This is a genomic window from Kitasatospora sp. NPDC001095, assembly GCF_053598615.1.
In genome coordinates, this window is record NZ_JBSFKQ010000044.1 from 1 (window position 1) to 55,928 (window position 55,928).

The 55,928-nt window shown below is 72.2% G+C and carries 55 protein-coding genes (1 of these 55 running past the window's edge); 39 read left to right on the forward strand and 16 right to left on the reverse strand.

The annotated features are described in order from the left end of the window. Window positions 1-112 precede the first annotated feature (112 nt). From mshD to pstB, 8 genes are all read left to right on the forward strand, one after another. The gene (gene mshD, locus ACWDBB_RS27820) at window positions 113-1,129 is read left to right on the forward strand and encodes a mycothiol synthase (protein ID WP_449792207.1); all 1,017 of its coding nucleotides are present in this window, start codon (window positions 113-115) and stop codon (window positions 1,127-1,129) included. A 308-nt stretch (window positions 1,130-1,437) separates the two neighbouring features. Then, entirely contained in the window at window positions 1,438-3,615 is a 2,178-nt protein-coding gene (locus tag ACWDBB_RS27825) for an RNA degradosome polyphosphate kinase (RefSeq protein ID WP_449792208.1), read from the forward strand. 113 nt (window positions 3,616-3,728) lie between these two features. Further along, window positions 3,729-4,817, forward strand: coding sequence for a CHAD domain-containing protein (locus tag ACWDBB_RS27830; protein WP_449792209.1), 1,089 nt, complete (start codon window positions 3,729-3,731; stop codon window positions 4,815-4,817). Window positions 4,818-4,884: 67 nt separating this feature from the next. Beyond that, window positions 4,885-5,328, forward strand: coding sequence for an NUDIX hydrolase (locus tag ACWDBB_RS27835; RefSeq protein ID WP_449792247.1), 444 nt, complete (start codon window positions 4,885-4,887; stop codon window positions 5,326-5,328). Window positions 5,329-5,572: 244 nt separating this feature from the next. Continuing rightward, on the forward strand, window positions 5,573-6,709 hold the full coding sequence (pstS, locus tag ACWDBB_RS27840) for a phosphate ABC transporter substrate-binding protein PstS (protein WP_449792210.1): 1,137 nt from the start codon (window positions 5,573-5,575) through the stop codon (window positions 6,707-6,709). A 150-nt stretch (window positions 6,710-6,859) separates the two neighbouring features. Beyond that, window positions 6,860-7,837 (forward strand): phosphate ABC transporter permease subunit PstC, encoded by a 978-nt coding sequence (pstC, locus tag ACWDBB_RS27845; protein ID WP_449792211.1) that lies wholly within the window; start codon window positions 6,860-6,862, stop codon window positions 7,835-7,837. Then, window positions 7,834-8,904 carry a phosphate ABC transporter permease PstA gene (gene pstA / locus ACWDBB_RS27850; RefSeq protein ID WP_449792212.1) on the forward strand — a complete coding sequence of 357 codons (1,071 nt, stop codon included), beginning with the start codon at window positions 7,834-7,836 and terminating at the stop codon, window positions 8,902-8,904. Before pstC ends, pstA begins: the two co-directional genes overlap by 4 nt. 42 nt (window positions 8,905-8,946) lie before the next feature. Next, window positions 8,947-9,723 (forward strand): phosphate ABC transporter ATP-binding protein PstB, encoded by a 777-nt coding sequence (gene pstB / locus ACWDBB_RS27855; RefSeq protein ID WP_449792213.1) that lies wholly within the window; start codon window positions 8,947-8,949, stop codon window positions 9,721-9,723. Between the two features lie 151 nt (window positions 9,724-9,874). Here pstB and ACWDBB_RS27860 read toward each other — a convergent pair whose 3' ends face one another. Both ACWDBB_RS27860 and ACWDBB_RS27865 read right to left on the reverse strand, forming a co-directional pair. Then, window positions 9,875-10,870 (reverse strand): anion permease, encoded by a 996-nt coding sequence (locus ACWDBB_RS27860; protein ID WP_449792214.1) that lies wholly within the window; start codon window positions 10,868-10,870, stop codon window positions 9,875-9,877. A 5-nt stretch (window positions 10,871-10,875) separates the two neighbouring features. Further along, window positions 10,876-11,496, reverse strand: coding sequence for a DUF47 domain-containing protein (locus ACWDBB_RS27865; RefSeq protein ID WP_031064133.1), 621 nt, complete (start codon window positions 11,494-11,496; stop codon window positions 10,876-10,878). 359 nt (window positions 11,497-11,855) lie between these two features. Here ACWDBB_RS27865 and ACWDBB_RS27870 point away from each other — a divergent pair, with 359 nt between their 5' ends. Further along, window positions 11,856-12,224 (forward strand): metal-sensitive transcriptional regulator, encoded by a 369-nt coding sequence (locus ACWDBB_RS27870; RefSeq protein ID WP_392882659.1) that lies wholly within the window; start codon window positions 11,856-11,858, stop codon window positions 12,222-12,224. A gap of 36 nt (window positions 12,225-12,260) precedes the next feature. Here ACWDBB_RS27870 and ACWDBB_RS27875 read toward each other — a convergent pair whose 3' ends face one another. Together ACWDBB_RS27875 and ACWDBB_RS27880 are read right to left on the reverse strand one after the other, a co-directional pair. Next, entirely contained in the window at window positions 12,261-12,449 is a 189-nt protein-coding gene (locus ACWDBB_RS27875; RefSeq protein ID WP_363394422.1) for a hypothetical protein, read from the reverse strand. A 217-nt stretch (window positions 12,450-12,666) separates the two neighbouring features. Continuing rightward, window positions 12,667-13,566, reverse strand: a complete 900-nt coding sequence (locus ACWDBB_RS27880; protein ID WP_449792215.1) for a hypothetical protein — start codon at window positions 13,564-13,566, stop codon at window positions 12,667-12,669. A gap of 160 nt (window positions 13,567-13,726) precedes the next feature. Between ACWDBB_RS27880 and ACWDBB_RS27885 the strand changes: the two genes are divergently transcribed. Continuing rightward, a complete protein-coding gene (locus ACWDBB_RS27885) occupies window positions 13,727-13,942 on the forward strand; it encodes a hypothetical protein (protein ID WP_449792216.1) in 216 nt (71 codons plus the stop codon). 55 nt (window positions 13,943-13,997) lie between these two features. Here ACWDBB_RS27885 and ACWDBB_RS27890 read toward each other — a convergent pair whose 3' ends face one another. Next, entirely contained in the window at window positions 13,998-14,720 is a 723-nt protein-coding gene (locus ACWDBB_RS27890; RefSeq protein WP_392882652.1) for a phosphatase PAP2 family protein, read from the reverse strand. Window positions 14,721-14,912: 192 nt separating this feature from the next. Next, window positions 14,913-16,097 (reverse strand): C40 family peptidase, encoded by a 1,185-nt coding sequence (locus ACWDBB_RS27895; RefSeq protein ID WP_449792248.1) that lies wholly within the window; start codon window positions 16,095-16,097, stop codon window positions 14,913-14,915. Between the two features lie 248 nt (window positions 16,098-16,345). On the opposite strand from ACWDBB_RS27895, the gene ACWDBB_RS27900 reads away from it, so the two are divergent. From ACWDBB_RS27900 to ACWDBB_RS27925, 6 genes are all read left to right on the forward strand, one after another. Then, window positions 16,346-16,696, forward strand: a complete 351-nt coding sequence (locus ACWDBB_RS27900) for a hypothetical protein (RefSeq protein ID WP_224284734.1) — start codon at window positions 16,346-16,348, stop codon at window positions 16,694-16,696. Window positions 16,697-16,863: 167 nt separating this feature from the next. Further along, window positions 16,864-17,667, forward strand: coding sequence for a hypothetical protein (locus ACWDBB_RS27905; protein ID WP_449792217.1), 804 nt, complete (start codon window positions 16,864-16,866; stop codon window positions 17,665-17,667). Between the two features lie 229 nt (window positions 17,668-17,896). After that, window positions 17,897-18,943: a hypothetical protein gene (locus ACWDBB_RS27910; RefSeq protein ID WP_449792218.1), complete on the forward strand. Its 1,047-nt coding sequence runs from the start codon at window positions 17,897-17,899 to the stop codon at window positions 18,941-18,943. Between the two features lie 7 nt (window positions 18,944-18,950). Further along, complete coding sequence (locus tag ACWDBB_RS27915) at window positions 18,951-20,525, forward strand: SCO6880 family protein (protein WP_449792219.1); 1,575 nt, start codon at window positions 18,951-18,953, stop codon at window positions 20,523-20,525. A gap of 63 nt (window positions 20,526-20,588) precedes the next feature. After that, window positions 20,589-21,938 carry an ATP-binding protein gene (locus ACWDBB_RS27920; RefSeq protein WP_449792220.1) on the forward strand — a complete coding sequence of 450 codons (1,350 nt, stop codon included), beginning with the start codon at window positions 20,589-20,591 and terminating at the stop codon, window positions 21,936-21,938. Between the two features lie 208 nt (window positions 21,939-22,146). Then, the gene (locus tag ACWDBB_RS27925) at window positions 22,147-23,946 is read left to right on the forward strand and encodes a bifunctional metallophosphatase/5'-nucleotidase (RefSeq protein ID WP_449792221.1); all 1,800 of its coding nucleotides are present in this window, start codon (window positions 22,147-22,149) and stop codon (window positions 23,944-23,946) included. Between the two features lie 60 nt (window positions 23,947-24,006). On the opposite strand, the gene ACWDBB_RS27930 is transcribed toward ACWDBB_RS27925, so the two are convergent. The 5 genes from ACWDBB_RS27930 to ACWDBB_RS27950 form a co-directional block, all read right to left on the reverse strand. Further along, window positions 24,007-25,503: a HAMP domain-containing sensor histidine kinase gene (locus ACWDBB_RS27930; protein ID WP_449792222.1), complete on the reverse strand. Its 1,497-nt coding sequence runs from the start codon at window positions 25,501-25,503 to the stop codon at window positions 24,007-24,009. Continuing rightward, a complete protein-coding gene (locus tag ACWDBB_RS27935) occupies window positions 25,500-26,270 on the reverse strand; it encodes a response regulator transcription factor (RefSeq protein WP_402406154.1) in 771 nt (256 codons plus the stop codon). Before ACWDBB_RS27935 ends, ACWDBB_RS27930 begins: the two co-directional genes overlap by 4 nt. A gap of 79 nt (window positions 26,271-26,349) precedes the next feature. Then, a complete protein-coding gene (locus ACWDBB_RS27940; RefSeq protein WP_449792223.1) occupies window positions 26,350-27,543 on the reverse strand; it encodes a S1C family serine protease in 1,194 nt (397 codons plus the stop codon). Window positions 27,544-27,658: 115 nt separating this feature from the next. Beyond that, on the reverse strand, window positions 27,659-28,717 hold the full coding sequence (locus ACWDBB_RS27945; protein ID WP_449792224.1) for a LacI family DNA-binding transcriptional regulator: 1,059 nt from the start codon (window positions 28,715-28,717) through the stop codon (window positions 27,659-27,661). Between the two features lie 148 nt (window positions 28,718-28,865). Beyond that, window positions 28,866-29,594 carry a response regulator transcription factor gene (locus tag ACWDBB_RS27950; protein WP_402406160.1) on the reverse strand — a complete coding sequence of 243 codons (729 nt, stop codon included), beginning with the start codon at window positions 29,592-29,594 and terminating at the stop codon, window positions 28,866-28,868. Window positions 29,595-30,320: 726 nt separating this feature from the next. Here ACWDBB_RS27950 and ACWDBB_RS27955 point away from each other — a divergent pair. The 7 genes from ACWDBB_RS27955 (at window position 30,321) to ACWDBB_RS27985 (ending at window position 34,936) form a co-directional block, all read left to right on the forward strand. Further along, window positions 30,321-30,614: a MoaD/ThiS family protein gene (locus ACWDBB_RS27955; protein WP_392882623.1), complete on the forward strand. Its 294-nt coding sequence runs from the start codon at window positions 30,321-30,323 to the stop codon at window positions 30,612-30,614. Window positions 30,615-30,628: 14 nt separating this feature from the next. Beyond that, on the forward strand, window positions 30,629-31,987 hold the full coding sequence (locus tag ACWDBB_RS27960; protein ID WP_449792249.1) for a hypothetical protein: 1,359 nt from the start codon (window positions 30,629-30,631) through the stop codon (window positions 31,985-31,987). Between the two features lie 162 nt (window positions 31,988-32,149). Continuing rightward, on the forward strand, window positions 32,150-32,884 hold the full coding sequence (locus ACWDBB_RS27965) for an LmeA family phospholipid-binding protein (RefSeq protein ID WP_449792225.1): 735 nt from the start codon (window positions 32,150-32,152) through the stop codon (window positions 32,882-32,884). A gap of 224 nt (window positions 32,885-33,108) precedes the next feature. Beyond that, window positions 33,109-33,189, forward strand: a complete 81-nt coding sequence (locus tag ACWDBB_RS27970) for an Ms5788A family Cys-rich leader peptide (protein ID WP_350517234.1) — start codon at window positions 33,109-33,111, stop codon at window positions 33,187-33,189. A gap of 233 nt (window positions 33,190-33,422) precedes the next feature. Then, complete coding sequence (locus ACWDBB_RS27975; protein ID WP_449792226.1) at window positions 33,423-34,259, forward strand: sulfurtransferase; 837 nt, start codon at window positions 33,423-33,425, stop codon at window positions 34,257-34,259. A 40-nt stretch (window positions 34,260-34,299) separates the two neighbouring features. Further along, window positions 34,300-34,590, forward strand: a complete 291-nt coding sequence (locus ACWDBB_RS27980; RefSeq protein ID WP_030288989.1) for a DUF1416 domain-containing protein — start codon at window positions 34,300-34,302, stop codon at window positions 34,588-34,590. Between the two features lie 73 nt (window positions 34,591-34,663). After that, a complete protein-coding gene (locus tag ACWDBB_RS27985) occupies window positions 34,664-34,936 on the forward strand; it encodes a DUF3099 domain-containing protein (protein ID WP_449792227.1) in 273 nt (90 codons plus the stop codon). Between the two features lie 13 nt (window positions 34,937-34,949). Here ACWDBB_RS27985 and ACWDBB_RS27990 read toward each other — a convergent pair whose 3' ends face one another. Then, window positions 34,950-35,312 (reverse strand): DsrE family protein, encoded by a 363-nt coding sequence (locus ACWDBB_RS27990; protein ID WP_030059603.1) that lies wholly within the window; start codon window positions 35,310-35,312, stop codon window positions 34,950-34,952. 370 nt (window positions 35,313-35,682) lie between these two features. On the opposite strand from ACWDBB_RS27990, the gene ACWDBB_RS27995 reads away from it, so the two are divergent. The 3 genes from ACWDBB_RS27995 (at window position 35,683) to ygfZ (ending at window position 37,817) form a co-directional block, all read left to right on the forward strand. Beyond that, complete coding sequence (locus tag ACWDBB_RS27995) at window positions 35,683-36,267, forward strand: FABP family protein (RefSeq protein WP_402406171.1); 585 nt, start codon at window positions 35,683-35,685, stop codon at window positions 36,265-36,267. 103 nt (window positions 36,268-36,370) lie between these two features. Next, window positions 36,371-36,835 carry a Fur family transcriptional regulator gene (locus ACWDBB_RS28000; RefSeq protein WP_402406172.1) on the forward strand — a complete coding sequence of 155 codons (465 nt, stop codon included), beginning with the start codon at window positions 36,371-36,373 and terminating at the stop codon, window positions 36,833-36,835. 19 nt (window positions 36,836-36,854) lie between these two features. Next, complete coding sequence (ygfZ, locus tag ACWDBB_RS28005; RefSeq protein ID WP_449792250.1) at window positions 36,855-37,817, forward strand: CAF17-like 4Fe-4S cluster assembly/insertion protein YgfZ; 963 nt, start codon at window positions 36,855-36,857, stop codon at window positions 37,815-37,817. Between the two features lie 36 nt (window positions 37,818-37,853). Here the strand turns inward: ygfZ and dtd are convergent, their stop codons facing one another. Continuing rightward, entirely contained in the window at window positions 37,854-38,294 is a 441-nt protein-coding gene (gene dtd, locus ACWDBB_RS28010; protein WP_359818859.1) for a D-aminoacyl-tRNA deacylase, read from the reverse strand. A 553-nt stretch (window positions 38,295-38,847) separates the two neighbouring features. On the opposite strand from dtd, the gene ACWDBB_RS28015 reads away from it, so the two are divergent. The 3 genes from ACWDBB_RS28015 to ACWDBB_RS28025 all read left to right on the forward strand — a co-directional run bounded on the left by ACWDBB_RS28015 (window position 38,848) and on the right by ACWDBB_RS28025 (window position 40,837). After that, window positions 38,848-39,468, forward strand: a complete 621-nt coding sequence (locus ACWDBB_RS28015) for an RsiG family protein (protein WP_449792251.1) — start codon at window positions 38,848-38,850, stop codon at window positions 39,466-39,468. 74 nt (window positions 39,469-39,542) lie between these two features. After that, a complete protein-coding gene (locus ACWDBB_RS28020) occupies window positions 39,543-40,502 on the forward strand; it encodes an asparaginase (RefSeq protein WP_449792228.1) in 960 nt (319 codons plus the stop codon). A 125-nt stretch (window positions 40,503-40,627) separates the two neighbouring features. Continuing rightward, entirely contained in the window at window positions 40,628-40,837 is a 210-nt protein-coding gene (locus tag ACWDBB_RS28025) for a dodecin (RefSeq protein WP_030288965.1), read from the forward strand. A gap of 129 nt (window positions 40,838-40,966) precedes the next feature. On the opposite strand, the gene ACWDBB_RS28030 is transcribed toward ACWDBB_RS28025, so the two are convergent. Further along, window positions 40,967-41,458: an inorganic diphosphatase gene (locus tag ACWDBB_RS28030; protein WP_030059594.1), complete on the reverse strand. Its 492-nt coding sequence runs from the start codon at window positions 41,456-41,458 to the stop codon at window positions 40,967-40,969. Between the two features lie 76 nt (window positions 41,459-41,534). On the opposite strand from ACWDBB_RS28030, the gene dacB reads away from it, so the two are divergent. The 6 genes from dacB (at window position 41,535) to folE (ending at window position 49,586) form a co-directional block, all read left to right on the forward strand. Beyond that, the gene (gene dacB, locus ACWDBB_RS28035; protein ID WP_449792229.1) at window positions 41,535-43,157 is read left to right on the forward strand and encodes a D-alanyl-D-alanine carboxypeptidase/D-alanyl-D-alanine endopeptidase; all 1,623 of its coding nucleotides are present in this window, start codon (window positions 41,535-41,537) and stop codon (window positions 43,155-43,157) included. 226 nt (window positions 43,158-43,383) lie between these two features. After that, window positions 43,384-44,556, forward strand: coding sequence for a zinc-dependent metalloprotease (locus tag ACWDBB_RS28040; protein WP_449792230.1), 1,173 nt, complete (start codon window positions 43,384-43,386; stop codon window positions 44,554-44,556). A gap of 285 nt (window positions 44,557-44,841) precedes the next feature. Continuing rightward, a complete protein-coding gene (tilS, locus tag ACWDBB_RS28045; RefSeq protein ID WP_449792231.1) occupies window positions 44,842-45,969 on the forward strand; it encodes a tRNA lysidine(34) synthetase TilS in 1,128 nt (375 codons plus the stop codon). Between the two features lie 71 nt (window positions 45,970-46,040). Continuing rightward, a complete protein-coding gene (gene hpt / locus ACWDBB_RS28050; RefSeq protein ID WP_030059589.1) occupies window positions 46,041-46,595 on the forward strand; it encodes a hypoxanthine phosphoribosyltransferase in 555 nt (184 codons plus the stop codon). 226 nt (window positions 46,596-46,821) lie between these two features. Beyond that, the gene (gene ftsH / locus ACWDBB_RS28055; RefSeq protein WP_449792232.1) at window positions 46,822-48,873 is read left to right on the forward strand and encodes an ATP-dependent zinc metalloprotease FtsH; all 2,052 of its coding nucleotides are present in this window, start codon (window positions 46,822-46,824) and stop codon (window positions 48,871-48,873) included. Window positions 48,874-48,980: 107 nt separating this feature from the next. Then, window positions 48,981-49,586 carry a GTP cyclohydrolase I FolE gene (gene folE / locus ACWDBB_RS28060; protein WP_449792233.1) on the forward strand — a complete coding sequence of 202 codons (606 nt, stop codon included), beginning with the start codon at window positions 48,981-48,983 and terminating at the stop codon, window positions 49,584-49,586. A gap of 20 nt (window positions 49,587-49,606) precedes the next feature. Here folE and ACWDBB_RS28065 read toward each other — a convergent pair whose 3' ends face one another. Further along, window positions 49,607-50,395: a ferritin-like domain-containing protein gene (locus ACWDBB_RS28065; RefSeq protein ID WP_449792234.1), complete on the reverse strand. Its 789-nt coding sequence runs from the start codon at window positions 50,393-50,395 to the stop codon at window positions 49,607-49,609. 149 nt (window positions 50,396-50,544) lie between these two features. Further along, window positions 50,545-51,699: an alpha/beta hydrolase gene (locus ACWDBB_RS28070; protein ID WP_449792235.1), complete on the reverse strand. Its 1,155-nt coding sequence runs from the start codon at window positions 51,697-51,699 to the stop codon at window positions 50,545-50,547. Window positions 51,700-52,078: 379 nt separating this feature from the next. Here ACWDBB_RS28070 and ACWDBB_RS28075 point away from each other — a divergent pair, with 379 nt between their 5' ends. The 4 genes from ACWDBB_RS28075 to folB all read left to right on the forward strand — a co-directional run. After that, window positions 52,079-53,920: a phosphatidylglycerol lysyltransferase domain-containing protein gene (locus tag ACWDBB_RS28075; RefSeq protein ID WP_449792236.1), complete on the forward strand. Its 1,842-nt coding sequence runs from the start codon at window positions 52,079-52,081 to the stop codon at window positions 53,918-53,920. Window positions 53,921-54,000: 80 nt separating this feature from the next. After that, window positions 54,001-54,882 (forward strand): dihydropteroate synthase, encoded by an 882-nt coding sequence (gene folP / locus ACWDBB_RS28080; RefSeq protein ID WP_392882584.1) that lies wholly within the window; start codon window positions 54,001-54,003, stop codon window positions 54,880-54,882. Window positions 54,883-54,949: 67 nt separating this feature from the next. Further along, window positions 54,950-55,390: a nuclear transport factor 2 family protein gene (locus ACWDBB_RS28085; RefSeq protein WP_449792237.1), complete on the forward strand. Its 441-nt coding sequence runs from the start codon at window positions 54,950-54,952 to the stop codon at window positions 55,388-55,390. Window positions 55,391-55,636: 246 nt separating this feature from the next. After that, a protein-coding gene (gene folB, locus ACWDBB_RS28090; RefSeq protein ID WP_392882701.1) for a dihydroneopterin aldolase crosses the window boundary here: on the forward strand, window positions 55,637-55,928 show its 5' portion. The gene runs 68 nt beyond the window's last position; the window shows 292 of its 360 coding nt (coding positions 1-292); the start codon lies at window positions 55,637-55,639; the stop codon falls past the right edge of the window.

Genomic DNA, 55,928 nt, shown 5'->3' on the forward strand with positions numbered 1-55,928 from the left:
TGCAGGGGGGACCCTGTGGGAGAGTAGGACGCCGCCGAACAATTCTTCTGAAAAGCCCCTGATCCATTCGGATCAGGGGCTTTTCGCATTTCCGGTGACGTATCGTCGGTGCATGGACGATCAGACAGCGGTCATGGCGAACGATGTGCTCCGGCCCGAGCAGCGCGACGGTGCTCTGCGTGTTCTGGCGGAGGCCCAGGCGGTGGACGGTAGGGCCGCCGTGTCCGAGCAGGGCCGGCTCCGGCTGCGGAACGCGGAGACTCCGCGCCCGGGCGTCATCCACCTCGTCGAGACCGAGACCCAGACCCAGACTCACACCGAGGCCGGAACCGGCACCGGGACCGAGGCGAAGCACCCAGCCGTCCTCGGCTACGGCCAGCTCGAAGTACCGGAGAACCCCGCCGCGAACCCCGCCGCCGAGCTGGTGGTCGACCCGGCCGTCCGTGGCCGAGGCCTGGCCCGCCCGCTGGTGGACACCGTTCTGGCGCGGGCCCACCGGGCGGGGCACGACGCGGTGGACTTCTGGGTGCACGGCGGCCACCCGGCGGCCCGGCACCTGGCCGAGGTGTACGGCGCCGAACTGGTCCGCGAACTGCGGCAGATGCGTCGCACCGGCCGGCAGACCGAGGAGGTGGCCGTCCCCGAGGGCATCGAGCTCCGCACCTTCCGTCCCGGGGAGGACGACGCCGAGTGGCTGCGGCTGAACGCCCTGGCCTTCGCCCACCACCCGGAGCAGGGCTCGTGGACCGAGCAGGACCTGGCCGAGCGGATCGCCGAGCCCTGGTTCGACCCGGCCGGCTTCTTCCTCGCCACCCGTGAGGGCAAGGTGGTCGGCTTCCACTGGACGAAGGTGCACCCGGCGAGCGCCACCGAGCCCGAGCTCGGCGAGGTGTACGTGGTCGGGGTGGACCCGGCCGAGCAGGGCAGCGGCCTCGGCCGGGCGCTGACCGCGGCGGGCCTGCGCCACCTGACCGGCACCGGTCCGGGCGAGCGCGGGCTGGACACCGTTCTCCTCTATGTCGACGCTGACAATCCGGCCGCCGTGCGGGTATACGAACGATTGGGGTTCGCCGTTCACGAGGTGGACCTCATGTACCGAGCCCGGTACCGGGCGAACCGGCCGTCCTGAGCGCTGGGGACGGCCCCCCGAGCGGTCGAGGGCGAGGGACGGGACGGCGACGCCTCTTGCCCCGACCGACTCAGCTTTCCTCCTGGCCATGCGGTGTTTACCGTGGATTCAATTGCTGCCGCGAAGATCACAGGATGAAGTCCGTAGTGTCTCGCTCGTGCAGAGTCGACCGCCACGCGCCGGCCGGTCCTGTACGGACCGCACCCGGTGGGTGGGTGCTGTCCCCGGGGCCGGCCCGGGGCGAGGGCGACGGCCCGCAGAGCCATTCGCGTCCGGACGCAGTCCTGCTGCTGGAGGAGCTGGAGCTCATGAGCATCCCCCGCCCCGTCTCTGCCCCGCTGTCGCCTACGGCCCGGATGTCCGGTGCGCTGGGTGTTCCGCCGGAGCTGCCGGCCACGGACGAAGAGGAGTTCGAAGCGTTGCCGCAGGGCCGCTTCCTGGACCGCGAGCGCAGTTGGCTCGCGTTCAACGAGCGGGTCCTGGAGCTGGCCGAGGATCCGGGCATCCCGCTGCTGGAGCGGGCGAAGTTCCTGGCGATCTTCGCCAGCAACCTGGACGAGTTCTTCATGGTCCGGGTGGCCGGTCTCAAGCGCCGGATCGCCACCGGGGTCGCCCAGCGCAGCGCGTCAGGCCTCCAGCCGCGCGAGGTGCTGGACCTGATCTGGACCCGCTCGCGCGAGCTGATGGCCCGTCATGCCGCCGCGTTCCAGCAGGAGGTGCTGCCGGACCTCGCCACCGAGGGCATCGAGGTGGTCCGCTGGTCGGAGCTGGCCGAGAAGGAGCAGGCCCGGCTGCACACGCTGTTCCGCCAGAAGATCTTCCCGGTCCTGACCCCGCTGGCCGTCGACCCGGCGCACCCCTTCCCGTACATATCGGGGCTCTCGCTCAACCTGGCCGTCGTGGTGCGCAACCCGGTCTCCGGGCACAAGCACTTCGCGCGCGTCAAGGTGCCGCAGTCGCTGGCCCGCTTCCTGGAGGCCTCGCCCCAGCGGTACGTCCCGCTGGAGGACGTCATGGGCGCGCACCTGGAGGAGCTCTTCCCGGGGATGGAGGTGCTGGCCCACCACGCCTTCCGCGTCACCCGCAACGAGGACCTGGAGGTGGAGGAGGACGACACCGAGAACATCCTCAAGGCCCTGGAGAAGGAGCTGATGCGGCGGCGCTTCGGCCCGCCGGTCCGGCTGGAGGTCGAGGAGTCGATCGACCCGTACATCCTGGACCTGCTGGTGCGGGAGCTGAACATCACCGAGGCGGAGGTCTTCCCGCTGCCCGGGCCGCTGGACCTGACCGGGCTGTTCGGGATCGCCGACCTGGACCGCCCGGAGCTCAAGTACCCGAAGTTCGTGGCCGGCACGGCCCGCGGGCTGACCGACGTCGAGTCGGCCTCCCAGCCGGACATCTTCGCCGCGATGCGCGAGCGCGACGTCCTGCTGCACCACCCGTACGACAGCTTCTCCACCTCGGTGCAGGCCTTCCTGGAGCAGGCCGCCGCCGACCCGGACGTGCTGGCGATCAAGCAGACCCTGTACCGCACCTCCGGCGACTCGCCGATCGTCGACGCGCTGATCGACGCGGCCGAGTCCGGCAAGCAGGTGCTGGTGCTGGTCGAGATCAAGGCGCGCTTCGACGAGCAGGCCAACATCAAGTGGGCCCGCAAGCTGGAGGAGGCCGGCTGTCACGTGGTGTACGGACTGGTCGGGCTGAAGACGCACTGCAAGCTCTCGCTGGTGGTCCGGCAGGAGGGCGACACCCTGCGCCGCTACTCGCACGTCGGCACCGGCAACTACCACCCGAAGACGGCCCGGCTGTACGAGGACCTCGGCCTGCTCACCTCCGACCCGCAGGTCGGCGCGGACCTCTCGGACCTGTTCAACCGGCTCTCCGGCTACTCGCGCCGCGAGTCCTACCGCCGTCTGCTGACCGCTCCGCGCGGTCTGCGCGACGGGCTGGTCTCGCGGATCCACAACGAGATCGCGCACCACAGGGACGGCCGCCCGGCCTATGTGAAGCTCAAGGTCAACTCGATCGTCGACGAGGCCGTGATCGACGCGCTGTACCGGGCGTCCCAGGCCGGGGTGCCGGTGGACGTCTGGGTGCGCGGGATCTGCGCGATCCGCCCGGGCGTGCCGGGGCTGAGCGAGAACATCACGGTCCGCAGCATCCTGGGCCGCTTCCTGGAGCACTCCCGGGTCTTCGTGTTCGGCAACAACGGCGATCCCGAGGTCTGGATCGGCAGCGCCGACATGATGCACCGCAATCTGGACCGCCGGATCGAGGCGCTGCTGCGGATCACCGATCCGGCGCACCGCGCCGAGCTGTCCGGGCTGATCGACCTCGGGGTGTCGGACGAGACCGAGTCCTGGCACCTGGGGCCGGACGGCGCGTGGGCCCGCCACTCCCAGGACGCCGAGGGCCGGCCGCTGCGACACGTCCAGGACCTGCTGATCGACTCGCGCCAGCGCCGCCGGGCCGCCACCTCGCGCTGACGCGTCCACTGATGCGAAGCCGCCGGGGCAGTGGCCCACGAGAGGGCACAGTCGCCCCGGCGGTCGGCCACCAGCTCCGGGACCACCCCGGGGGAACGGGGATCTACCACGCCATGACCGAAGCGCCGATGACGGCCCAGGCGGCCTCCACAGCGACCGCCGGGGACATCCTTTCCCGCCACCTCACCGCCCAGGCCGGCGCCTTCCTGCGCGCGCTGCCGCTGGCGGTGGGCGAGGTCGGCGCCAGACCCGGGACGGCCTCGATCGTCCCGTCGGCCGGCACCTCGGACCTGCTGCGGGCCGTCCGGCGGGTCGGCGGGCTGCTGCACACCTTCGGTTCGCTCTTCGAGCAGACCTGGGCGCAGGAGTCGCGCACCGAGCTGCGCTGGCTGCTCAACCTGCTCGCGCTGGAGCCCGGTTACGTCCGCCGCTCGGCCCGGCTGCTGGGCGCGCTGGACTCGCTGAGCGCCACCGGCCCGGACGGGACGGGCATGCTGGCCGGCCACGCCGGCGCCCCCAAGGCACGGGCGCTGCTGGACCGGCAGCTGACCCTGGCCCGGACCAGGGCGCACTCCACGGTGCTCCAGGAGCTCCGCTCCGCCCGGCTGCACGCGCTGGCGGACCGGATGACCCTGCTGGTCGGCGAGGCGCCGCTGCTGGAGCCGGCGGGCGGCCGGGCCCCGGCGGTGCTGCTGCCGCAGGCCGCCGCCGCGTTCGCCGCGCTGTCCGCGGGCGCCCAGCAGCTGCCGCTGCATCGGGCCGCGACGCCGTACGGCGGGGACGGGCTGCGCCGGCTGGGCACGGTGCCGGCGTCCCGCGGGGCGACGGACGCGGACACCGCGCTGGCGGCCGACGACGCGCCCTGGTCCCGGCTGCGGATCCTGGTGAAGCGGGCCCGGTACGCGCTGGAGGTGTGCGGCCGCTCGTCCTCCGAGCTGGACGAGCTGGACCTGGTGCTGGCCCGGCAGCAGGAGGCGGCGGACGCCGCCGTCACCGCCGCCACCGCGGCGCGCACCCCGCGGATCACCCCGGCGACCGCGTACGTGCTGGGCGTGGTGCACGCCGACCAGCGGCTGGAGGTGGAGTCGGCGCGGTACGCCGTCGGCCGCCGCTGGCCCGACCTGCCGCCCGGCCCGGACGGCTGGCTGGAGCTCGTGCCGGCCGAAGCCTGGGGGCACCCGGGCGTGCCCGGGACGGTCTGAGGTGGGCGAGCGCCCGGGCACCGGACGGGCGGCGGCCCGGGCCGGGAGCGGGGCGGAGCACGCCCCGGTGGTGCTGGCGGCGGGTGCGGTGCTGTGGCTGCCGGGGCGTCCGAAGAAGAGCGGCCGGCTGGGGCGGCCGCGGATCGCGGTGATCCACCGGCCCAAGTACGACGACTGGAGCCTGCCGAAAGGCAAGCTCGAACCCGGCGAGGGCGTGGTCGAGGCGGCGCTGCGCGAGGTCCGGGAGGAGACCGGGTTCGGCTGCCTGCTGGGTCCGGAGCTGCCCACCCGGCACTACCGGGTGCAGGGCCGTCCGAAGGAGGTCCGCTACTGGGCGGCGGTGCCGTCGAGCGGGTCGTTCCGGCCCAACCGGGAAGTGGACCGGTTGGAGTGGCTGCCGGCCGGGAAGGCCCGTGCCCGGCTCACCCACGACCACGACCGGGTGCTGGTCGACGCCCTGCTGGCGGTCCTGGGGGCGGAGCCGGTGCGGACGGAGGGGCCGCAGCGGTGAAGGAACGGTGGAAGTGATCTCCCCGCGCCCTTGCCGTGACGCAACCGTTACTACCTGACGTAGTTTCCTGTCATCCCTTCGAGGTTCACTCTCCGTTCACTTGCGACCGGCTGTCGTGTCACTTACCCGGCCTAACTTCGGGACCACCGGAGGGCCGAACGGGCCCCGGACCACAGCAGAACCCGCGCTGGGCCGTACGCGTACGGCCTGCGCAGAGGGCAATGCCACAGAAAGGGACACCCCTGTGAAGCTCCAGCGGAACGGCCGCTCCAAGGCCCTCGCGATCGGTGCCATGGCGCTCGTCAGCTCGCTGTCGCTCGCTGCCTGCGGGTCGGACGACAACAACAACACGACCGCCTCCGGCGGCTCCAGCGGCTCCGCCGCGGCCGCCGGCGCGATCAATTGTGGCAAGCCCGGTTCGCTGATCTCCGCCGGTTCGACCGCCCAGGGCGCCGCGATGGACGTCTGGAAGACCAGCTTCGCCGCCGCCTGCTCCGGCACCACGATCAACTACCAGGGTGGCGGCTCCGGTGCCGGCATCCAGCAGTTCAACCAGGGCAAGATCCAGTTCGCCGGCTCCGACTCGGCCCTCAAGCCGGCCGAGGTCGACGCCTCCAAGGCGGTCTGCACCGGCGGCCAGGGCATCGACCTGCCGATGGTCGGCGGTCTGATCTCGCTGGTCTACAACGTCGACGGCGTCGACAAGCTGGTCCTGGACGGCCCGACCGCCGCCAAGATCTTCGACTCGCAGATCACCAAGTGGAACGACCCGGCGATCGCCGCCCTGAACCCGGGCGCCAAGCTGCCGGACGCGGACATCCAGACCTTCCACCGCTCGGACGACGCCGGCACCACCGAGAACCTGACCAAGTACTTCGCCGCCGCCGGCGGCGGCGCCTGGTCCTACCCGGCCGGCAAGGCCTGGGCGGGCAAGGGCGGCCAGTCGGCCAACGGCAGCGCCGGCGTCTCGGCCCAGGTCAAGCAGGTCAAGAACTCGATCAGCTACGTCGAGCTGGCCTACGCCCAGACCAACAGCCTGAAGAGCGCCGCGATCAACACCGGCGCCTCCAAGCCGGTCGAGGCCACCGCCGAGGCCGCCGCCACCACCATCGGCAAGGCCCAGGCCGCCGGCACCGGCAGCGACCTCGCGCTGAAGCTCGACTACGCGACCAAGGAAGAGGGTTCCTACCCGCTGGTCCTGGTCACGTACGAGATCGTCTGCGACAAGGGCAACAAGGCCGACACCCTCGACACCCTGAAGTCCTTCCTGACCTACACGGCCAGCGACGCGGGCCAGAAGGCCATCGGCGAGAAGGGCTACGTCCCGCTGCCGAAGGCCGTGACCGACAAGGTCAACGGCGTCATCGCCACCCTGGCCTGACCCGACAGGACCCCCGGTGGGGCGGCCCCGTGAGCGAGGGGGGCCGGGGCCGCCCCACCGGAACGCACCACACCCAGCACCACGTCCGGGGCACCGCCGCCATGGTGCCGTCCCCCTTCCGGGGCGGCGCCACCAGACCGGAGTAGACCAATGACTTCATCCTCCCCTGCCGCCCCGCGAGGCAGGGAACGCCGGCCGCGCGACAGCCGGGTCGGCGACAAGATCTTCATGAACCTCGCCCGGGGCTCGGGCATCCTGCTGCTGGTCATCATGGCCGCGATCGCCGCGTTCCTGACCTGGCGGTCGGCGCTGGCCCTGAGCACCAACGAGGGCAACTTCCTCACCACCTTCGAGTGGACGCCGGACGCCCCGAAGCCCGTCTTCGGCATCGCCGTCCTGGCCTTCGGCACCATCGTCAGCGCCGTCATCGCGATGGCCATCGCCGTCCCGGTCGCCATCGGGATCGCGCTGTTCATCTCGCACTACGCGCCGCGCCGGATCGCCCAGCCGTTCGCCTACCTGGTCGACCTGCTCGCCGCCGTCCCCAGCGTCGTCTACGGCCTGTGGGGCGCGCTCTTCCTGGTGCCGCACCTGGACGGCCTGACCAGCTGGCTCAACGAGTACCTGGGCTGGACGTACATCTTCGACCAGACCCGGACCGGCACCCCGCGCAACCTGTTCACCGTCGGCATCCTGCTGGCGATCATGATCCTGCCGATCATCACCGCGGTCTCCCGCGAGGTGTTCCGCCAGGTGCCGCGGATGCACGAGGAGGCGGCGCTCGCGCTCGGCGCGACCCGCTGGGAGATGATCCGCACCGCGGTGCTGCCGTTCGGCCGCCCCGGCATCATCTCGGCCTCGATGCTCGGCCTCGGCCGCGCGCTCGGCGAGACCATCGCGGTCGCGATCGTGCTCTCCGCCAGCAACGTCCTGTCGCTGCACATCCTGGACGCCGGCGGCGGAACCTTCGCCCAGAACATCGCGCTGAAGTTCAACGAGGCCGGCACCAACGGCCGCGACGCGCTGATGGCCTCCGGCCTCGTCCTGTTCGTCATCACCCTGCTGGTGAACGGCGCCGCGCGAATGATCATCGCCCGCCGCAAGGAGTACTCGGGGGCCAACGCATGACCGCCACCGTCGTCGTCGAGGACGCCCGGCCCGTCGCCCGTCCGCTGACCGCCAACCGCCTGCCCAAGTGGGCCCCGGCCGCCATCGCCGGCGGCTCGATCGCCCTCGGCTGCGGGATCGGCGCGGTCGCCGGACTGACCAGCCACATCCAGTGGGGCCTGATCTCGGCCCTGCTCTTCGTCCTGATCACCTACGGCCTCGCGGCCCGGGTCGAGGGCCGCCGGCAGGCCAAGGACCGGGTCGCCACCTCGGTGGTCTGGGTCGCCTTCATCCTGGCGGTCATCCCGCTGGTCGCCCTGACGGTCTACACCGTCCAGCAGGGCATCGAGGTGATCAACGGGAACTTCCTGAGCCACTCGATGAAGGGCGTGATCCAGTCCGGTCCCGGCGGTGGCATCTACCACGCGCTGATCGGCACCCTGGAGCAGGTCGGCCTGGCCACCGCGATGGCCGCCCCGATCGGTCTGCTGACCGCCGTCTACCTGGTCGAGTACGGCCGCGGCAAGCTCGCCAAGGCGGTCACCTTCTTCGTCGACGTCATGACGGGCATCCCGTCGATCGTCGCGGGTCTGTTCGTCCTCTCGCTCTGGAACCTCGCCCTGGGCTTCGGCTACTCCGGTTTCTCGGGCAGCCTCGCGCTGGCGATCCTGATGATCCCGGTCGTGGTCCGGTCCACCGAGGAGATGCTGAAGCTCGTCCCGAACGAGCTGCGCGAGGCCTCCTACGCGCTCGGCGTGCCGAAGTGGAAGACCATCCTGCGGATCGTCCTCCCCACCGCGATCGGCGGCATCACCACCGGTGTGATGCTCGCGGTCGCCCGCATCACGGGCGAGACCGCCCCGGTGATGATGCTGGTGTTCGGCGCCGACTACATCAACAGCAACCCGTTCGACGGGCCGCAGCAGTCCCTGCCGATGTACATCTGGACGCAGTACTCGCAGGTCAACAACGACTTCGGCTACGCCCGTGCCTGGGGTGCGGCGCTGGTGCTGATCGCCTTCGTGATGGGGCTCAACCTCATCGCCCGGGGCATCGCACGCTGGCGCTCGCCCAAGGGCGGGCACTGAGCGACCGACTGACGTACGAGACAGACGAGAGAAGCAACGATCATGGCCAAGCGCATCGACGTCAGCGGACTGTCGGCCTACTACGGCTCCACCAAGGCCATCGAGGACATCTCGATGAGCATCGAACCCCGCTCGGTGACCGCCTTCATCGGCCCTTCCGGCTGCGGCAAGTCCACCTTCCTGCGGACCCTCAACCGGATGCACGAGGTGATCCCCGGCGCCCGGGTCGAGGGCAAGGTCCTGCTGGACGACGAGAACCTGTACGCCTCCAACGTCGACCCGGTCGCCGTGCGCCGCTCGATCGGCATGGTCTTCCAGCGCCCGAACCCGTTCCCGACCATGTCGATCTACGACAACGTGGTCGCGGGCCTGCGGCTCGCCGGCGTGAAGAAGAAGTCCGTGCTGGACGAGGTGGTGGAGCGCTCGCTGAAGGGCGCCAACCTCTGGAAGGAGGTCCACAACCGGCTGAACAAGCCGGGGGCCGGCCTCTCCGGCGGTCAGCAGCAGCGCCTGTGCATCGCCCGTGCCATCGCGGTCGAGCCCCAGGTCCTGCTGATGGACGAGCCCTGCTCCGCGCTCGACCCGATCTCCACCCTCGCCATCGAGGACCTGATCGGCGAGCTGAAGGAGCAGTTCACCATCGTCATCGTGACCCACAACATGCAGCAGGCGGCCCGCGTCAGCGACCGCACCGCCTTCTTCAACCTGGCCGGCGTCGGCCAGCCGGGCAAGCTGATCGAGCTGGACGACACCCAGCGGATCTTCTCCAACCCGCAGGTCCAGGCGACCGAGGACTACATCTCCGGCCGCTTCGGCTAGACCGGACCCCGTCGCGCCCCCGGCACGGGGAGCGCGACGGACCCGAGCTGTCCCGTGGTGCTGCATGGCGGTGCCGCCGCGGGGCATGGAAAAGGGCCCGCCCCCGAGATGTGGGGGCGGGCCCTGTCCGTTCACGCGTCCTGCCGGGGCGTCAGCCCCAGAACAGGTGGACGAACCAGTACACCAGCGCTGCGACGATGGCGGCCGCCGGCATCGTGATGAACCAGCCGAGCACGATGTTCTTCGCGACGCCCCAGCGCACCGCGCGGATCCGCTTGGTGGCCCCCGCCCCCATGATCGCCGCGGTGATCACGTGGGTGGTGGAGATCGGCGCCTTGAAGACGAACGACGTGATGTACATGACCGCCGCGGAGGTGGCCTCGGCGGCGAAGCCCTGCGGCGGGTCCAGCTCGATGATCTTGCGGCCGAGCGTGCGCATGATCCGCCAACCACCCGCGTAGGTGCCCAGCGAGAGCATGGTCGCGCAGGAGATCTTCACCCAGACCGGGATCCCGTTGCCGGACTGGTGGCCGGAGATGGTCAGGGCCAGGACCACGATGCCCATGGTCTTCTGGGCGTCCTGGAGGCCGTGCGCCAGGGCCATCGCGGCGGCCGAGGCGGTCTGGGCGACCCGGAAGTTGCGCTTCGCCCGGTGCGGGTTGGCCCGGCGGAAGATCCACAGGATCGCCAGCATCACCAGGAAGCCGCCGACCAGGCCGACCACCGGCGAGACGATCATCGGGATGATGATCTTGTCGAGGACGCCGCCCCAGATCACGTCGACGCCGCCGGCCAGCGCCGCGCCCACCATGCCGCCGAACAGCGCGTGCGAGGAGGAGGACGGGAGGCCGAAGTACCAGGTGACCAGGTTCCAGGCGATCGCCCCGACCAGGGCCGCGAACAGGATCACCATCCCCTGGTCACCGGTGGGGGTCTCGATGATCCCCTTGGAGACGGTGTGCGCCACGCCGCTGCCGAGGAACGCGCCGGCCAGGTTCATCACCGCGGCCATCGCCAGCGCCGCCCGCGGGGTGAGCGCCCGGGTGGAGACCGAGGTGGCGATCGCGTTCGCCGAGTCGTGGAAGCCGTTGGTGTACGTGAAGAAGAACGCAACGCCGACGACGGCGATGAGTGCTGCCATGTCCACGAGGGTCAGGACTCCTTGACGGCGATGGTCTCCACCGTGTTGGCGACGTGCTCGAACGCGTCCGCCGCCTCCTCAAGGACGTCCACGATCTGCTTGAGCTTGAGGACCTCGATGGCGTCGTACTGACCGGAGAACAGGTGGGCGAGCAGCTTGCGGTGGATCTGGTCGGCCTGGTTCTCCAGCCGGTTGACCTCGATCCAGTACTCCGTCAGGTTGGACATGCTGCGCAGGTTCGGCATCGCCTCGGCGGTGAGTTCCGCGGCGCGCGCCAGCACCTCGATCTGCTGCTCGATGCCCTTCGGCAGGGTCTGGATGTCGTAGAGGACGACCAGGTCGACGGCCTCCTCCATGAAGTCCATGATGTCGTCCAGCGACGAGGCGAGGCTGTAGATGTCCTCGCGGTCGAAGGGCGTGATGAAGGACGAGTTCAGCTGGTGGAAGACGGCATGGGTGGTGTCGTCCCCGGCGTGTTCGGCGGCGCGCATGCGCTCGACGATCTCCGCACGGGCCGACACGTCTGATCCCAGCAGCTCCAAAAGGAGCTTCGATCCGACGACGAGGTTCTCCGCCGCGGCGGCGAACATGTCGTAGAAGCTCGTCTCCTTCGGGGTCAGGCTAAAACGCACGGAAATCTCCGATGTGCGGGGTAGGGACTGAACGATGCTAGGTGCAACCAAGCGCAATCACGCAAGCGGGGTGTCGGGGCAGGAGCCGGAACCTCCCCTTCCGCTCGACGGTCGCACCGACTGTCCGGGCCGCACCACCACACGTGGACTCGAACCCTCAGTCTGACGGAACCTCGACCGGATTGTCCCCGTCGTGCGCACGGAGGACGGGGTCGCCGCCCAGACGGGCGAACCGGCGGGCACCCCCTCCCGGGCCCCGTGGCACATGCCGGGTCGGCCGTCGGAACACCACGGAAGGCCCCGGTGTTGGACACTGGTGGCCGACGCAGCCACCAGGCACTGAGACGAAGGCGGGGCCGATGACCACGACGCAAGCGCGCACCGAGCCGGAGCAGGCACAGGGGACCGACCCGCACGCCGACCACGCTCCGACGGGGCACCACGGCCCGCACGGCTACAGCGCGCAGAAGGACGCCCACCTCAAGCGGCTGCGCCGGATCGAGGGCCAGATCCGCGGCCTGCAGCGCATGGTCGACGAGGACGTCTACTGCATCGACGTGCTCACCCAGGTCTCGGCCAGCACCAAGGCGCTGCAGTCCTTCGCACTCTCCCTGCTGGAGGAGCACCTGCGGCACTGCGTCGCCGCGGCCGCCGAGGAGGGCGGCACCGAACTCGATGCCAAGGTCGCGGAGGCCACCGCCGCGATCAGCCGCCTGCTGCGCAGCTGAGCGCGGCCCCGGGGGCGCGTCGCCCCCGGGCGCCCGCTAGCCGTCGGCCTCCCGGTCGGCCTGCCCGGGCTCGGCCCGGTCCAGCAGCACCTCGTCGATCCGCTCGGTCGGCAGCCGGTCGCCGGAACTGGCCGTCGCGGCGATCATCAGCTCGCCGGCCAGATCGATCTCGTCGAGGGCCGCGTCGTCGTGGCCGCCGCTGCGGCCACCCGTGGACGACACCACCTGCACCACCCCTTCAGTGCCTCGCCAGCCCGGGCGGCAGCCACCCGGAGTCCAGCCTAGGCACTTCGGGGCCCGTCCACATGGCACGGACGGGCCATCTCGGCGCCGCCGAAACGGGTGGCCGCCGCTCCCCGGACGGCCACCCGCCCCGGTGGCACCCCGTCTCGCCCCGGCGCCGGAGCGCTGCCCCGGCGACCCGGGGCGTGTCCGACCCGCCCTACTTCGGGCTCTCCGTGGGCTTCATCTGGTAGATGTCCGAGGCCGAGGGCTCGGCTGCCTCGACCGGCTTGCCGAAGTCCGTCAGCGAGGTCGTCGACGTCACCTTCACCTGGTCCTTGGGCTCCTTCGACCCGGCCACCCCGGCGAAGGTGAACACCTCGACCACCTTGCGCAGCCGGCCCTGGTCGTCCAGCCAGGCGTCGTACGGGACCTCCTTGACGGTGAAGGTCTGCCCGCCCATCCGCAGGCCGTCACCGCCGCGGCCGCCGGTCGCGTCGGCTGCCTTCGCCAGGTCCAGGGTGCCCCGGTAGTGGTGCAGCGCGACCCCGTCGACGGTCTCGGTGCCCACCGCCTCCGCCTTCTGCGCCCCGCGCAGCGCCCCCGCCGCCGAGGCCGGGTCGGTGGCGCCGCTGCTGACCAGGTTGCCGTCCGGCAGCTGGCGCACGTCCAGCTTGACCCACTTGCCCTCGGGGACCTTGGCGCCGCTGTTCTGGAGGTAGACGGTGCCCGGCAGGACCACCTCGACGATCTTCCCGGTGGTCGCCGCGCCCGGCGGCACCTGGACCTCCAGCCGGCCGATCCGCTTGACGTAGTCGTAGCCGCCGGTGCCGCTGAACGAGGCCTTCTTCTCGGCGGACTCGGTGACCAGCTCCGTCGCGGTGTGCGCGGAACCGGTGCGACCGGTGATGTCGGCGGCGTTGCGCACCGCCGTCAGCGCGTCCGCGGCGAGCTGGTCGGGGGCGCCCGACTGCTGGTCGGAGGAGCCGTCGACGGAGCCGCCGGAGCAGCCGGCGGCCCCCGCCGCCAGGGCGGCGGCGAGCAGGGCGGCCCCGGCCGCCGCGCGCAGGTGCGGACCCGGACGGCGTGCCGACCGTCCGGTGCGCTGCTGGTCGGTCATCTTCATCCTCGCGACAACCCCCTCGGGCCCGACTGCCCCGCCGGCCACCACCGGGTGGGCAGAGCTCTTTCCGGGCAAACGAGTTGGGAGGCAAAGGGTTACGGGGGCCGGTGTGACGGGAGCTTCGCGACGGGGCCCGTGGCGCGTTACGGTGAGCCACGTGCACAGTGAGCTGCCGGTCGCCCCCGGCACCGCCCGGATGCCCGAACACCGCCTCGCGATCAGCGAGCGCGGCTCCTTCGCCTTCGCGACCTGCAGCTGTGGCTGGTACGCCCCGGCCCGCCGCTCCCGCGACCTGTCCCGCCGCGAGGGAGCCGACCACCTCGCCGAGAAAGGTGCCGGGAACGATGCGGCGAACGGTGCCGAGCCGGACTGATCCGGAGCCGGACCCCTGGCACCCCGCGGGGCCGCGGGAGGGGGCGGGCGCGAGGTCAGGCCGCGAGGTCGGACTCCGGCGGCTGCTCCCCGGTCCGCACCGCCCCGCGACCGCGTCGACGGCCGCGCGCGGCTACCCCGCCGCGGGCCGCTCCGCCGCGCTCGGGCGCCCGGATCAGCGGGGCGACCGCCGTCCGGCTCAGCGCGTGGCAGAACGGCACCAGCACCGCCATCGCGATCGGCGCCAGCAGCAGCACCACGGCGACCGCGAGCGCGAAACCGCCGATCACGTCGGTCGGGTAGTGGACGCCCATGAACATCCGGCAGAAGCCCTGGAGGAGCGCCAGCCCGCCGGCGATCCAGCCGAGCCTGCGGTTCACCAGGAACAGCGCCACCGCGACGCCCATGGTCATGGTCGAGTGGTCGCTGACGAAGGAGTGGGTGCCGGCCTTGCCGTCCACCAGCACCAGCAGCCCCGGATGGTCGACGAAGGGGCGCGGGCGGTTCACGATCGCGGCGATCGGGAGGTTGGCCAGCTCGGCGACGGCCACCGAGAGCGGCACCCAGAGCAGCCCGGCCATCGCCACCGGTGCGTCCGGACGGCGCCTGGCCTGGAGCCAGGCCACCAGACCGAGCATCGCCAGGCCGATCAGGATGCCGTACTCGCCGATCCACGAGACCAGGTGGTCCAGCCACTGCGGGGAGCGCTTGGCCAGCCCGTTGACGGCGTAGAGCAGGTCGAGGTCGGGGTTGGTCGTGTCGGCAAGCGGCGTCGACACGCCGCACCTCCTTCTGGTCCGCTGCACCTGGTCGTCGTGGCCGGGGCCCGCCCGGTGCGGGGTGCTGACGAGGGGCCACCGGAGGAAACGTCATTTCCGGGGCACAGCGTTCCACGGAAACGCGCGGTTATCGAAACTTGACTCAGCGTCCACAGTGCGCACACAGGTCCCGCCGTCCCCGCCGCACCGGGCCTATCGTCCCGACCCGGCGGGGCTCGGCCCGGCCGGCGCGGGCGGCGCCGCGACCGCCGACCGGGTGGGGGCCGCCGGGGCCACGGCGGCGCCGCCCTGCGCGCCGCCCTGGTTCCCCGCCGGGGCGGTGGGCTCCGTCCCGCCCGGCCGGCTCGGGGCGTTGACCGCGCCGTCGTTGTTGCGGGTCGGCAGCGCCTGGGCGCCGTCCGAGGTGACCCGGGTCGCGCCGATGTACTCCCTGGTGTCGATCTTGTCGTAGCGGATCACCGCGCCGGTGTGCGGCGCGTTGATCATGTACCCGCCGCCGACGTAGATCCCGACGTGGTGGATGCTCCGCGGATCGCTCAGGTCCGTCGCCCAGAACACCAGGTCGCCCGGCCGCAGCTGATCGCGCGACGGGTGCGGCCCGGCGTACCACTGGTCGTTGGCCACCCGGGGCAGGGTGATGCCCACGCTGGCGAACGCGGCCTGGGTCAGGCCCGAGCAGTCGAACCGCCCGTTCTGCGAAGGCAGGCCCTCACCGCCCCACAGGTACGGGGTGCCGAGCTTGGTCTGCGCGAAGTAGATCGCGGCCGACGACTGCGGGGACACCTCCAGCGGAGCGGTCGGCGAGGCCGGCGCGGCGAAGCTGCGGGCCATCGCCTGGATGTTCCGCACGTAGCCCTGGGTCTCCTTGTACGGCGGGACCCCCTTGTACTTGATGACAGCGCCCTCGCCGGCGTTGTAGGCGGCCAGCACGTTGGCCTGCGGGTCGCCGGGCACCTTCGCGACCTCCTTGGCGATCGCGCAGTCGTAGGTCGCCGCCGAGGCGATCGCGTCCAGCGGATCCCAGACGTCCGTCTTGCCGTCCCCGTTGCCGTCGGTGGCGTAACTGGGCCAGGTGCCCGGCATGAACTGCGCCATTCCCTGCGCCCCGACCCCGGACCGCGCCCTGGGGTCGAAACCGCTCTCCTGGTACAACTGCGCCGCGAGCATCGGCGGGGAGATCTCCGGGCAGAGCGAGCCCCACCGCTGGATCGGATCCTGGTAGGCCGCGGGGACCGTTCCGGGGGACAAGGCGGAACGATTCGCCGACTGTTGCGGCGTCCCACTTGCCGCAAAAGTCCCCATCGTCACCAGCCCGATGAACCCGAACGCGACAACTCCCGCAGCGGCGGCGGCCGTACCGGCCTTCCGGAGTACCATCAGCACCATCCCGACGAATCGTCAGTCGAAGTGTCCCGGAAGGCGTTGCTCACCGCAATCATCAGAGATACGAACAGTGAGCGCTATCCTTCGTACGGTGTACATCCTCGCGTACGTGCCCGATGCCTCACGACCAATTCGCGAGAAGTAGCCAAGTCGACATCAGATCTGGCCAAGAATAGGTACCGACCCTTCGCGCGGGCCGGGTCCGGGCCCTTGAATTTGCCTGATCGGGCGGTGAGATGGAAATGAACCTGAGCAGCGTGCACACCAATGCGGTCGGCCACCTGGCCGAGGACCCCCCCAAGAAGCCGAACATCGACACCATCATCGGCGGAATCGCGCCGGACTGGGGGCCGTTCGCGAGCCTCGGGTCGGAGGCGCGGGTGATGGTCGAGGTCATCATGGCCGTCGCCATCCTCATCTGCCTCGGCCTCGCGGTCTGGGGTGCGGCCAAGCAGCGGATCGGAGCGACCGCGATGCGCGACAGCTTCGGCGCCGAACAGGGCAAGGGGCTGATCGTCGCCGGCCTGACCGGCGTGTTCATCATCGGATCACTCGGCACTCTGTTCACCATTGTCTACGGCATGGCGATCTGACGATCAGGCAGCAGTAGTCCGACCGGCCTGAGGCCGGGGTTCCGTCCGGACCCCCTCCGGCGGCCGGCCCGCCAGGAGTCCATCCCCGTCCCCGCCCTCCGCCCGCGCCCGCCCCCGGGCGGAGGCCCCCCGGAGCCGCCCCGGCTCCCCGCACTTGGAGGGCCGCCGTGCCGTTGTCCGACGACCAGCCGCGCACCCGCACGCGCCTGCCGGTCGGCGAACAGTCCTCCGCCCAGCCGAACCCCCGTCAGGCTCGACCGCTGCGCGCCCTGCTGGCCGTCCTGGTCGTCGTCACCCTGCTCGTGGTGGCCGTCGCCATCGCCAACCGTGTCACATCCGGCACCGCAGGCGGCAGCTCCTCCGCCGACCGCGCCGACGCCGGTGCCGGGCCCGCCCCCAGCGGCGACCAGCCCGTCGGCACCACCGTCAACGGCATCCCGACCGGCTACCCGCACACCGAGCCCGGTGCCCAGTCGGCCGCCACCAACTACGCGGTGGCGATCGGCTCCGCGGACATGTTCCGCACCGACAGCCGGCACGGCATCGTCGCCACCATCGCCGACCCGGGCGCACTGGCGGGGCTCCAGAGCCGGCTGGACCAGGGCTTCTCCCCCGAGACGGCCGCCAGGTTCGGGGTCGATGCGCAGGGGCGGCCGCCGAAGGGGCTGACATTTGTCAGCCGGACAATCCCGATCGGAACCCGGAGCAGTGGCTACACCGCGGACAGTGTCAAGGTCGACGTCTGGTGCACGGGCCTGTTCGGGCTGGCTGGTGAGCGCTCTACGAAGCCGGTCTCCGAGGAGTGGTTCACGCTCAACCTCAGCTTGCGATGGACCGGGACGGACTGGAAGCTCAGCGACTACAGCCGTGTGGCGGGGCCAGCCCCGATCCCACCGGACCAACAGGCCGCGACGGCCGAGGAGATCACTGGTGCCGTCGAGCAGTTCGGAGGCTTCCACTATGCCCGTTGACGGTAACTCGGGCGTTGTTCGACGGACCGTGGGTCGCGTGACGGGGGCCGCATTGCTCGGCGCCCTATCGGTGGTGGCTTCGGCCCATCGAGCGCTGGCGGACCCCTCGCCGACCCCGAGTTCGGGTGCGACCAATACGAGTTGTCCCGGTGTCCCGCTCCCCGGCAGCGACGTTTACTGCGCTCCACCCGGCGGTGGTTCTCTCCCCGGGAGCGGCACTGTCGGGACTGTGACCGATCCGCTCGGGTCGTTGGCCAAGAGTTGTGCGCAGGCAGCGGCGTGGGTGGTGCGGAAGTTGTCGGGGGCGATCGACGGGACGACGCAGGTGGACTTCACCAATGCGTCGTTCCTGCAGCAGTACGCCGTGGTGTTCGCCGTGTCGACGGTGATCACATTGGTGCTGTGGCTGCTGGCGGTGACGAAGCGGGCGGTGCGGGGGGCGCCGCTGACGACGGCGTTCTCGGAGGCGATCGGCTTCCTGTGGCTGACGGTGGTGGCGTCCGCGTTCACGCCGTTGATCCTGTTCACCGTGGTGAGTGTGACGGACGGGCTGACCAAGGCGATCGCGGTCGGGACGAAGACGGACACCGGGTCGTACCTGGGTGGGTTCGCCGACACGCTGGAGAAGGGCGACGTGGGTGGTGGTCCGCTGATCCTGGTGATCGTGTCGCTGGTCGCGGTGCTGGCGGCGGCGGTGCTCTGGATCGAGCTGCTGATACGGGCGGCGATGCTGTACGTCGGCGCGCTGCTGGGTACGGCGGTGTACGCGGGGCTGGTGGACCGGCAGTTGTGGAAGCACGTGCGGCGCTGGGCGGGGGTGATGCTGGCGGTGGACCTGGCGAAGCCGATCATCGTGGTCATCCTCGGGCTGGCGGGCGCGGTGGCGACCGGGTCCGGGGCCGACGACGACTTCGCCCGGGTGTTGTCGGGGCTGGCGATCCTGTTCCTGTCGATCTTCGCGAGTGCCGCGGTCTACCGCTTCGTGCCGGGCTTCGGCGACGAGATGCTCAACATGCGCGGGGCCCGGGCCAACGCCGTGCAGGCCGGTTCGGCGATGATCAACGGCACCGCGAACCTGATGAAGCAGGGCATCACGACCCACGGCGACCGTGGTCCGCAGGCGGCGGGCACGGGTGGCGGCGGGGGTGCGGGCGGCGGTTCGGTCGCGCCGGGCATCGCCGCCCACGCCGGCCGGACGCCTACGCCACCGCCGCAGGGCGGGCCCCCGCAGGCTTCGGTTCCGATCCGCGACAGCAATCCAGCGAAGGGAGGGTGACGGGTAAGTGAGCAGCGAACCGCTGGGCCAGTACGGTGCCCAGTACGCCCAGCCGTACGTGCACCAGCGCCGTACCTACCTGATCGGCAAGGCCCGCCCGAACGCGCCGATCGGCCGGAACCGGGAGTCCGGCGAGATCATGCTGATCATCCTCGGGGCCTTCCTCGGCATGCTCTGGGGCCTGTTGATGCCGATCCTGCCGCTGCGGATCGGCGGGTTGGTCGGTCTGCCGGCGCTCGCCATCGCGGCGGTGTACGTGCCGTACCGCAAGCGGACGTTCTACAAGTGGGTGGAGATCAACCGCACCTACCGCCGGACGGTCCGCAGCGGGCGGGCGGTGTGGCGCTCGGACGTGATGGACGCCGGCACCCGGCTGGACGGCCGGGAGGTGGAGGTCGGCCCGCCGCCGGGGGTGGGGCGGCTGCGCTGGCTGACGGCGCCGTTCGGGCCGGACGAGGTCGGGGTGCTGATGCACCTGGAGCGTCGGACGGTGACGGCCGCGATCGAGATCGAGGGCCCGGGCGTCGGCCTGCGTGACTCGGAGGACCAGGAGGCCCTGGTCGACCGGTTCGGGACGCTGTTGAAGCACGTCGCCAACGGGGACGGCTTCGTGACGCGGCTGCAGATCCTGGCCCGTACCCTGCCGGCCGATCCGGACGCGCACGCCAAGGACGTCGAGCGGCGCGGCGACCCGTCGTCGCCGCGCTGGCTGCAGGACTCGTACGACCAGCTGCAGTCGATGGTGTCGACCTCCTCGGAGCAGCACCGGGCGTACCTGGTGGCCTGCATGCACTACACCCGGGACCTGGCCGCCGAGGCGCACGCGATGGGCCGGACGGCCACCGGGCGGCGGGCGCGGGACGACGAGGGGCTGGCGGCCGTGATGGCGCGCGAGCTGACCGACATCTGCGCCCGGCTGGCGGAGGCGGACATCCGGGTGCGTCAGCCGCTGGGTCAGGCCCGGCTCTCCTCGCTGCTGCACTCGATGTACGACCCGGACCACCCGATCGACCACATCCAGGCGATGTCCCGGCGCAACGCCTGGCCGGCCGAGCTGGACGCGACCCAGCCGCAGTACCTGCAGGCGAAGACCCGCGAGTCGGCGACCCGGGAGCCGTGGTGCCACGCCACCGCGTGGATCAAGGAGTGGCCGCTCACCCCGGTGGGCGTCAACTTCCTGGCGCCGCTGCTGGTGCACACCCCGGACGTGATCCGGACGGTCGCGGTGACGATGGACCTGGAGCCCACGGACGTCGCGATCGAGCGGATGCTGACCGAGAAGACCAACGACGAGGCCGAGGCCAGCCGTGCGGCCAAGATGAACCGCACGGTCGACCCGCGCGACCTGGCCCACACCGGCCGGGTGGACCAGCGCGGTGACGACCTGGCCTCCGGCGCGGCCGGGGTGAACCTGGTCGGCTACATCACGGTCTCCTCGCGCAACCCCGACGCGCTGGCCCGCGACAAGCGGACCATCCGGGCCTCGGCCGGCAAGAGCTACCTCAAGCTGGAGTGGTGCGACCGCGAGCACCACCGGGCCTTCGTCAACACGCTTCCGTTCGCCACCGGCATCCGCCGCTGAGCACGGCCGCACCCCCCGTACACCCGCACCCCCGTCCACCGCTGACCCGTCAGGAGGCCGCCCATGGCGCTCGGCAACCTCACCGATGCGTTCACCAGCCTGATGTTCGGCAAGGTGGAGACCACCCGCCTGCCGGTGCGCACCTCCACCGGCCAGGCGCAGGCCGTCTACCTGCCCACGGCGGCTCCGGGCCTGGGCGACTCCGGTGTGATCATCGGTCGCGAGGTGTACAGCGGCAAGGGGTACGTCTACGACCCGTTCCAGCTGTACGGGCAGCAGCTGCCCGCCCCGCACTGGCTGGTGCTCGGTGAGTCCGGCAACGGCAAGTCGGCGCTGGAGAAGACGTACGTGCTGCGGCAGCTGAGGTTCCGCGACCGCCAGGTCGTGGTGCTGGACGCGCAGGGCGAGGACGGCGTGGGCGAGTGGAACCTGATCGCCGACGCGCTGGGCATAAAGTCCATCCGGCTGGACCCGATGGCGGCCAGGGACGGCGGGGTGAAGCTCAACCCGCTGGACCCGGCGATCACCCAGACCGGCCAGCTGTCGCTGCTGCGCACCATCGTCGAGGTGGCGATGGGGCGCGGGCTGGAGGAGCGCGCGGGCTTCGCGCTGAAGGCCGCGCACGCCCACGTGGTGGCCTCGGTGAAGGATCGCCAGCCGGTGCTGGACGACATCATCGACACGCTGCGCAACCCCGACCTGTCCTCGGTGGAGTCGCTGGGCGTGGCGGTGGAAGAGGTGCAGTCCTGGGGCCTGGACGTGGCGCTGGTGCTGGACCGGCTGGTCGACGGCGACCTGCGCGGCATGTTCGACGGGTCGACCACCGAGGGCATCGACCTGGACGCGCCGCTGATCGTCTTCGACCTCTCGCACATCGACCGCAACTCGATCGCGATGCCGATCCTGATGGCGATCGTCGGGGTGTGGCTGGAGCACACCTGGATCAGGCCGGACCGGAAGAAGCGCATCTTCCTGGTCGAGGAGGCCTGGCACATCATCAACAGCCCCTTCGTGGCCCAGCTGTTCCAGCGGCTGCTGAAGTTCGGCCGTCGGCTGGGCCTGTCCTTCGTCGCGGTGGTCCACCACCTGTCCGACGTGGTGGACGGCGCGGCGGCCAAGGAGGCGTCGGCGATCCTGAAGATGGCCTCGACCCGGACGATCTACATGCAGAAGGCCGAGGAGGCGCGGGCGACCGGCCGGGTGCTGGGCCTGCCGCGCTGGGCGGTGGAGATCATCCCGACCCTGTCGCCGGGCATCGCGGTCTGGGACGTCAACGGCAACGTCCAGGTGGTCAAGCACATCGTCACCGAGGCTGAGCGTCCGCTGGTTTACACGGACCGCGCGATGACGGAGGACGCGGTGGCCGAACGGGACCGCGCGGAGCGGCAGTTGGCGGCCGAGCCGGGGGTCTGAGAGCCCCTCGGGAGGGCCCGCGCGGCGGCCGTCTCCGCGGGCTCCGCGCCCCTCGGACGGCGATGGTTCGTCAGTAGGTAATCCTCTCGTTACGTTCGACGTCCTGACAGCTACGCGCGTTGACCATAGGCTTCGCAGTCGCAACACATGCCCGAACGCCGATGCTGTCCACAGCCGGTGCTCCTTCCAAGGTGCAGGGGAACCCTTCATGCTCACCGTCAGATCCCGACGGACGGCGCTCGCCGTCGTCGCCGCCGCAGGTCTGTTCGGCACGGTGGTCGTGCCGACGGCCGCCCAGGCCGCCGACGCCAACGCCAAGCGCCACAAGACCGTCAACCTCCAGCTGCTGGCGATCAACGACTTCCACGGCAACCTGGAGCCCCCGGCCGGCTCCTCCGGCACGATCAAGGAGATCGACCCGGCCACCGGCAAGGAGGTCGCCACCCCGGCCGGCGGCATCGAGTACCTGGCCACCGAGCTGCGCAAGGCGCGCATCCCGGCCGACGACTCGATCACCGTCGCCGCCGGCGACATCATCGGCGCCAGCCCGCTGACCTCGGCGCTCTTCCACGACGAGCCGACCGTCGAGGCGATGGACAAGCTCGGCCTGGACGTCACCTCCGTGGGCAACCACGAGTTCGACGAGGGCGCGCAGGAGCTGCGGCGCATGCAGGACGGCGGCTGCCACCCGACCGACGGCTGCTACGAGCCCGGCCGCACCTTCAAGGGCGCCAACTTCAACTTCCTGTCGGCCAACGTCACCGACGAGAAGTCCGGCAAGCCGCTGCTGGCCCCGTACTGGATCACCAAGTCCCAGGGCGTGAAGGTCGGCTTCATCGGCGTCACCCTGGAGGGCACGCCGAACATCGTGACCGCCGAGGGCATCAAGGGGCTGAAGTTCGCCAACGAGGTCACCACGATCAACAAGTACGCCGCCGAGCTCAAGGCCAAGGGCGTCAACTCGATCGTCGCGCTGATCCACGAGGGCGGTTACCCGGCCAGCGGCATCTACAACTACGACTGCGGCGCGGCCGGCCAGGGCATCTCGGGCCCGATCGTCGACATCGCGAAGAAGATCGACCCTGCGGTCGGCGCCATCGTCACCGGCCACACCCACAACGCGTACGCCTGCAGCATCCCCGACCCCAACGGCGTCCCGCGCTCGGTGACCAGCGCCGCCTCCTTCGGCCGGCTGTTCACCGAGATCGACATGAAGCTGGACAAGACCACCGGCGAGATCGTGCGTCCCTCGGTCAAGGCCGAGAACCACGTGGTGCGCCGCACGGTCGAGAAGGCGCCCGACATGACGGCGCTGGTCGACCACTACTCCAAGCTGGCCGCCCCGATCGCCAACCGTCCGATCGGCTACATCGCCTCGGACATCAACGGCCGCGGCAACGGCGACCCGGAGAAGCCGCTCGGTGACGTGATCGCCGACGCGCAGCTCGCCGGGCTGGCCCCGGCCGACAAGGGCGGCGCGCAGGTCGCCTTCATGAACCCCGGCGGCATCCGCTCCGACCTGGTCTACAAGGCCTCGGGCGGCGAGGGCGACGGCGTGGTGACCTACGGCGAGGCGTTCACCGTCCAGCCGTTCACCAACATGATGCAGGTCAAGACGCTGACCGGCGCCCAGCTGATCCAGCTGCTCCAGCAGCAGGTGAGCGGCTCCAACGCCGCCGCGCCGAAGATCCTCCAGGTGTCCTCGAACCTGCACTACACCCTGGACATGCGCAAGACCGGTGCGGACCGCGTGGTCCTGGACTCGGTCCGGCTGAACGGCGCCCCGGTCGACCCGGCCGCCACGTACCGCGTCGCGGCCAACGAGTTCCTGGCCGGCGGCGGCGACGGCTTCCCGGCCTTCGCGGCCGGCACCGACAAGCTGGTCGGCGCCTCGGACCTGGACGTCTTCATCGCCTACCTGGGTGCCCACAGCTCGGCGGCCGCGCCGCTCCAGGCCCCGGCGCAGGACCGGATCAAGGTCATCGGCCCGGGCAGCACCATCGACTGACCGTGAGCCGGCCACGGGGCGGGTGGGAGCGCTGTCGGGGCGCCCCCACCCGCCCTTCCGTCATTCCGGGGCGGGGCCGCCGGGCAGGCGGACGGTGGCCAGCGCGCCCGGGCCGCCGTCGGTGGCGGGGCCGAGGGTGACCTCGCCGCCGGCCTCCCGGACGCTCTGGGCGACGATCGAGAGCCCGAGGCCGGAGCCGGGCAGCTGGCGCGAGGACGGCGAGCGCCAGAACCGGTCGAAGACGTACTGGAGCTCGTCCGGTGGGATGCCGGGGCCGTGGTCGCGGACGGTCAGGACGCCCTGGTGCAGCCGGACGTCGATGGTGCCGCCGGGCGGGCTGTACTTGACCGCGTTGTCCAGCAGGTTGATCACGGCCCGTTCCAGCCCGGCCGCGTCGCCGTGCACGTACCAGGGCTCGGTGTCGGTCTCGAAGACCAGCCCCGGGCCGCGCAGCTCGGCCCGTTCGACGGCCCGTCCGGTGATCTCGTGCAGGGCGACCACGGTCGGTTCCGGACCGCTCTTCGGGGTGTCCGGGCGGGAGAGCTGGAGCAGGTCGCCGATCAGGACGGTGAGTTCCTGCATCTGCGCCTTCATGTTGCCGAGCAGCTTGGTCTTGGTCGCGGCGGGCAGCGGGCGTCCGGTGTCGTTGCTGCGGATCAGCAGGTCGACGTTGGTGCGCAGGGAGGTCAGGGGGGTGCGCAGTTCGTGTCCGGCGTCGGCTATCAGCCGGGTCTGCCGCTCGCGGGAGTTGGCGAGGGCGGTGCTCATGGAGTTGAAGGAGGTGGAGAGACGGGCGATCTCGTCGTCCCCGCGGACCGGGATGGTGGTGCCGACCTCCTCGGTCCTGGCGATGTGTTCGACGGCGTCGGTGAGCCGGTCGACGGGCTTCAGGGCGGAGCGGGCGACCAGGCGGCCGGCGATGGCGGCCAGCAGGATGCCGCCGGCGGAGACCGAGCCGAGGAGGATGGCGAGGCCCTGGAGGGACTCCTCGATGGGCTGGGTGGAGGTGGCCACCATCATGAGCGCCGGGCGTGACCCGTGGGTCGGGGAGATCCGGACGACCGCCGGGGTGCCGTCGGTGAACCGGCCGTCGCGGATGATCGACTGGCCGTTCTGGAGCTTGAACCCGGCCAGGTCGCCGGGCTCGACCACTATGGCCTTGCTCGCGTTCGGCGGCAGGCAGACGGCGGTCGGGCCGGCCACCACGTACTGGGTGTCCCGGGCCACCGCGCCGCCGTTCTCCGGGGTGAGGCTCGTCGGCTGTTCCGCCAGGGCCTGGTCCGCGGTCGGGTAGCAGCTCAGGAGGACTCGGGGGGCGGGGGGCATCGGTGCGCTGAGGAGGTCCGTCCGCACCTGCCCGTACAGCTGCTTCTGCACGATGAACCAGCACGCCAGCGCCGAGAGCGCGATGGCCACCGCCACCGCGGCCGCGCTCAGGAAGGTGAGGCGGCCGCGCAGCGAGCGGGAGCGGTACCAGTGGACCAGGCGGTGCCGGAGCCCCGGCGTGCGGGGCGGAGCCGGCGGAGGGGCCAGCGGCGGGGGCGGGACGTTGTTCACGCGCTCGTGCCGGAGGCCGGGCGCAGCGCGTAGCCGACGCCGCGCACGGTCTGGATCAGGCGGGGCATGCCGCCCTGCTCGGTCTTGCGGCGCAGGTACATCACGTACACGTCCAGGGAGTTGGAGGAGGGCTCGAAGTCGAAGCCCCAGACCGCCTTGAGGATCTGTTCGCGGGTGAGGACCTGGCGCGGGTGGGAGAGGAACATCTCCAGCAGCATGAACTCGGTGCGGGTGAGCTCGATCGGCTTGCCGGCCCGGGTGACCTCGCGGGTGGCGGTGTTCATCCGCAGGTCGGCGAAGGCGAGCACCTCGCTCTCGTCCTCGACGGCGGCGCGGGCGGCGGCCTCGGCGGCGAGGGCGTTGCGGCGCAGCAGGGCGCGGACGCGGGCGAGGAGTTCGTCGAGTTCGAAGGGCTTGGCGAGGTAGTCGTCGGCGCCGACGTCGAGGCCGGTGACGCGGTCGCCGACGGCGTCGCGGGCGGTCAGCATCAGCACCGGGACGGTGTCGCCGCGCGAGCGCATCCGGCGGACGGCGGTGAGGCCGTCCATCCGGGGCATCATGATGTCCAGCAGGACGAGGTCGGGCCGGTCGCGTTCGACGGACTCCAGGGCTTCGTAGCCGTCGGTGGCGGTGGCGACCTCGTACCCCTCGAAGGCGAGGCTGCTCTCCAGGGCGTCCCGGAGGGCGGGTTCGTCGTCGACCACGAGGAGCCGGGCGGAGGGGTGGGCGGCCTCGGCGGTGGTGCGGTCGTCGGCGGACGGGGTCATGGGCGGGTGCCCTTTCTCGTCGGGTTCTCGTCGGCTGGAGGGCCTGCTGGGAGCAATTGTCCGTCTCAGGGAGTGTGGCTCACAGGCTCTGTCCGGCTTCGAGCTTCGGCAGGACCTGCTTGATGTCGTTGATCGGGATGGCGAAGCCGAGGCCGACGCTGCCGGCCGAGCCGTTGCCGGAGGAGCCGGAGCCGCCGGGCGCGTACATCGCCGAGTTGATGGCGATGACCTGGCCGTTGGCGTTGATCAGCGGGCCGCCGGAGTTGCCGGGGTTGAGCGCGGCGTCGGTCTGGAAGGCCTTGTAGGTGGTGGTGCTGCCGCTGGTGGACTGCGGGGCGGTGCCGCGCATGCCGGGCAGGAAGGGCAGGCCGAAGCCGCCGTTGTTGCTGGTGCTGCCCTCGTCGAGCTGGACGGTGACGTCGCGGTTCTCGGCGCTGATGATGCCGGAGGTGACGGTGCCGGTGAGGCCGTCGGGGTTGCCGATGGCGACCACGGGGTCGCCGATGGCCACCGTGGCGGAGTCGCCGAGGACGGCGGGGGTGAGGTTCTTCGCGCCGGTCGCGGTGATCACGGCGACGTCGAGGGCCTTGTCGGTGCCGGTCACGGTGGCCTGGGCGGTGGAGCCGTCCTTGAAGGTGACGGTGATCCGGCCGCCGCCGGCCGCGGCGGTGTCGATCACGTGGTAGTTGGTGAGGATCCGGCCGTCGGTGTCCAGGACGACGCCGGTGCCGGTGGCGGTGCCGTTGCCGGTCTTGACGGTGATCTGGACGGTGCTGGGCGAGACGGCGGCGGCGATGGCCGCCACGTCGGCGCTGCCGTCGGAGCGGGCGGAGACCGGGCTGGCGATGGTGCCGACGCGGTTGTCGGAGCTCTGCCGGTCGGCGGCGACCAGCCCGCCGGTGACCCCGCCGAGGACGGCGGCGATCGCGGCGACGGCGGTGACCATGGCGAGCCGGCCGCGCAGCAGTCCGCGCCGGGCCCGGCCGCCGTGGTGGCCGGGGCCCTCGGGGGAGCCGGGGCCGAGGATCGTGGGCGGCTCGGGCGGGATCGGCGGGGGCGGCGGCGGTCCGTCGAAGCCGCCGTCGGAGTGGTCCTCGCGGTAGCTGTACCCGGCGGTGGCGCCGCCGGTGGTGCCGGGGGCGCCCGTGGCAGGGCCGGCGCCGAGCACGGTGCCCTCGATCACCCGGGGCTCGTGCGCCCGGTACGGGTCGTACGGCCGGTGGGGCTGGTACGGGTCGTACTGCTCGCTGGGGTGCTGCTGCTGTTCGCTCATGCAGACCAAGCTCGGTCCGGCGCATGAGGAGTGGATGAGAACTGGCTCAGAACGGGGAGAGAAGCCCGTTGGGTTCTCATAAAGCCTGGTCAGGCCGCCTGTCGAGCGGAACCGGCTACTCCGGTGCGGATCGGCCGGGGGTGGTGCCGTCGCAGCCGCAGGAGCGGCGGATGACCAGCCGGGACGGGAAGGTGCGGACCCGCTCGGTGTCCGATCCCGGCACCATCAGCGAGTCGTCCAGCACCAGGTCCACGGCGGCCCGGGCCATCGCGTCGCGGTCGGAGGCGACGGTGGTCAGCGGCGGGTCGGCGAGCGCGGCCTCGGGCACGTCGTCGAAGCCGGCCACCGCGAGGTCCTCCGGGACCCGCAGGCCGACCTCGCGGGCGGCCCGCAGCACGCCGATCGCCTGGTCGTCGGTGGAGCAGAAGATCGCCCGCGGCCGGTCCGGCGAGCGGAGCACGCCGAGCGCGACCTCGTAGGCGCCGTAGCGGTGGAAGGGCGCGTCGATCAGGTGCGGTTCGGTGGGGATGCCGTGGGCGTCCATGGCGCGCTGCCAGCCCTCGACGTGGTCGATGACCGGGTCGCCGGGGGCGGGGGACTCGACCGGGCCGCCGAAGCAGGCCACGTACGGGTGTCCGTGCACCTCCAGCAGGTGGCGCACGATCGCCTCGGCGCCCGCCACGTCGTCGGTGACCACCGCGACGTCGTCGATCGCCTCGGGCCGGCGGTGCAGCAGCACCACCTTGGCGCCCTCCATGGCGGCGAACTCCTCGGCGGCGCGCTGCGAGGGGCCCTGGCTGACCAGGATCAGGCCGGAGACGCGCATCCCGAGGAAGGCGCGGACGTAGTGCACCTCGCGGTCGTCCACGTAGTCGGAGTTGCCGATCAGCACGAGCTTGCCGCGCTCGGAGGCGGCCCGTTCCACGGCGTGCGCCATCTCGGCGAAGAAGGGCTGGCGGGCGTCCGGGACGACCATGCCGATCAGGTTGGTGCGCCGGGAGGCCATCGCCTGGGCGACGCTGTTCGGCCGGTAGCCGAGCTGCTCGATCGCCGCGAGGACCTTCTCCCGGGTCGCGGGCGCGACCGGGCGCGGCCCGTTGTTGATGACGTAGCTGACGACCGCGGTCGAGGTACCAGCCAGCCGGGCTACATCGTCGCGCGTCACTTTGGCCACGGGGGGAGTCTACGCGTGTGGCCCCCGGGGCGGCAGTGGGACCTGAGGCCTTGTCCGGCAGGCCGGCGGGCGGCTCCGGGAGGAACCGGACAAGCCGGGCGGTCGGCGGTCCGTCCGGCCCCGGACGGGTGCCGGACGGACCCGTGCCTCAGGCGTCCAGGGGGGCGGGCCGCTGGGCGAGCTCCGGCCGTTCGCCCTTCTCGGGCTTCTCCGGGACGACGAAGCGGTAGCCGACGTTGCGCACGGTGCCGATCAGCTGCTCGTGCTCGACGCCGAGCTTGGCGCGCAGCCGCCGGACGTGCACGTCCACCGTCCGGGTGCCGCCGAAGTAGTCGTAGCCCCAGACCTCCTGGAGCAGCTGCGCCCGGGTGAACACCCGGCCGGGGTGCTGGGCGAGGTACTTGAGCAGCTCGAACTCCTTGAAGGTGAGGTCGAGCGCCCGGCCCTTGAGCTTGGCGGAGTAGGTGGCCTCGTCGACCGAGAGGTCGCCGTTGCGGATCTCCATCGGGCTGTCGTCGGTGACGACCTGGAGGCGGCCGAGGGCGAGCCGCAGCCGGGCCTCGACCTCGGCCGGGCCGGCGGTGTCCAGCAGGACGTCGTCGATGCCCCACTCGGCGGTGACGGCGGCCAGGCCGCCCTCGGTGACCACCAGGATCAGCGGGCAGCCGATGCCGGTGGAGCGCAGCAGCTGGCAGAGGCTGCGGATCTGCGGCAGGTCGCGTCGGCCGTCGACCAGGATGACGTCCGCGCTGGGGGTGTCGACCAGGGCCGCGCCCTCGGCGGGCGCCACCCGGACGTTGTGGAGCAGCAGTCCGAGGGCGGGCAGCACCTCTGCGGAGGGTTGCAGCGCATTGGTGAGGAGGAGGAGAGAACTCATGCCCGGTGGTCCCCTTTCCGGGTCGTCGCGGTCGCGTTACGGCTGCCGCCACAGCCGGATGGCGCACGTGCTGGAGGGGAGGAGGGGACGACGGTCGGCCGCGGCGAACCGGGGGTGCGGACGGCGTACGGGGCGCGACGGCGGGTCGGCCGGGGCTCCCGCAACCCCTGGCGCACCGTTTCTGCCCTGTTCCTCACCGCGAACCCTCCGGTCTGTCCGGTGCCGGGTGGCGGCCCGGTGCCGGGTGGCGATGCCCCGGCCGGCCGGGGCACGTCGTTGTGCCGCGTCAGGCGGGGCGTCCGTGCGGTGCGCCGGGGGTGGGCCGACGAATCGCAAGAACGTCCGTACTGGCGTCCTGGAAGCACAAAAGGACCCGGGGGCGACTCTGCCCGGATCCCTCTTGGTGGTCGAGGATAGCCGACCGCCCCCTCGGCCGGGAGTGCCCGAATCCGGCGGTTCGCCCAAATCGGGCGTGCGCCGGGTGAGGCTGGACACAGCGTCGAACGCCGGTCCCGCGCCCCCGGTGACGGTCCGGTGGGCGGCCGCCGGGTGCCGCCCGGCCGTTCGGCCAGGGCGATTGCCGCTCGTGGTGGCGGACACGCCATCATGGGACGCACATCGGAGGCGCTGTTCGGGTCCATCGTTCGGGTGATGGGGCGGCCGTCGCGGTGGCGAGCCGGACCGGGGCACCGGGGCCGGGCGAGGACGACGAGAAGGGGTGGCCCGATGGGCGCGACCACCGAGCCCGCGAGCGGCGCCCGGGTGCGCGGGACGATCCGCTACTGGGCGGCGGCGAAGTCCGAGGCCGGGCTGGCCGAGGAGCCGTACGAGGCGGCGACCCTGGCGCAGGCGCTGGCGGCGGCCAAGGAGCGGCACGCCGACCGGCCGAAGCTCGTCCGGCTGCTCGGGCACTGCTCGTACCTGGTCGACGGGGCCCAGGTGGGCGGTCGCGACCACGCGGCCGTCGCCCTGACCGAGGGTGGGACGGTGGAGGTCCTCCCGCCGTTCGCGGGAGGCTGAGCGGCGTGACGGACATGAACAACCCGAACCGCGGCGGCTCCGGCGACTGGCCGCAGCAGCCCCACCCGCAGCAGCAGCCCCACCCGCAGCAGCGGCCGTACCCGCCCCAGGGGCAGCAGCCGTACTTCCCGCCGCAGCAGCCCGGCCCGCAGCCGCCGTACGGCTACCCGGTGGACGACGCGGCGACCGCGGTGCTGCCGGCGGTGCCGGCGTTCGACGACGCGGCCGCGACCACCCTGCTGCCGCCGGTGCCGGCGTTCGACGACGCCGAGGCGACGGCGCTGCTGCCGCCGGTGGTGGTGTCCGGTTCGATGCCGGTCGCGCCGCCGCGGCGCCAGCAGCAGGCCCCGCAGCCCCCGCAGCAGGCCCCGCAGGACCCGCAGCACCCGCAGCGGCGGCAGCCGGAGCAGCCGGTGCAGCCCCAGCCGGACCCGACGATCCAGCTCCAGCAGCCGCCGAGGCCGCGGGCCAGGCACGCGGCCCCGGCGCCGCAGCCGGCCCCCGTGCCGCAGCCGGCGGAGGCCTTCGACCCGCCGACCATGACGCTCAAGCGTCCGCTCCTCCCCGGCCTCCCCGGCCCGCAGGGCCAGGGAGCGCCGGCGTACGCGGCCGCCCCGCCGCAGGCCGGGCCGGCGCAGGCGGTCCCGCCCGCCGGCCCGCGCGGCCGGACCGGCTCGCCGATCATCGACCCGGGCCTGCAGCCGGCGCTGATCACCGCCGGCGCGGCCGCCCTGCTGGCCGGCGGCGCCGCGCTCGGCCAGGTCGCGCTGGCCCTGGTGGTGGCGCTGCTCCAGCTGCTGACGGCGGCCGGCTGGTTCCGGCTGAACGGGATGTGGCCGGCCCGGCAGGGCATCCTGCTCGCCGCGCTGGCCGGCTTCACGGCGGACGCGGCGGTGCTGCTGGCGGACTCCGACGGTGGCGTGGCGGCCGTGGTCGGCACCCTGGGCGGGTTCTTCCTGCTCGTCCTGGTGCTGCAGACGTTCCGCCCGTCGGACCCGAAGGAGCGCTTCTACGCGTTGACCGTGCTCGGCTCGGCCACCGTGGTGACGGCGCTGTGCACCACGCTGCTGCTGGCCGACTGGGTGCCCGCCGCGGTGGGTGCGGTGGCGCTGGCCACCCTGCTGGCCGCGGCGCCGCTGCCCGGGCCGAAGCAGCTGGGCCCGGTGCTGGGCCTGGCCGCGGCGGTGGCGCTGGGCCTGCTGGTCGGGGCGCCGGTGGCGCTCGGCGCGCTGGCCGGGCTGGGCGCGCTGGTCGGTCGCCGGGTCGCGGCGTACGACTTCCCGTCCCGTTTCGTGCACATGACGGCGGGCGTGGCGCTGCCGTTGGCGGTGGCGGCGCCGCTGATCTGGATCGCCACCGAGCTGCTGGCCTGACCCTTCCGCTCCGCCCCGGGTCGGATTCCGGCCCCGGAACCATGTTCCGGGGCCGGACGTCGTACGGTCGTGCTAGGGCGGACGTGTCCTGCGACCGCCGTGGAACGACGACTGACGACGACCGACGAACGACCACAGCGACCGGCGACGACGGGGGACACGATGCGCGGATGGCTGAAGGCCACGATCGGCCTGGTGGTGCTCTCCGGCCTGCTGCTGGGTGCCGACCGGATCGCGGTCGGCGTGGCCGAGGACGAGGCCGCCGACCGGATCGTGAAGAGCGGCCGGATGAGCCAGCGCCCGGACGTCTCGATCGAGGGCTTCCCGTTCCTCACCCAGGTGGTGTCGAAGAAGCTGGACGACGTCCGGATCTCCTCGGACGGCCTGACCGTCGGCGACGGCAGCCACCGGGTGGCGCTGCACTCCTTCAAGGCGCGGCTCTCCGGGGTCAAGGTGAGCGACAGCATGAGCAGTGCCACGGTGGACAGCGGCACCGGCAGCGGGGTGATCTCCTACCAGGACCTCGCGCAGCTGCTGCCGCCCGCCTCCGAGCTGCTGCACGGGACCAAGCTGCCGGTGGGCGGCAGCTCCCGGCTGAGCCTGTCCTACGCGGGCCCGGGCAAGGTCAAGGCCGCGCTGGGGCCGATCGCGATCGGCGAGGGCACCGTGCACAACAAGGGCAACACCGTGACGGTGGACGGCTTCCGGCTGAGCTCGCTCGCGGGGATGGTGGCCGGTGCCACCGGCCAGCAGGTCGAGCCGATGAGCTTCACCCTGGACTCGCTGCCGGCCGGCCTGAAGCTGGCCGACCAGGACGGCGGGAGCGGCGGCGTGACGCCGCTGCCGGAGGGCCTCCAGCTGACCTTCGACGGCAAGGACGTCAAGCTCCTGGGCTGATCCCGGCCCGTGCCGGGCGCTGCCGAATCGTTCCGCTCCGCGAGACGCGCTGTCCAGCGCGGACCGCGGAGCGGTGTCGTTTCCGCCCCGCGCACGCCGCCGGAGGGCCTCCGGCGGGGCCCGGGCGGGCCGTGCCGAGAGTGAATCCCATCATCCGGTCACTTCGATCCCATTATTCGATACGTTGATGACAGCGGGCCTCCGGTGTCCCTAGCATCGTCGGCATGAAGCGACAGACGGACCTCACGAAGCGGCGGGCGGTAGACCTGTGCCGCGTGGCCGCCTGTCTGTGTCGAATGCGCTGACTCGGCGCTCCGGCAGGGCAGTTGACGCCCGCCGCCGATCTTCCCGGTGACCGTGCCCGGCTCTGTGAGCGGGTGGTCCCCGAGGTATTCCGCAGTTCACCGCCCGGCCGCACCGGTCCACCCTCTCGTCCCAGCATTCGGACGGATTTTCGGACCGTGCCTGCCCGGGCCCCTGCAGCACCCCTCCTGAGCAGCACCTTCCGCACAACCGCCCTCGGATGGAGATCACCACCATGAGCCGCAGCGACGTCCTGGTCGACGCCGACTGGGTCCAGGCCCACCTGGACGACCCGAAGGTCGTCATCGTCGAGGTCGACGAGGACACCTCCGCGTACGACAAGAACCACATCCGCAACGCCGTCCGGATCGACTGGAAGCAGGACCTCCAGGACCCGGTCCGCCGTGACTTCATCGACCAGGCCGGCTTCGAGGCGCTGCTCAGCGCCAAGGGCATCGCCAACGACGACACCGTCGTCCTGTACGGCGGCAACAACAACTGGTTCGCCTCGTACGCCTACTGGTACTTCAAGCTGTACGGCCACGGCGACGTCCGCCTGCTGGACGGCGGCCGCAAGAAGTGGGAGCTGGACTCCCGCGACCTGGTCGCCGAGGTGCCGGCCCGCCCCGCCACCTCGTACACGGCGCAGGCCGCCGACTCCTCGATCCGCGCCTTCCGCGACGACGTGATCGCCGCCATCGGCAACCTGAACCTGGTCGACGTCCGCTCGCCCGACGAGTTCTCCGGCAAGCTGCTCGCCCCGGCGCACCTCCCGCAGGAGCAGTCGCAGCGCCCCGGCCACGTGCCGAGCGCCCGCAACATCCCCTGGGCCAAGAACGCCAACGACGACGGCACCTTCAAGAGCGACGACGAGCTCAAGGCGCTGTACGAGGCCGAGGGCATCGACCTGGCGAAGGACACCATCGCCTACTGCCGCATCGGCGAGCGCTCCGCGCTCACCTGGTTCGTGCTGCACGAGCTGCTCGGCCAGGAGAACGTCAGGAACTACGACGGCTCGTGGACCGAGTACGGCAGCCTGGTCGGCGTGCCGATCGAGCTCGGCAGCAACTGAGCCCCGGCTCGACCCGTAAGTCAGAAGGGAAATCACAGACATGTGCGGTGCGAAGGCCGGCGGCCCGGACCTGGCAGGAGTTGACGTGGCGAACGAGACGATCATCCAGGGTTCGGTGACCCGCGACGGTGAGCCGGTCAACGGCTACGTCCGGCTGCTGGACGAGAACAACGAGTTCACGGCCGAGGTGCCCACCTCGGCGACCGGCCAGTTCCGGTTCTTCGCCCGCCCGGGCAAGTGGACCCTGCGCGCGCTGGTGCCGGGCCAGACCGTGGACCGCCAGGTGGTGGCGTCCCAGGGCACCGCCGTCGAGGTCGCGATCGCGGTCTGACCCCGGTCGGAACGACTCCGGAGCACCCCGAGGGCCCCTGCCGCGCAGGGGCCCTCGGCCGTACCGTGGAGGAGTGCGGGCAAAGCGGCGGCGTCGCTACTACTTCGCCATGATGGGCGTGTGCCTGGGCCTGTTCGTCATGGCCTGGGGCGTGGTGCGGTTCTTCTCGGTCGGCGCGGCGATCGGCATGTGCGTGGTCGCGATGGTCATCCCGCCCGTCGCCGCGGTGTTCGCCAACAAGCGGGACCCGGACGACGACTGGTGGGACGACCCGCGCTGGGACGACCCGAAGTGGGACGAACCCGGTCACGACCGGGACCGCCCCGACCACGAGCGACGCCCGTAGGGCCCGGCGGGCGTCAGTACACGAGCGCCTGGACGCCGTCCGCCATGATCTCGCTGACGAAGACCTGGGCGCCCGCGATGCGGACGCCCTCGACGGTGTCCTTCTGCTCGATCCCGCGCCGGGCCGCGCACTGGGTGCACAGCGTCACCGAGCCGGCCGCCAGGATCGACTCCAGCAGGTCCGGCAGCGGCGCCGCGTGCGGCAGCTCGAACTCCGCCGCCCGGCCCGGCAGCGCGAACCAGGAGGACTCCCCGGTCAGCCAGAGCGAGACCTCGATCCCGCTGGCGACGGCCACCGCCGCCACCGTGAACGCCTGCGAGCACCGCTCCGGCGCGTCCGCCCCTGCGGTGACCTTGATGACCAGTTTCTTCGACATGGCGCCACCATAGAGCCCCTGCCACCCCCGCCGTCCGGCATCCCCGGAACCCTTGGGCAAAGCTTGGGCAGCGCCGGGGAGGCGGCGGGAACACGGCGCGGAGGCGGCGCGAGCCGCGACGTGGTGGGGCTCACCGCGACCGCCCGGAACCCGGCGGATAGAGTGAGCGGAGCAAAATCCACCACACTGTCGCCGCCTGGGAGCCCCCCGTGTCCGGTCTGGAAATCTTCTTCGACGGTCTGCTGGCCCTCATGGCCGTGCTGATCACCTGGTTCGCCATCTTCTCGGTGATGAAGCTGTACCAGGGCCAGCGCTGAGCCTGCCGTACGGTTGAGGCAGTCCCACACCGACGAGAACAGCGACCAGGAACATGATCGAGATCCCCTCTGACCTCCACAGGGACGTCGTCCCGCTCGCCTTCCTCCTCGGCACCTGGGAGGGCGCGGGAGTCTTCGACTTCCCCGGCGCGGAGAAGTGCAACTTCGGCCAGGAGATCGTGATCCGCCACGACGGCCGCCCCTTCCTGGAGTTCCGCTCCCGCACCTGGGTGCTGAACGAGGAGGGCGAGAAGGTCCGTCCGCTGGAGAACGAGCACGCGTTCTGGCGCATCACCAGCAACCACGACGGCACCAGCGGCGCCCGGGGGATCGAGATCTCCTCCGTCCGCGACGACGGCACGGTCGAGATCTGGTACGGCGAGCTGGCCGACGGCAAGCCCCAGGTCGACGTCTCCACCGACGCCGTCGCCCGGATCGAGGGCTCCCCGGAGTACTCGGGCGGCAAGCGGCTGTACGGCTTCGTCAACGGCGAGCTGCTCTGGGTCGGCGAGAAGGCCGCCCCGAACGTGCCGCTGCGCCCGTACATGTCCGCGCAGCTGAAGAAGGTGCTCAGCCCCGCCCAGCTGATCAAGGACATCAACGACCTGCCGGACGACGGCATCGCGTTCTTCAAGTAGGCCGGTCGCACGACCGGCACTCCGGTGCACGAGGTAGGGACCGGCCGGCGGCCGGTCCCTACACTTGCATCCAGGACCCCCGACCATTGGCAGGGACAGTACCGTGGCGGACACCGGCACCACCGACTGGCAGCTATCCGGCGACTGGAAGGCCGACCTGCGCGAACGCGGGTACCGACTCACCCCGCAGCGCCAGCTCGTGCTGGAGGCCGTCGACGAACTCGACCACGCCACCCCCGACGACATCCTCTGCCACGTCCGCCGGACGGCCAGCGGCGTCAACATCTCCACCGTCTACCGGACCCTGGAGCTGCTGGAGGAACTGGGCCTGGTCTCGCACGCCCACCTCGGCCACGGCGCCCCGACCTACCACCTGGCCGGCCGCCACCACCACCTGCACCTGGTCTGCCGGGACTGCGAGCAGGTCACCGAGACCGGCACCGAGATCGCCCAGCCGCTGGTCGACAGCCTGCGCGAGCGGTACGGCTTCGACACCGACCTCAAGCACTTCGCGATCTTCGGCCGCTGCGCGGACTGCACCGCCAAGCTCGCCGAGGGGCGGTCGTAAGCTGGCCGGTATGACCGGTGTGAAGAGCCCGCTGCTTTCCCTGTCCGGAGCCGTCCCCGCCGAGGGGGCAGACGAAGGCGTCGCCGCCCACTACGGCGACATCTTCCGCGAGCAACGCAACCTGGCGCAGGGCGCGGGCTTCGTGGACCTCTCGCACCGCGGCGTGGTCACCGTGACCGGCCAGGACCGGCTCTCCTGGCTGCACCTGCTGCTCACCCAGCACGTCAGCGAGCTGCCGCCGCAGCAGGCCGCCGAGGCGCTGGTGCTCTCCCCGAACGGGCACGTCGAGCACGCGCTCTACCTGGTGGACGACGGCACCACCACCTGGGCGCACGTCGAGCCGGGCACCCAGGAGGCGCTGGTGGCCTACCTGGACAGCATGAGGTTCTTCTACCGGGTGGAGGTCGCCGACGCGACCGCCGAGTACGCCGTGGTCCACCTGCCGGCCGGCTCCACCGCCGCCGTCGAGGGTGCCGCCGCCGTCCGCGAACTCCCGTACGGGCGTGACCTGTTCGTGCCGCGCGACGAGCTGGAGCGGCTCACCGCCGGGTACGGCCCGGCGGCCGGGGTCTGGGCGTACGAGGCGCTGCGGATCGAGGGCCACCGGCCCCGGCTGGGCTTCGAGACCGACCACCGGACCATTCCGCACGAGGTGGACTGGCTGCGCACCGCCGTCCACCTCCAGAAGGGCTGCTACCGCGGCCAGGAGACCGTCGCCCGGGTGCACAACCTGGGCCGCCCGCCGCGCCGGCTGGTCTTCCTGCACCTGGACGGCACCGAGGAGACGCTTCCCCCGCACGGCACCGAGGTGCGGCTGGCCACCGACCCGGACGGGCGGGCGCTGGGCTTCGTGACCTCCTCGGCCCGGCACCACGAGCTGGGGCCGATCGCGCTGGCGATCGTCAAGCGGAACGTCCCGGTGGACGCCGTGCTGCTGGCCGGGACGGTTCCGGGCACCCAGGACGTGATCGTCCCCCAGTAGACCGCCGCGCGGCCGGGGCCGCCCGGCCCGACGCGGTCAGACCTCGACGAGGACGGTGAACGGGCCGTCGTTCACCAGCGCCACCCGCATGTCGGCGCCGAACCGGCCCGTCTCCACCTTGGCGCCCAGCGCGCGCAGCTGCGCCACCACCTCGTCCACCAGCGGCTCGGCGACCGGGCCGGGGGCGGCGGCGTTCCAGGTGGGGCGGCGGCCCTTGCGGGCGTCGCCGTAGAGCGTGAACTGGCTGATCACCAGCAGCGGGGCGCCGAGGTCGGAGCAACTCTGCTCGACGCCCTCGTCGTTCGCGGGCAGCAGCCGCAGCGTCCAGAGCTTGCGGGCCAGTTGGGCGGCCTTGGCGGGGGTGTCGTCGTGGGTGACGCCGACCAGGACGCAGAGCCCGGGTCCCTCGATCGCGCCGACGGTCTCACCGGCCACGGTCACCCGGGCCTCGGTCACTCGCTGCACCACTGCTCGCATGCCGCCATTGTGCCGGAGCGCCGCAGGGCCCCCGGGAGGGCCCCCGGAGAGCCGTCCGCCGCCGCGTGTCGGTCGTGCCCCGGGCGCCCGCCGCACCCTTCCCGTCCGCCCCGGCGGCCTCCTCAGGGCGCACACCAGGGGCGCGCGTAAAGGTCGTGCACGCCCTGGAGTGCGCGCCTGCGCTGAATCGGGCGCCGCTCTTCCTGCGAAAAGGACCGGTCATATCAGCCACCCCCGTTCGCCAGGGGGCCGTTCGGGTGCACGGGCGGTGCGCGCGCGCCGGGAGGGGTGGCACGCTGGTGGACCGTACGAAGGGTCCGGGGCGCCAGGAGGTCCGCCGCGCCGGGCCGGGTTCGGCCGGGCGGTCGAGCCGGTAGGTCAGGCGTCTGGCGGTGCCGCCCGGTGGGCGGTCGCGGTCGGGGACCGGACCCTCCCGGGTTCCCGGGGGTGCCGGTGGACGGGACGCCCGGCCCGTCGGGGGGCCGGGCCGGACCGGCGGCAGGGACGGGGTGCCGCGAGCGGGCGGGATCGGACGACGTCAGGTGGTTGGGTGATGGACGCGAGCGGCGCGGCGCGGGACCGGTTCGGGCCGGTGGTGCGGGACCCGGGGGGCCCGTACGGTCCGGCGGCGGGCGCGGAGGACGAGCCCGACCTGGAGCGGCTGGGCCTGGAGCAGCTGCGGGTGCTGCGCCGGGAGACCCTGGAGCAGGAGGCCGACCTGTCCTACCTGCGGCGGCTGCTGCACGGGCGGATGGACATCCTGCGCGCGGAACTCGACCGGCGGCCCGGGGTGGGCCCGGTCCGTACGGCCGGCCCGTCCGGCCCCGACCTCGTCCCCGGCGACCTGCTGGACCGGCTGCCGGCCATCCTGACCGACGCGCCCTCCACCGTGCGGCGCTCGGCCCGGCACGTCACCCTCGGCCCGCCGCGCACCGAGGAGTCCCGGCTGGAGGCGGACGCGCTGATGGGCGACGTCCAGCTCGCCGACCTGGCCGCGCACCCGGCCGAGGAGCTGCTGGCCGCCCTGGAGCGGCTGCGGGCGCACGAGCGCGAGGTGTCCGGACGGCGCCAGCGGCTGCTGCGCACGGCCGACGGTTGCAATGCCGAGATCACCCGCAGGTACCGTGATGGGGAGGCACGGGTCGACGACCTACTCGCAGGTGGGCCGCTCTGACCGGGTGAGTCACCGCGGGCGGTGGGACCCGGCTCGCTCCCGGCCCACCCTCGTCCCCGGAAGGCTCATCCGTCATGTCCCTGCCCGTCACCGCGCCCGTTCTCGCCGAGGTCGTGCGCTCCGGTTTCGTCGAGGGCCGCCACCGTGGCTCCCTGGTGCTGCTCGCGGCCGACGGCTCGGTCGAGTTCGCGCTCGGCGACCCGGACGCCCCGGTCTTCCCGCGATCGACCGCCAAGCCGTTCCAGGCGGTGGCCACGCTGCGGGCCGGGCTCGCGATCGGCGGCGAGCTGCTGGCGCTGGCGGCCTCCAGCCACTCTGCAGAATCGTTTCACCTCGATGGTGTGCGGAGCATCCTCGGCTCCGCCGGGCTCGACGAGTCGGCGCTGCGCACCCCGGCCGACCTCCCGCTGGACGAGACCGAGGCGGAGCTGCTGCTCGCCGCGGGCCGCGGGCGCGCCCCGATCCTGATGGACTGCTCCGGCAAGCACGCCGGCTGGCTGGCCGCCTGCACCGCCAACGGCTGGGACACCGCGAGCTACCTCGACCCGGTCCACCCGATCCAGCTCCTGGCTCGCGAGGCCCTGGAGGAGGCCACCGGCGAGACCGCCGTGCACGCCGGGGTGGACGGCTGCGGCGCGCCGCTGCTGGCCGTGTCGCTGACCGGCCTGGCGCGCGGCTACCGCGGCCTCGTGCTGGCCGCCGAGGGCACCGGGCTGCGCCGCGTCGCCGACGCGATGCGCGCCCACCCCGAGTACGTGGCCGGCACCCGCCGGGCCGACACCTGGCTGATGCGGGCGGTGCCGGGCGCGCTGTCCAAGATGGGCGCCGAGGCCGTCCAGGTGGTCGCGCTGCCGGACGGGCGGGCGCTGGCCTTCAAGATCGAGGACGGCGCCGAGCGGGCCCGTGGCCCGGTGCTGGCGGCCGCGCTGCGCCGGCTCGGGGTGGCCGGGGCGGACGGGACCGTCGAGCGGATAGGCGCGGCTCCGCTGCTCGGCGGCGGCGTGCCGGTCGGCGAGGTGCGGGCGGCCTTCTAGGGTCCCTGCCCGGCAGGGTGCGGGCGGCCTTCCGGGGCCCCTCGTCCCGGGGGCCGTCGGGGTGCGGGCGGACCCGGGCCGGTGCACGGTGGACCGGGGGCCGTCGCACAGCTGAGGAGTCCGCCATGACCGACCATGTGTACCGGGTGACCGAGATCGTCGGGTCCTCGACCGAGAGCGTCGACGCCGCGATCCGCAACGGGGTGGAGCGGGCCTCCCGGACGCTGCGCAACCTCGACTGGTTCGAGGTCTCGCAGGTCCGGGGCCACCTGGAGGACGGCCGGATCAAGCACTACCAGGTGTGCATCAAGGTCGGCTTCCGGCTGGAGGACTGACCTCCCCGGCGCCGACCGGGTTCGGACACGACAGGGGCCGGGGCCCGCGGAGGAATCCGCGGGCCCCGGCCCCTGGCTGTCCCGACCTACCTCGAACCGCCCTCGATCGAATGAGATCGGAACGACGGCTCAGTGGCCGCCCTGCTCCGCCAGACGCTTGATCGAAGCGGTGACCTCGGCCTCGGCCTCGGCGCGGCCGACCCAGTTGGCGCCCTCGACGGACTTGCCCGGCTCCAGGTCCTTGTAGACCTCGAAGAAGTGCTGGATCTCCAGGCGGTCGAACTCCGACACGTGGTGGATGTCGCGCAGGTGCTCCCAGCGCGGGTCGGTCGCCGGGACGCAGAGCAGCTTGTCGTCGCCGCCGGCCTCGTCGGTCATGTGGAACATGCCGATGGCACGGCACTTGATCAGGCAGCCCGGGAAGGTCGGCTCGTCCAGGATGACCAGGGCGTCCAGCGGGTCGCCGTCCTCGCCGAGCGTGCCCTCGACGTAGCCGTAGTCGGCCGGGTAGCGGGTCGAGGTGAAGAGCATCCGGTCGAGCCGCAGACGGCCGGTCTCGTGGTCGACCTCGTACTTGTTACGAGAGCCCTTCGGGATTTCGATAAGGACGTCGAACTCCAACGGTTCCTCCAAGGTAGGGACTGACAGAATCCAAGTGTCTCCTACGGGAGTGAGTGCTCGGGAAAGGGGCCGGTCGGTGCGAGCAGGGGGAGGGGCGGCGCGCCGCCGCGGGGGGACGGCCGCGGGGCTGTTCGGGGCGGCGCTGCTGGTCGTCGGTACGGTCCTGACCTCGGGCGGCGCGTACGCGCAGCCGTCCCCGTCGCCGGGCGGGCACAGCGCCGGGCAGGGCGAGGACGGGGACCACGACGGGCAGGGCGGCCGCGACGGGAAGAAGGACGACCACGGGAAGGGCGGCAAGTCCCGGCCGGGCGACAGCCCGAGCGCGGGTCCGAGCACCACGCCCGCCCGCCGGGCCGCGCAACCGGGCGCCACCTCGCCCGCCGCCGCCGGCAGCGATGCGCCCGGCACAGGCCAGGCCCCCGCGCCGGGCGCCGTCCTGGCCGCCGTCGAGGGTGGTGCCGGCGCCGCCGTCCCCACCGCCCAGGGCCTCCAGCAGGCGCTCGCCGCCGCCCTCGCCGACCGGAGCCTCGGCGAGGTCACCGTCGCCGTCGCGGACGCCGGCACCGGCCAACTCCTGTACGGCTCAGGGGAGAACACCCCGGCCACCCCCGCCTCCACCACCAAGCTGGCCACCGCGGTCGCGGCCCTGTCCCTCATCCCGGGCGACACCCGGCTGCACACCCGGGTGGTCCGGGGCGCGGACCCGTCCGCGATCACCCTGGTCGGCGGCGGAGACCCGACGCTCACCGCGCTGCCCGCCGACCAGGTGCAGATCGGCGGGCAGCCGGCCGACGCCGACACCGCCCCCGCCTCGCTGGACCTCCTCGCCCAGCAGACCGCCGACGGCCTCAAGAACATCGGCGTCACGTCGGTCCGGCTGGACTACGACCTGTCGCTGTACGCGGGCAGCCCGCAGCACCGCAACCACGACGCGCAGAACATCGCCCTGGTGGTCCCGCTGATGGTGGACGAGGGCAGGGCGGACCCGAAGAGCCGGGAGGACGCGCCGGACCGGGTCGCCGACCCGGCCGCGGCGGCCGCCGAGGCCTTCGCCGCGCTGCTCAGGGCCCGGGGCGTCGCCGTGACGGGCAAGGTCGCGCCCGCCGCCGCCCCGGCTCCCTCCGACGCGATACCCCTCGCCGACGTCCGGTCGCCGACGGTCTCCCGGCTGGTCGAACGCCTGCTGACCACCTCCGACAACCAGCTCGCCGAGGCGATCGCCCGTCAGGTCGCCATCGCCGCCCACCAGCCGGCGAGCTTCGAGGGCGCCGCGGCCGCCGTCACCCAGGAGCTCACCCGGCTCGGCGTGCCGATGGGCAACGCGGTCCTCAACGACGGCAGCGGCCTGCACCCGGGCAACGCGATCCCGCCCGCAGTCCTGGTCCGACTGCTCGTGCTGGCCGCCTCCGAACAGCACCCCACCCTGCGCCCGGTGCTCACCGGCCTCCCGGTCGCCGGCTTCACCGGCACCCTCAACAAGCGCTACGGCTCCGGGTCCGGCGCCGCCGACGCGGCCGGCCTGATCCGCGCCAAGACCGGCACCCTCAGCGGCGTCAACACCCTCGCGGGCACCGCCGTCGACGCCGACGGCCGGCTGCTCGCCTTCGCCGTCATGACCCGCACCACCGCCCCCGCCGACACCGCCCGCGCCGCCATGGACCGGGTGGCCGCCCGCCTCACCGCCTGCGGTTGCCACTGACCCGGGCGTCCGGCGGCGGTGCCACGGGCGGGCGGCCGTCAGCCCCCGTTCGCCGGGTGCTCCGTCGGGGCACCTCGTCGGGCGCGCTCCGTCGGGTGCTCCGCCGGGCGCGGGGAGGTCCCGCCGGTGCCCGGCCGTGGCCGGGACGGTGCGCCGGGGCCCTCGGTGGAGAGGTGTTGGCGGCGGGTGGCTGCCGTTGGCGGTGGGGAGCACGTACGGTGAGGGCATGACGAGCGCGAGTGGCGGTGCTGACATGGTCGACTGGAACCTCGCGGTCGCAACCGCGACCAGGTTGGTGCGGCCGGGTCCGGAAGTGAGCCGGGAGGAAGCGGCGGCGGTGGTCGCCGAGTTGCGCCGGCACGCCCTGGCGGCGGAGGAGCACGTGCGGGAGTTCACCGGCATGCGCTCGTCCAGCCTGTCCCAGGCCGTGGCGACGCCGGTGCTGGTGGTGGACCGCCCCGGGTGGATCCGGGCGAACGTGGCGGGCTTCCGGACGGTCGTCCAGCCGCTGGTGGAGAAGCTCCGGGCGCGCCGGGCGAACAGCGCGGCGGCCGGGATGTTCGGGGCGGTGGGCGAGAAGGCCACCGGGATCGAGGTCGGGGCGCTGCTGGCGTTCCTGTCCACCAAGGTGCTGGGCCAGTACGAGACCTTCGCCCCGGCCGAGGCCCCGCTGGAGGCGCCGGACAGCCCGGCCGCGCTGTTCGACAAGCCGCGGCTGGGGCCGGACGGCCCCGGGCCGGGCCGGCTGCTGCTGGTGGCGCCGAACATCGTGCACGTCGAGCGGGAGCTGGACGTCGACCCGTCCGACTTCCGGCTCTGGGTCTGCCTGCACGAGGAGACGCACCGGACGCAGTTCACCGCGGTGCCGTGGCTGCGCGACCACATCCAGTCCGAGGTGCAGTCCTTCCTCGCCGAGACGGACATCGACCCGGGTGCCCTGCTGGAGCGGCTGCGGGACGCGGCGGGTTCGCTCGGTGGCCTGCCGGGCGGCGGAGACCGGGAGGGTGCCTCGTCCAGGAACCTGCTGGAGGTCGTCCAGTCGCCCGCGCAGCGCGAGATCCTCGGCCGGCTGACGGCCGTGATGTCGCTGCTGGAGGGCCACGCGGACGTGGTGATGGACGGCGTCGGCCCGGCCGTGGTGCCGACGGTCGCCGAGATCCGGGAGAAGTTCCAGCAGCGCCGGGACCGCGGTGCCAACCGACTCGACCTGGTGCTGCGGCGGCTGCTCGGCATGGACGCCAAGCTGCGCCAGTACCAGGACGGCGCGGTGTTCGTGCGCGGGGTGGTGGAGCAGGTCGGCATGGAGGGGTTCAACCGGGTGTGGACCTCCCCGAACACCCTGCCGACCAAGGAGGAGATCCACGATCCGGCCGCCTGGGTCGCCAGGGTGGCCCGCTGAGCGCGCGGTCGTGACGCGGGCGCGCCGGGAGCCGGACGGCAAGCGGTGCGCGCCGGTCAAACCCGCTCGTACGAGTGGTCCAATCGGCCGTACGACGGATGAAGAACCGTTTCTTCATTCACCCGAACGTGGGACGGTGGTGCCAGCGGGCGCGCGGGTGGCGTAGTGGGTGGCCACTATCTGCCACCATCTGTGAGCGCCCCGTAACCGGGCGTTCATGCCGGTGCGCGGTTCCCGCCGCGTCCGCCGCGAGTCCTGTCCCCCTCCGTCGAGGAGTCTTCCGCCGTGGGCCCTCACCCCGCCGTCGCCGCGATACGCCTGGCCGTTCGCCGTACGCTCACCGACCTCGCCGCCGAGGCCGGTTCCACCTTCACCGCGCCCGCGCGCGAGCCCCGCGACCGCCCGGCCGGGGCGCCGCTGGTGGGCGCCTCGGTCGGCACCACCCTGATCGGCAACGCCGCGCGCCACCCCTCCGGGCTGCCCCGGACCCCGGCCGCGCCCGGCTCGCCGCTGGTCCTGGTCGCCGTCAGCGGCGGCGCGGACTCGATGGCGCTGGCCATCGCCGCCGCCTTCGAGGCCCCCAAGATCGGTCTGCGGGTCGGTGCCGTCACCGTCGACCACGGCCTCCAGGCCGGCTCCGCCGAGCGCGCCGCCCAGGTGGCCGACCGGCTGCGCACGCTCGGCCTCGACCCGGTGGAGGCGGTCCCGGTGCGGGTCGGCCGCACCGGCGGCCCGGAGGCCGCGGCCCGGGACGCCCGCTACGCCGCCCTGGACGAGGCCGCCGACCGCCACGGTGCGATCGCGGTGCTGCTCGGCCACACCAGGGACGACCAGGCCGAGACCGTGCTGCTGGGCCTGGCCCGCGGTTCCGGCGCGCGCTCGCTGGCCGGGATGCCCGCCCACAAGGGCCGCTACCGCCGCCCGCTGCTGGAGCTGGACCGGGCGGCCACCCGGCAGGCCTGCGCCGCCCAGTCGATCCCGGTCTGGGACGACCCGCACAACTGTGATCCCGCCTACACCCGCTCCCGCGTCCGCCACGAGGTGCTGCCCGTCCTGGAGAAGCACCTGGGCGGTGGAGTGGTCGAGGCGCTGGCCCGTACCGCCCGGCTGTTCCGCGACGACGCCGACGCCCTCGACCAGTGGGCCTCCCTGGCAGAACGCGACCTCCGTACGGGCGACGGGGCCCTGGACGCCGTGAAACTGGCCGAACTGCCGCCCGCGGTGCGCCGCCGGGTGCTGCGCCGGGCCGCGCTGCGGGCGGGCTGTCCGGCCGGGGACCTCTTCGCCCGGCACCTGGAGACGATCGACCTGCTGGTCACCGGATGGCGCGGACAGGGCCCGCTGCACCTACCCGGGGGCGTCGAGGCCACCCGCAGGTGTGGCACGCTGGTCTTTCGGCGGCAGGGCGACTGACGGGCGAGGCATGCCCCGGGGGAGCCGGCCGCCGGCCACAAAGACCCCGAACGTTTGAGGACGTATCCCCGGTGGACCAGAACGACATGGGCGCTGACCTCGCGAAGGTGCTCATCAGCAAGGACGAGATCGACGCCAAGCTCCTGGAGCTGGCCGAGCGCATCGACCGGGACTACGCAGGCAAGGACCTGCTGATCGTCGGCGTCCTCAAGGGGGCCGTGATGGTCATGGCCGACCTCGCCCGGGCCCTGCACTCGCAGGTCACCATGGACTGGATGGCCGTCTCCTCGTACGGAATGGGCACCAAGTCCTCCGGTGTGGTGCGGATCCTGAAGGACCTGGACACCGACATCGCCGGCCGTGACGTCCTGATCGTCGAGGACATCATCGACTCCGGCCTGACGCTGTCCTGGCTGCTGGGCAACCTGGGCTCGCGCGGCCCGGCCTCTCTGGAGGTCTGCACCCTGCTCCGCAAGCCGGACGCGGCCAAGGTCGAGATCGACGTGAAGTACGTCGGCTTCGACATCCCCAACGAGTTCGTGGTCGGCTACGGCCTGGACTACGCGGAGAAGCTGCGCAACCTCCCGTTCATCGGGACCCTCGCCCCGCACGTCTACGGCGGCTGAGGCCCCGTTCGGGCTACGGGCGGGAACAGTAGGCCGTTCCCGCCCGTTGTCCCGGGGGGACAAAGAACCAAAGCCGTGTCGCCGTGCTCCCGCCATGGGTGGGTTCGACTGCGGTACGGTCCAATAAACCGCTCTTCACATGAGCACCAATCGGATGCGCCGCGGCCCAACAGCCTCCCGGCGCCGTTGAGTGGCAGGAGGGACGGGGCGGCAACGCCCCGCATGGATGGACGTCAAGCGATACTTCCGTGCGCCGATCATGTGGATCGTGCTGGCCGTCCTCGCCGTCATCGTACTGATGCAGGTCGTTTCGGACTCGAACGGCTACAAGACGGTGGACACCGGTCAGGTCGTCGCGGCGATCGACGCGCACAACGTCAAGTCGGCGCAGATCACCACCGGTGACTCGAACACGATCAAGATCCAGCTGAAGGACGGCGCAACGCTGCCCAGCTCCGGCACGGGCAAGACCCCGTCCGGTACCAAGTTCCAGGCCTCGTACATCGGCGACCAGGGCGTCGCCATCGCCGACAAGCTCCAGGCCCAGGTCAACGACAAGGACCAGAGCACGCTCGCCGAGGGCTACACCATCAGCCCGGAGAAGCAGAGCACCTTCGTCAGCCTGCTGCTGTCGATGCTCCCGATCGTGATCATCGTCCTGGTCTTCCTGTTCCTGATGAACCAGATGCAGGGCGGCGGCTCCCGGGTCATGCAGTTCGGCAAGTCCAAGGCCAAGCTGCTCACCAAGGACACCCCCAAGACCACCTTCGCCGACGTCGCCGGCGCGGACGAGGCGGTCGAGGAGCTCCACGAGATCAAGGAGTTCCTCCAGGAGCCGGCCAAGTTCCAGGCCGTCGGCGCCAAGATCCCCAAGGGCGTGCTGCTCTACGGCCCGCCCGGTACCGGCAAGACCCTGTTGGCGCGCGCCGTCGCGGGTGAGGCCGGCGTGCCGTTCTACTCCATCTCCGGCTCGGACTTCGTCGAGATGTTCGTCGGCGTCGGCGCCAGCCGCGTCCGCGACCTCTTCGAGCAGGCCAAGGCGAACGCCCCGGCGATCGTCTTCGTCGACGAGATCGACGCCGTCGGCCGGCACCGCGGCGCGGGCCTCGGCGGCGGCCACGACGAGCGCGAGCAGACCCTCAACCAGCTGCTGGTCGAGATGGACGGCTTCGACGTCAAGGGCGGCGTGATCCTGATCGCCGCGACCAACCGCCCCGACATCCTGGACCCGGCGCTGCTGCGCCCGGGCCGCTTCGACCGCCAGATCGCGGTGGAGCGCCCCGACCTCCAGGGCCGGCTGGACATCCTCAAGGTGCACCAGAAGGGCAAGCCGATCGCGCCCGACGTCGACCTGTCGGCCGTCGCCAAGCGCACCCCCGGCTTCACCGGTGCCGACCTGTCGAACGTCCTCAACGAGGCGGCGCTGCTGACCGCCCGCTCGGACAAGAAGCTGATCGACAACGGCATCCTGGACGAGGCGATCGACCGCGTCGTGGCCGGTCCGCAGAAGCGCACGCGGATCATGTCCGACAAGGAGAAGAAGATCACCGCGTACCACGAGGGCGGCCACGCCCTGGTCGCGGCGGCCTGCCAGTACAGCGACCCGGTGCACAAGATCACCATCCTGTCCCGCGGCCGGGCCCTCGGCTACACCATGGTGCTGCCGGACGAGGACAAGTACTCCACCACCCGCAACGAGATGCTCGACCAGCTCGCCTACATGATGGGCGGGCGCGCGGCGGAGGAGCTGGTCTTCCACGACCCGACCACCGGTGCCTCGAACGACATCGAGAAGGCCACCGCGACGGCCCGGGCCATGGTCACCCAGTACGGCATGACCGAGCGCCTCGGCGCGATCAAGTTCGGCTCGGACAACTCGGAGCCGTTCCTGGGCCGCGAGATGGGCCACCAGCGCGACTACTCGGAAGAGGTCGCCGGGCTGGTGGACGAGGAGGTCAAGAAGCTCATCGACACGGCGCACAACGAGGCCTGGGAGATCCTGGTCGAGAACCGCGACGTGCTCGACAACCTGGTTCTGGAGCTCCTGGAGAAGGAGACCCTGAACAAGGAGCAGATCGCCGAGATCTTCGCCCCGATCGTCAAGCGCCCGGCCCGGCCGGCCTGGACGGGCTCCGCCCGCCGCACGCCGTCCACCCGGCCTCCGGTGCAGTCCCCGAAGGAGCTGGCGCTCACCAACGGCGCCGCCTCCGTGGAGAGCGCTCCGGTGGACGTCGTGAAGCTCCCGCCGCTGCCGGCCGAGCCGCCGACCGAGGGCTGACCCCCACTCCGCAGGGAATGGGTGCCGCGCCACCAGGGTTTGTACCCTGGAGGCGCGGCATCCGTGCTGTTCCGCCAGAGCTCTTCCCACACGTAAGCGAGGCCCGCATGATCGACCCGGTGACGTTCGACGGTCCGCCCGCCGTCGGTACCTTCGACCAGAAGCGGGCCGAGAACGCCATCCGCGAGCTGCTGCTCGCCGTCGGGGAGGACCCGGACCGCGAGGGCCTGCTGGAGACCCCGGCCCGGGTCGCGCGTGCCTACAAGGAGATATTCGCGGGCCTGTGGCAGGAGCCCGAGGACGTCCTCACCACCACCTTCGACCTCGGTCACGACGAGATGGTGCTGGTCAAGGACATCGAGCTGACCTCGGTCTGCGAGCACCACCTGGTGCCGTTCCGCGGTGTGGCCCACGTCGGGTACATCCCGTCCACCAGCGGCAAGATCACCGGGCTGTCCAAGCTCGCCCGGCTGGTCGACGTCTACTCCCGCCGGCCGCAGGTGCAGGAACGGCTGACCAGTCAGGTCGCCGACGCGCTGATGCGGATCCTGGAGCCGCGCGGGGCCATCGTCGTGGTCGAGTGCGAGCACATGTGCATGTCGATGCGCGGCATCCGCAAGCCCGGCGCCAAGACCATCACCTCCTGCGTGCGCGGCCAGCTGCGCGACCCTGCCACCCGGGCCGAGGCGATGAGCCTCATCATCGGCCGCTAGGGCGGTCGGCGGGGGTCCGCTCAGAGCACCTCGTGCTCCGCGTGCGGCGGGGCCGGGGTGCCCAGGGCGTTGCGGCGCTCGGGCATCCGCAGTGTGACCATCCGGCGCCAGCGGTAGGCGCGGTCGTACAGGTAGAGCGCCTGCACCCCGAGGGTGACCAGGGCGAGCCGCCGGCGCGGCCAGCGCAGGATCCGGGCCATCCGGGCGGTGACGGCGAGGCCGACGTCCCGGTGGGTGCGGATCTCGCCGCGGGCGCTGGTCTCCAGGGTGTGCCGGATGTACGGGCCGTGGCCCTCGGAGGCCAGCCGCAGCAGCTCCTCGTGGCAGTAGGCGAGGTGGTTGTCCTCGTCGGCGGAGATCATCCGCATCGCCCGGCCGAGGTCGGGGTTGTGCTCGTACACCCTCACCAGTTGGCGCATCTGCTCGGCGGCGCGCTGCTCGGTGACCCGGCTGTGGGCGAGGTAGGTGATGATCTCGCGGTCGGTCAGCGGGACGTCGCTGTTCAGCCGCTCGTGCGAGAGGCCGATGCCCTGGCGCTCCAGCAGCATGCAGTAGTCCGCCTCGTCCGGCACGGGCACCCTGGGCAGGCCGCGCTTGTGCAGCAGCCCGTCGAAGATCCGGCCGTGCTTGCGCTCGTCGGCACCGTGCCGGGCGACCTTCGGGGCGAGGACCGGGTCCCGGGTGAGCGCGGCGATCCGTTCGTTCTCCCAGCCGCCCTGGTCCTCGCCGCCGGCCGCGATGCTGCAGAACAGCTGGTACGCCTGGTCGTTCCGGTAGATCTCGTCGAAGAGCGAGCGGGTGCTCAGCACGGTGCCTCCTGCGCGGGTCCGGGGCGGCGCCCGGCGGGGGCCGACGGGCGGTCGCGATACGTTCCCCCGGGCCGCCGGCCGCCCCGGGCCGACCGTCGGGTAATCGCTCAGCTGTCCCAGTCCGGGTGCGCGCCCGGCTCGGGTGCGGCCTAGCCCAGGTGCGCGCCCAACCATTCGAGGGTGGCCGGCAGCTCCCTGGTCCAGCTCTCGAAGTTGTGCCCGCCGTCGTTCAGGTAGAGCGACTCGATGGTGAACTGCGGGTTGGCCGCCGCGGCCTTGGTGGCCTGGTCGACGAACTGGACGGTCTGCGGGTAGTCACTCTCCGTGTGGGTGGAGACGGCCAACAGGTTGAGCGTCGGGACCGGCAGGTTCTGCAGCCGCCAGCCGAGGTCGTGCTGCTGGGCCAGCTTCGTGTCGCCGTTGAAGAGGTCGCCGCCGGTGTAGTTGTCCTGGCGCACGGTGAAGTCGCCGTGCAGGCTCGCCGCGTTGCCGTAGACGTTCGGGAAGCGCATCGCCAGGCGCAGCGCGCAGCTGCCGCCGGTGGAGTAGCCGAAGGTGCCCCAGGAGCCGGCCGTGCGGCCGACCCGGTAGGCGCTGCGGATGGCCTCGGGGACGTCCTTGACGAACCAGGTCTCGGTGCGCGGCCCGCCGGGGACGTCCACGCACTCGGTGTCCCGGGCGGGGACGACCGCGGGGCGGGCCAGCACCAGGATGGTCGGCGGCATCTTGCCGGTGCGCTGCAGTTCGATCCCGGTCTGGGCGAGGGGGAGTTCCTGCAGCAGGTTCAGCGTGGTGCCCGGGTAGCCGGCGATGGCCAGCAGGACGGGGAAGCGGACCAGGGCGAGCTTCTGGTCGAAGTACGCGGGCGGCAGGTAGACGAACATCTGGTCGGAGAGGCCCGTCTCCTTGCCGTTGACCCGGATCGACTCGATCTTGCCGACCTCCTCGGGCGAGCCCTTCGGCAGGTTGGTGACGGCCTCCAGGCCGCCCTCGGTGGTGGGCACGACCAGTGCGTCGGCGACCGGGGTGCCGCCCTCGTGGTTCTCGTTGCTGGTCAGCGCGAGCTTGGCGCCGCCAGGGCTGAGCAGGTCGTCCCAGGAGGTGTAGAACCCGAAGGAGTTGTTCACCGACAGCGCGAGCACGGCCAGGACGGAGGCTTGAACGACCGTCAGCAGTCCGATCCGGCCGAGTACCTGCAGTGGGCGCTGGGGTGCCAGCCGCGGCCAGAGCCACAGGGTCGCGACGATGGCCACAACGCCGAGTGCGAGCAGCGAGTTCACCAGCGCTTCGCTGGTCAGTTCCATGCCGTCGGCCTTCCGGTGGGACGCTGTCGGTGCGGGCTCCATCGTCTGGCGGTCCGTCAGGTCCGGCCACTGCGGCTAGGCTGTCCGGGCGCTCGGGCGGGCCGGGTGGGGCGGGGGGAGCCGCGAGGCAACCGGCGCCCTAGAATGCGGCGTCCACCGTACGTAACGCGTCCCGGAGGGTCCCGTCGCGCCACGCTGCGCCGGGCTCCGGGCTCCCGCCGCCGGCTCAACCCGCAGCGCGACCACGGCCCCGGTTTACCGACCGTTTCCGGGTCCTTGGTATGCGCATTGCCTGATGAAGGAATAGGCATGAAGGTCCATCACGCGTCCTCCTCCCGAGTGACCGGACACCGCACCGCAGCCTCTACGCTGAGCTTCCATGAGCGTTCCCGTGTCCGTTGAGCCGAGCCCCGAGCAGCCGTCCCGCCGTCGCCGCGGCCTGCAGACGCTGCGCACCCAGGCGGCCGCCGTCCCGAGGGCCTGGCTCCCCGGAGCGGTCGGCTACGCCTGTCTGCTGATCGGGCTCATGGACATAGCCAGCGCGGTGTTCCCCAAGCTCCGGCACACCAAGGTGCACACCTTCGCCGGGCAGCTGCCGGGCGGCACCACCAGTCTGGCGGCGGTCGGCACGCTGATGGTCGGCATCCTGCTGGTGCCGCTGGCGCACGCGCTGCGCCGGCGCAAGCGGCGGGCCTGGCGGGCGGTCTGCGTGCTGCTGCCGGTCAGCGCCGCACTGCACATCGTGCGTTGGCACCAGATCGGCCCGGCGGTCGTCTCGCTGGTGGTCCTCGTCGTGATGCTGGTCCACCAGCGCGAGTTCTACGCCAAGGCCGACCCGCGCACCCGCTGGCGGGCGCTGGTCAACCTGATCGTCATGGGCGCCCTCAGCGTGCTGCTCGGCCTGCTGATCGTGAGCACCCGGACCAAGTACGAGATCGGCCACCCCGGCCTGACCGAGCACCTGCAGCACGTCGGGTACGGACTGTTCGGCTTCGAGGGCCCGGTCCGGTACAACAACATCCGGATGTCCGACCTGGTCGCGTACCTGCTCGGCGGACTCGGCCTGCTGACCGCCTTCACCACCGCCTACCTGGCGCTGCGTCCGGGCAAGCCGAAGCCCGAGCTGACCGCGGAGGACGAGGACAGGGTCCGCGAGCTGCTCAAGCGGCACGGCGAGCGCGACTCGCTCGGCTACTTCGCGCTGCGCCGCGACAAGAGCGTGCTGTTCTCGCCCACCGGCAAGGCGGCGATCTCCTACCGGGTGGTCTCCGGCGTGATGCTGGCCTCCGGCGACCCGGTCGGCGACGTCGAGGCCTGGCCCGGCGCGATCAAGGTGTTCATGGCCGAGGCCCGCGAGCACGCCTGGGTGCCGGCGGTGATGGGCTGCAGTGAGGTCGGCGGCGAGGTCTGGACCCGCGAGGCGGGCCTGGACGCGCTGGAGCTGGGTGACGAGGCGATCGTGGACACCGCCACCTTCTCGCTCTCCGGCCGGGCCATGCGCAACGTGCGCCAGATGGTCAAGCGGATCGAGCGCAACGGTTACTCCTGCCGGGTGCGCCGGGTCTCCGAGCTCACCGCCGAGGAGAAGTACCGGATCGCCGACGCCGCCGCCCGCTGGCGCGGCACCGACACCGAACGCGGCTTCTCGATGGCCCTCGGCCGCTTCGGCGACCCGCTGGACGACGACTGCGTGGTGGTCACCGCCCACAAGGCCCCGGAGGAGGGGGAGGAGGGCGACGACCTGAAGGCCGTGCTGCACTTCGTGCCCTGGGGGCCGGACGGCATCTCGCTGGAGCTGATGCGCCGCGACCGCGCCGCCGACCCCGGTCTGAACGAGCTGCTGATCGTCGCCGCGCTGCAGGCGGTGCCCGCGATGGGCGTGCGCCGGGTGTCGCTCAACTTCGCGATGTTCCGCTCGGCGCTGGCCCGCGGCGAGCGGATCGGCGCCGGCCCGGTGCTGCGCGCCTGGCGCGGGCTGCTGGTGTTCCTGTCGCGCTGGTTCCAGATCGAGTCGCTGTACAAGTTCAACGCCAAGTTCCAGCCCGAGTGGGAGCCGCGCTTCCTGGTCTTCCCGAGCACCCGGGACCTGCCGCGGATCGGCTTCGCCGCGATGCAGGCGGAGGCCTTCATCACCCTCGGCATGCCGCGTTTCGGCCGCAAGCGCCAGCGCGAGGGGCTGATGCCGGTCCCGTCGACCCGTGAGGTCACCGAGGTCGCCTGAGGCCCGCCGCCGCCCTCCGGGGCCCGCCGGTACGGAACGGGGCCCCCGCCGAGAACCCTCGGCGGGGGCCCCGTTCGATAATGGGAAGCATGAACGATTCGCCGTCTTTCTCCCTGCCGGCCGGCCTGCCGCGACTGGAGCGCTGTGCCGTGATGGGCGTTGTCAACGTCACGCCCGACTCCTTCTCGGACGGCGGGATGTGGCACGACCCGGCCAAGGCGATCGCGCACGGCCTCGCGCTGCGGGCCCGCGGCGCTGACCTGGTGGACGTCGGCGGCGAGTCCACCCGGCCGGGCTCGCAGCGGGTGCCCGAGGAGGAGGAGCTGCGCCGGGTGATCCCGGTGGTGCGCGAGCTCTCCGACGCGGGGGTGATGGTCTCCGTGGACACCATGCGCGCCTCGGTCGCCGAGCGGGCCGTCGAGGCCGGTGCCGTGATCGTCAACGACGTCTCCGGCGGGCTCGCCGACCCGGCGATGGCCCGGGTGGTCGCCGAGACCGGTGCCCCCTTCGTGGTGATGCACTGGCGCGGGCAGTCCGCCGACATGGACCGGCTGGCCGTCTACGACGACGTGGTCCGGGACGTGGTGACCGAACTGACCGACCGGGTGGACGCGCTGCTGGCCGCCGGGGTCAAGGAGGACCAGGTGATCCTCGACCCGGGGCTCGGCTTCGCCAAGACCTCCGAGCACAACTGGGCGCTGCTCGGCCGGCTGGACGCGCTCACCGCGCTCGGCCGTCCCGTGCTCGTGGCGGCTTCGCGCAAGCGGTTCCTGGGTACGCTGCTCGCCGACCCGGCAACCGGGGAACTGCGCCCGGCCCGGGAGCGCGACGACGCGACGGCCGCGGTGTCGGTGCTGTCCGCCCGGGCCGGAGCCTGGGCGGTGCGGGTGCACGACGTGTCCGGCACGGCGGATGCCGTCCGGGTCGTCGCGGCCTGGCAGCACGCGGCGCGGTCGGTGTGAGGGAGGGTCTGTGACAGGTGACGGCAGGTTGAGCGGCGGTACCGCCGGACGGGCTCGCGAGGCGGACGTGGAGGCCGTGCTCGCGGCGAACCGGGGGCTCTACGAGGCACTGGAACGGGGGGACCTGGAAGCGGTCGAGGACGCCTGGCTGGGCGCCGCCGACGCCGACGACAAGGGCGGGGTGGTGTGCGTGCACCCGGGCTGGCCGGTCCTGCGCGGCCGCGCCCAGGTGACCCGTTCGTACATGCTGATCATGATGAACACGGAGTACATCCAGTTCTTCCTGACCGATGTCGAGGCCGAGGTGAACGGGGATGTGGCCCTTGTCACGTGCACCGAGAACATCCTGTCCGGCGGTGAGTCGGAAGAGGAGGGGGAACTCGGGCCACTGGTCGGCGGAAAGGTCGTGTCGACGAATCTGTTCCGTCGCACCCCGGCCGGGTGGAAGCTCTGGTCGCATCACGGCTCACCCGTTCTGACCAGCGGGGACGACGACGAGGAGAGCTGATTCCGGCGGCCGCGGAAATGCGCTGCCGAGAAGTCGCCGGGAATTTCCGAGTGGTCACCGAACGTTCACGTCAATCGCCATATCGGCGCGCGTGGCGTCGGTTCGTGCCGGGTAGGACGGTCAGGCGTTGTCCGTGCTCGCGGGTAGATTCGAAACGGAGTGGCGGGCGTGCTGCCCGCCTTCGCCCTGCCCGTCCATGCCTTTCTCCGGGTGGGGCCCGTCCGACTGGGAGCAGTGATTCGTTTGCTGGACCGCGTCACCCTGCGGGGGCTGCGAGCCCGGGGCCACCACGGCGTCTTCGAGCGCGAGCGCGTCGAGGGGCAGACCTTCGTGGTCGACCTCGTGCTCTACCTGGACACCCGCCCCGCCGCGGCCGGAGACGACCTCACCCGCACCGCGCACTACGGCCTGGTGGCGGAGGAGGTCACCGCGATCATCGCCGGGGAGCCGGTCGACCTGATCGAGACGCTGGCCCAGCGCATCGCCGACCAGTGCCTGAAGCACGATGCGGTCGAGGAGGTCGAGGTCACCGTGCACA

Bases quoted from the DNA above. Each gene is read 5' to 3' on its own strand.
- mshD (WP_449792207.1), top strand. From the start codon at position 113: ATGGACGATCAGACAGCGGTCATGGCGAACGATGTGCTCCGGCCCGAG.
- ACWDBB_RS27825 (WP_449792208.1), top strand. From the start codon at position 1,438: ATGAGCATCCCCCGCCCCGTCTCTGCCCCGCTGTCGCCTACGGCCCGG.
- ACWDBB_RS27830 (WP_449792209.1), top strand. From the start codon at position 3,729: ATGACCGAAGCGCCGATGACGGCCCAGGCGGCCTCCACAGCGACCGCC.
- pstC (WP_449792211.1), top strand. From the start codon at position 6,860: ATGACTTCATCCTCCCCTGCCGCCCCGCGAGGCAGGGAACGCCGGCCG.
- pstA (WP_449792212.1), top strand. From the start codon at position 7,834: ATGACCGCCACCGTCGTCGTCGAGGACGCCCGGCCCGTCGCCCGTCCG.
- pstB (WP_449792213.1), top strand. From the start codon at position 8,947: ATGGCCAAGCGCATCGACGTCAGCGGACTGTCGGCCTACTACGGCTCC.
- ACWDBB_RS27870 (WP_392882659.1), top strand. From the start codon at position 11,856: ATGACCACGACGCAAGCGCGCACCGAGCCGGAGCAGGCACAGGGGACC.
- ACWDBB_RS27880 (WP_449792215.1), bottom strand. From the start codon at position 13,566: ATGACCGACCAGCAGCGCACCGGACGGTCGGCACGCCGTCCGGGTCCG.
- ACWDBB_RS27895 (WP_449792248.1), bottom strand. From the start codon at position 16,097: ATGGTACTCCGGAAGGCCGGTACGGCCGCCGCCGCTGCGGGAGTTGTC.
- ACWDBB_RS27900 (WP_224284734.1), top strand. From the start codon at position 16,346: ATGAACCTGAGCAGCGTGCACACCAATGCGGTCGGCCACCTGGCCGAG.
- ACWDBB_RS27920 (WP_449792220.1), top strand. From the start codon at position 20,589: ATGGCGCTCGGCAACCTCACCGATGCGTTCACCAGCCTGATGTTCGGC.
- ACWDBB_RS27925 (WP_449792221.1), top strand. From the start codon at position 22,147: ATGCTCACCGTCAGATCCCGACGGACGGCGCTCGCCGTCGTCGCCGCC.
- ACWDBB_RS27935 (WP_402406154.1), bottom strand. From the start codon at position 26,270: ATGACCCCGTCCGCCGACGACCGCACCACCGCCGAGGCCGCCCACCCC.
- ACWDBB_RS27940 (WP_449792223.1), bottom strand. From the start codon at position 27,543: ATGAGCGAACAGCAGCAGCACCCCAGCGAGCAGTACGACCCGTACCAG.
- ACWDBB_RS27950 (WP_402406160.1), bottom strand. From the start codon at position 29,594: ATGAGTTCTCTCCTCCTCCTCACCAATGCGCTGCAACCCTCCGCAGAG.
- ACWDBB_RS27955 (WP_392882623.1), top strand. From the start codon at position 30,321: ATGGGCGCGACCACCGAGCCCGCGAGCGGCGCCCGGGTGCGCGGGACG.
- ACWDBB_RS27960 (WP_449792249.1), top strand. From the start codon at position 30,629: ATGAACAACCCGAACCGCGGCGGCTCCGGCGACTGGCCGCAGCAGCCC.
- ACWDBB_RS27965 (WP_449792225.1), top strand. From the start codon at position 32,150: ATGCGCGGATGGCTGAAGGCCACGATCGGCCTGGTGGTGCTCTCCGGC.
- ACWDBB_RS27970 (WP_350517234.1), top strand. From the start codon at position 33,109: ATGAAGCGACAGACGGACCTCACGAAGCGGCGGGCGGTAGACCTGTGC.
- ACWDBB_RS27975 (WP_449792226.1), top strand. From the start codon at position 33,423: ATGAGCCGCAGCGACGTCCTGGTCGACGCCGACTGGGTCCAGGCCCAC.
- ACWDBB_RS27980 (WP_030288989.1), top strand. From the start codon at position 34,300: ATGTGCGGTGCGAAGGCCGGCGGCCCGGACCTGGCAGGAGTTGACGTG.
- ACWDBB_RS27990 (WP_030059603.1), bottom strand. From the start codon at position 35,312: ATGTCGAAGAAACTGGTCATCAAGGTCACCGCAGGGGCGGACGCGCCG.
- ACWDBB_RS27995 (WP_402406171.1), top strand. From the start codon at position 35,683: ATGATCGAGATCCCCTCTGACCTCCACAGGGACGTCGTCCCGCTCGCC.
- dtd (WP_359818859.1), bottom strand. From the start codon at position 38,294: ATGCGAGCAGTGGTGCAGCGAGTGACCGAGGCCCGGGTGACCGTGGCC.
- ACWDBB_RS28015 (WP_449792251.1), top strand. From the start codon at position 38,848: ATGGACGCGAGCGGCGCGGCGCGGGACCGGTTCGGGCCGGTGGTGCGG.
- ACWDBB_RS28020 (WP_449792228.1), top strand. From the start codon at position 39,543: ATGTCCCTGCCCGTCACCGCGCCCGTTCTCGCCGAGGTCGTGCGCTCC.
- ACWDBB_RS28025 (WP_030288965.1), top strand. From the start codon at position 40,628: ATGACCGACCATGTGTACCGGGTGACCGAGATCGTCGGGTCCTCGACC.
- ACWDBB_RS28040 (WP_449792230.1), top strand. From the start codon at position 43,384: ATGACGAGCGCGAGTGGCGGTGCTGACATGGTCGACTGGAACCTCGCG.
- ftsH (WP_449792232.1), top strand. From the start codon at position 46,822: ATGGACGTCAAGCGATACTTCCGTGCGCCGATCATGTGGATCGTGCTG.
- folE (WP_449792233.1), top strand. From the start codon at position 48,981: ATGATCGACCCGGTGACGTTCGACGGTCCGCCCGCCGTCGGTACCTTC.
- ACWDBB_RS28070 (WP_449792235.1), bottom strand. From the start codon at position 51,699: ATGGAACTGACCAGCGAAGCGCTGGTGAACTCGCTGCTCGCACTCGGC.
- ACWDBB_RS28075 (WP_449792236.1), top strand. From the start codon at position 52,079: ATGAGCGTTCCCGTGTCCGTTGAGCCGAGCCCCGAGCAGCCGTCCCGC.
- folP (WP_392882584.1), top strand. From the start codon at position 54,001: ATGGGAAGCATGAACGATTCGCCGTCTTTCTCCCTGCCGGCCGGCCTG.